54 protein-coding genes, 6 pseudogenes and 1 riboswitch (1 of these 61 cut by a window edge) are annotated in these 56221 nt (G+C 66.0%); of the genes and pseudogenes, 34 read left to right on the top strand and 26 right to left on the bottom strand.

Annotated features, from left to right (window positions below; genetic code table 11):
- Window positions 1–206: the final stretch of a PaaI family thioesterase gene (locus AWC27_RS22550; RefSeq protein ID WP_139837156.1), read on the top strand. The gene continues 445 nt to the left of window position 1, outside the view; 206 of the gene's 651 nt are visible here — the last part of the coding sequence; its start codon lies beyond the left edge, outside the window; it ends in the stop codon at window positions 204–206.
- Between the two features lie 4 nt (window positions 207–210).
- Here the strand turns inward: AWC27_RS22550 and AWC27_RS22545 are convergent, their stop codons facing one another.
- A complete protein-coding gene (locus AWC27_RS22545) occupies window positions 211–1512 on the bottom strand; it encodes a PPE family protein (RefSeq protein ID WP_085672511.1) in 1302 nt (433 codons plus the stop codon).
- Between the two features lie 75 nt (window positions 1513–1587).
- Between AWC27_RS22545 and purT the strand changes: the two genes are divergently transcribed.
- The 3 genes from purT to AWC27_RS22530 are packed head-to-tail and all read left to right on the top strand — an operon-like array spanning window position 1588 to window position 4477.
- Window positions 1588–2847, top strand: a complete 1260-nt coding sequence (gene purT / locus AWC27_RS22540) for a formate-dependent phosphoribosylglycinamide formyltransferase (RefSeq protein WP_425437502.1) — start codon at window positions 1588–1590, stop codon at window positions 2845–2847.
- Entirely contained in the window at window positions 2844–3260 is a 417-nt protein-coding gene (locus AWC27_RS22535) for a rhodanese-like domain-containing protein (protein ID WP_085672510.1), read from the top strand. The genes purT and AWC27_RS22535 overlap by 4 nt, the downstream gene beginning before the upstream one ends.
- The gene (locus tag AWC27_RS22530; RefSeq protein ID WP_085672509.1) at window positions 3257–4477 is read left to right on the top strand and encodes an O-succinylhomoserine sulfhydrylase; all 1221 of its coding nucleotides are present in this window, start codon (window positions 3257–3259) and stop codon (window positions 4475–4477) included. Before AWC27_RS22535 ends, AWC27_RS22530 begins: the two co-directional genes overlap by 4 nt.
- Here AWC27_RS22530 and AWC27_RS22525 read toward each other — a convergent pair.
- Window positions 4474–5877, bottom strand: a complete 1404-nt coding sequence (locus tag AWC27_RS22525; protein WP_085672508.1) for an NAD(P)/FAD-dependent oxidoreductase — start codon at window positions 5875–5877, stop codon at window positions 4474–4476. The genes AWC27_RS22530 and AWC27_RS22525 overlap by 4 nt on opposite strands.
- A gap of 113 nt (window positions 5878–5990) precedes the next feature.
- On the opposite strand from AWC27_RS22525, the gene lpqS reads away from it, so the two are divergent.
- From lpqS to AWC27_RS22510, 3 genes are all read left to right on the top strand, one after another.
- Window positions 5991–6353: a putative copper homeostasis (lipo)protein LpqS gene (lpqS, locus tag AWC27_RS22520; RefSeq protein ID WP_085672507.1), complete on the top strand. Its 363-nt coding sequence runs from the start codon at window positions 5991–5993 to the stop codon at window positions 6351–6353.
- 89 nt (window positions 6354–6442) lie between these two features.
- Window positions 6443–7462 (top strand): PPE family protein, encoded by a 1020-nt coding sequence (locus AWC27_RS22515; RefSeq protein WP_085672506.1) that lies wholly within the window; start codon window positions 6443–6445, stop codon window positions 7460–7462.
- A gap of 758 nt (window positions 7463–8220) precedes the next feature.
- On the top strand, window positions 8221–8523 hold the full coding sequence (locus AWC27_RS22510) for a hypothetical protein (protein WP_211281693.1): 303 nt from the start codon (window positions 8221–8223) through the stop codon (window positions 8521–8523).
- 14 nt (window positions 8524–8537) lie between these two features.
- Here AWC27_RS22510 and AWC27_RS22505 read toward each other — a convergent pair whose 3' ends face one another.
- The gene (locus AWC27_RS22505; protein WP_085672505.1) at window positions 8538–8732 is read right to left on the bottom strand and encodes a hypothetical protein; all 195 of its coding nucleotides are present in this window, start codon (window positions 8730–8732) and stop codon (window positions 8538–8540) included.
- Window positions 8733–8856: 124 nt separating this feature from the next.
- Between AWC27_RS22505 and AWC27_RS22500 the strand changes: the two genes are divergently transcribed.
- Entirely contained in the window at window positions 8857–9222 is a 366-nt protein-coding gene (locus AWC27_RS22500; RefSeq protein WP_139837154.1) for a hypothetical protein, read from the top strand.
- A gap of 43 nt (window positions 9223–9265) precedes the next feature.
- Window positions 9266–9811: a hypothetical protein gene (locus AWC27_RS22495; protein ID WP_085672503.1), complete on the top strand. Its 546-nt coding sequence runs from the start codon at window positions 9266–9268 to the stop codon at window positions 9809–9811.
- On the opposite strand, the gene AWC27_RS22490 is transcribed toward AWC27_RS22495, so the two are convergent.
- Genes AWC27_RS22490 through AWC27_RS22480 form a run of 3 tightly spaced genes read right to left on the bottom strand, consistent with a single transcriptional unit; the run spans window position 9804 to window position 12854 of the window.
- A complete protein-coding gene (locus tag AWC27_RS22490; RefSeq protein WP_085672502.1) occupies window positions 9804–10406 on the bottom strand; it encodes a hypothetical protein in 603 nt (200 codons plus the stop codon). The genes AWC27_RS22495 and AWC27_RS22490 overlap by 8 nt on opposite strands.
- A 3-nt stretch (window positions 10407–10409) precedes the next feature.
- Window positions 10410–11657 (bottom strand): serine hydrolase domain-containing protein, encoded by a 1248-nt coding sequence (locus AWC27_RS22485; RefSeq protein ID WP_085672501.1) that lies wholly within the window; start codon window positions 11655–11657, stop codon window positions 10410–10412.
- Window positions 11658–11666: 9 nt separating this feature from the next.
- Window positions 11667–12854, bottom strand: a complete 1188-nt coding sequence (locus tag AWC27_RS22480) for an acyl-CoA dehydrogenase (RefSeq protein ID WP_085672522.1) — start codon at window positions 12852–12854, stop codon at window positions 11667–11669.
- A gap of 34 nt (window positions 12855–12888) precedes the next feature.
- On the opposite strand from AWC27_RS22480, the gene AWC27_RS22475 reads away from it, so the two are divergent.
- The 6 genes from AWC27_RS22475 to AWC27_RS22450 are packed head-to-tail and all read left to right on the top strand — an operon-like array spanning window position 12889 to window position 18152.
- A complete protein-coding gene (locus AWC27_RS22475) occupies window positions 12889–13251 on the top strand; it encodes a DUF3054 domain-containing protein (protein ID WP_085672500.1) in 363 nt (120 codons plus the stop codon).
- Window positions 13252–13268: 17 nt separating this feature from the next.
- Window positions 13269–14153, top strand: a complete 885-nt coding sequence (locus AWC27_RS22470) for an SAM-dependent methyltransferase (protein ID WP_085672499.1) — start codon at window positions 13269–13271, stop codon at window positions 14151–14153.
- A gap of 21 nt (window positions 14154–14174) precedes the next feature.
- A complete protein-coding gene (locus tag AWC27_RS22465) occupies window positions 14175–14648 on the top strand; it encodes a GNAT family N-acetyltransferase (RefSeq protein ID WP_085672498.1) in 474 nt (157 codons plus the stop codon).
- Complete coding sequence (locus AWC27_RS22460) at window positions 14645–15727, top strand: LLM class flavin-dependent oxidoreductase (RefSeq protein WP_085672497.1); 1083 nt, start codon at window positions 14645–14647, stop codon at window positions 15725–15727. Before AWC27_RS22465 ends, AWC27_RS22460 begins: the two co-directional genes overlap by 4 nt.
- On the top strand, window positions 15724–16836 hold the full coding sequence (locus tag AWC27_RS22455; RefSeq protein ID WP_085672496.1) for an LLM class flavin-dependent oxidoreductase: 1113 nt from the start codon (window positions 15724–15726) through the stop codon (window positions 16834–16836). Before AWC27_RS22460 ends, AWC27_RS22455 begins: the two co-directional genes overlap by 4 nt.
- Window positions 16833–18152 (top strand): NtaA/DmoA family FMN-dependent monooxygenase, encoded by a 1320-nt coding sequence (locus AWC27_RS22450; protein ID WP_085672495.1) that lies wholly within the window; start codon window positions 16833–16835, stop codon window positions 18150–18152. Before AWC27_RS22455 ends, AWC27_RS22450 begins: the two co-directional genes overlap by 4 nt.
- Here the strand turns inward: AWC27_RS22450 and AWC27_RS22445 are convergent.
- Together AWC27_RS22445 and AWC27_RS22440 are read right to left on the bottom strand one after the other, a co-directional pair.
- Entirely contained in the window at window positions 18149–18898 is a 750-nt protein-coding gene (locus AWC27_RS22445; RefSeq protein WP_085672494.1) for an MBL fold metallo-hydrolase, read from the bottom strand. The two genes, AWC27_RS22450 and AWC27_RS22445, sit on opposite strands and share 4 nt — an antisense overlap.
- A gap of 17 nt (window positions 18899–18915) precedes the next feature.
- The gene (locus AWC27_RS22440; RefSeq protein WP_085672493.1) at window positions 18916–20622 is read right to left on the bottom strand and encodes a PE family protein; all 1707 of its coding nucleotides are present in this window, start codon (window positions 20620–20622) and stop codon (window positions 18916–18918) included.
- Between the two features lie 113 nt (window positions 20623–20735).
- On the opposite strand from AWC27_RS22440, the gene fgd reads away from it, so the two are divergent.
- From fgd to AWC27_RS22425, 3 genes are read left to right on the top strand one after another with little or no spacing between them, the layout of a single operon-like run.
- Complete coding sequence (gene fgd / locus AWC27_RS22435) at window positions 20736–21746, top strand: glucose-6-phosphate dehydrogenase (coenzyme-F420) (protein ID WP_085672492.1); 1011 nt, start codon at window positions 20736–20738, stop codon at window positions 21744–21746.
- On the top strand, window positions 21739–23838 hold the full coding sequence (gene pta / locus AWC27_RS22430) for a phosphate acetyltransferase (RefSeq protein WP_085672491.1): 2100 nt from the start codon (window positions 21739–21741) through the stop codon (window positions 23836–23838). The genes fgd and pta overlap by 8 nt, the downstream gene beginning before the upstream one ends.
- Window positions 23831–25021 (top strand): acetate kinase, encoded by a 1191-nt coding sequence (locus AWC27_RS22425; RefSeq protein ID WP_083114944.1) that lies wholly within the window; start codon window positions 23831–23833, stop codon window positions 25019–25021. The genes pta and AWC27_RS22425 overlap by 8 nt, the downstream gene beginning before the upstream one ends.
- On the opposite strand, the gene AWC27_RS22420 is transcribed toward AWC27_RS22425, so the two are convergent.
- Both AWC27_RS22420 and AWC27_RS22415 read right to left on the bottom strand, forming a co-directional pair.
- Entirely contained in the window at window positions 25016–26215 is a 1200-nt protein-coding gene (locus tag AWC27_RS22420; RefSeq protein WP_085672490.1) for a DUF1501 domain-containing protein, read from the bottom strand. The genes AWC27_RS22425 and AWC27_RS22420 overlap by 6 nt on opposite strands.
- 10 nt (window positions 26216–26225) lie before the next feature.
- Entirely contained in the window at window positions 26226–27536 is a 1311-nt protein-coding gene (locus AWC27_RS22415) for a DUF1800 domain-containing protein (RefSeq protein WP_085672489.1), read from the bottom strand.
- A gap of 97 nt (window positions 27537–27633) precedes the next feature.
- On the opposite strand from AWC27_RS22415, the gene AWC27_RS22410 reads away from it, so the two are divergent.
- A complete protein-coding gene (locus tag AWC27_RS22410; RefSeq protein WP_211281315.1) occupies window positions 27634–28491 on the top strand; it encodes an endonuclease domain-containing protein in 858 nt (285 codons plus the stop codon).
- 242 nt (window positions 28492–28733) lie between these two features.
- Here the strand turns inward: AWC27_RS22410 and AWC27_RS22405 are convergent, their stop codons facing one another.
- From AWC27_RS22405 to glnX, 3 genes are read right to left on the bottom strand one after another with little or no spacing between them, the layout of a single operon-like run.
- Window positions 28734–31022 (bottom strand): serine/threonine-protein kinase PknG, encoded by a 2289-nt coding sequence (locus AWC27_RS22405; RefSeq protein ID WP_083114941.1) that lies wholly within the window; start codon window positions 31020–31022, stop codon window positions 28734–28736.
- Window positions 31022–31981 (bottom strand): glutamate ABC transporter substrate-binding protein, encoded by a 960-nt coding sequence (locus AWC27_RS22400; RefSeq protein WP_083114940.1) that lies wholly within the window; start codon window positions 31979–31981, stop codon window positions 31022–31024. Before AWC27_RS22400 ends, AWC27_RS22405 begins: the two co-directional genes overlap by 1 nt.
- Window positions 31978–33297, bottom strand: coding sequence for a protein kinase G-activating protein GlnX (glnX, locus tag AWC27_RS22395; protein ID WP_083114939.1), 1320 nt, complete (start codon window positions 33295–33297; stop codon window positions 31978–31980). The genes AWC27_RS22400 and glnX overlap by 4 nt, the downstream gene beginning before the upstream one ends.
- 117 nt (window positions 33298–33414) lie before the next feature.
- On the opposite strand from glnX, the gene AWC27_RS22390 reads away from it, so the two are divergent.
- On the top strand, window positions 33415–34032 hold the full coding sequence (locus tag AWC27_RS22390; RefSeq protein ID WP_083114938.1) for an NUDIX hydrolase: 618 nt from the start codon (window positions 33415–33417) through the stop codon (window positions 34030–34032).
- Here the strand turns inward: AWC27_RS22390 and thiE are convergent.
- A complete protein-coding gene (gene thiE / locus AWC27_RS22385; protein ID WP_085672488.1) occupies window positions 34004–34672 on the bottom strand; it encodes a thiamine phosphate synthase in 669 nt (222 codons plus the stop codon). The two genes, AWC27_RS22390 and thiE, sit on opposite strands and share 29 nt — an antisense overlap.
- A 128-nt stretch (window positions 34673–34800) precedes the next feature.
- Here thiE and thiO point away from each other — a divergent pair, with 128 nt between their 5' ends.
- Genes thiO through AWC27_RS22365 form a run of 4 tightly spaced genes read left to right on the top strand, consistent with a single transcriptional unit; the run spans window position 34801 to window position 37505 of the window.
- Entirely contained in the window at window positions 34801–35808 is a 1008-nt protein-coding gene (gene thiO / locus AWC27_RS22380; protein ID WP_085672521.1) for a glycine oxidase ThiO, read from the top strand.
- Complete coding sequence (thiS, locus tag AWC27_RS22375; RefSeq protein WP_083114936.1) at window positions 35805–36002, top strand: sulfur carrier protein ThiS; 198 nt, start codon at window positions 35805–35807, stop codon at window positions 36000–36002. The genes thiO and thiS overlap by 4 nt, the downstream gene beginning before the upstream one ends.
- A gap of 43 nt (window positions 36003–36045) precedes the next feature.
- On the top strand, window positions 36046–36750 hold the full coding sequence (gene thiG / locus AWC27_RS22370; protein ID WP_245847424.1) for a thiazole synthase: 705 nt from the start codon (window positions 36046–36048) through the stop codon (window positions 36748–36750).
- Window positions 36747–37505 (top strand): SGNH/GDSL hydrolase family protein, encoded by a 759-nt coding sequence (locus AWC27_RS22365; RefSeq protein WP_083114934.1) that lies wholly within the window; start codon window positions 36747–36749, stop codon window positions 37503–37505. Before thiG ends, AWC27_RS22365 begins: the two co-directional genes overlap by 4 nt.
- 115 nt (window positions 37506–37620) lie before the next feature.
- Here AWC27_RS22365 and AWC27_RS22360 read toward each other — a convergent pair whose 3' ends face one another.
- Window positions 37621–38142, bottom strand: coding sequence for a serine/threonine protein kinase (locus AWC27_RS22360; protein WP_083114933.1), 522 nt, complete (start codon window positions 38140–38142; stop codon window positions 37621–37623).
- Window positions 38143–38480: 338 nt separating this feature from the next.
- On the opposite strand from AWC27_RS22360, the gene AWC27_RS22355 reads away from it, so the two are divergent.
- The 7 genes from AWC27_RS22355 to AWC27_RS22325 all read left to right on the top strand — a co-directional run bounded on the left by AWC27_RS22355 (window position 38481) and on the right by AWC27_RS22325 (window position 43272).
- Window positions 38481–38813 (top strand): CD225/dispanin family protein, encoded by a 333-nt coding sequence (locus tag AWC27_RS22355; RefSeq protein WP_083114932.1) that lies wholly within the window; start codon window positions 38481–38483, stop codon window positions 38811–38813.
- A gap of 13 nt (window positions 38814–38826) precedes the next feature.
- The gene (locus AWC27_RS22350) at window positions 38827–39252 is read left to right on the top strand and encodes a DUF2752 domain-containing protein (RefSeq protein WP_083114931.1); all 426 of its coding nucleotides are present in this window, start codon (window positions 38827–38829) and stop codon (window positions 39250–39252) included.
- An 88-nt stretch (window positions 39253–39340) separates the two neighbouring features.
- Window positions 39341–40843 carry a M28 family metallopeptidase gene (locus tag AWC27_RS22345; RefSeq protein WP_083114930.1) on the top strand — a complete coding sequence of 501 codons (1503 nt, stop codon included), beginning with the start codon at window positions 39341–39343 and terminating at the stop codon, window positions 40841–40843.
- Entirely contained in the window at window positions 40840–42306 is a 1467-nt protein-coding gene (locus tag AWC27_RS22340) for a M28 family peptidase (protein WP_083114929.1), read from the top strand. The genes AWC27_RS22345 and AWC27_RS22340 overlap by 4 nt, the downstream gene beginning before the upstream one ends.
- Window positions 42307–42350: 44 nt before the next feature.
- Window positions 42351–42629, top strand: a complete 279-nt coding sequence (locus AWC27_RS22335; protein WP_083114928.1) for a type II toxin-antitoxin system Phd/YefM family antitoxin — start codon at window positions 42351–42353, stop codon at window positions 42627–42629.
- Window positions 42626–43039: a type II toxin-antitoxin system VapC family toxin gene (locus AWC27_RS22330; protein WP_083114927.1), complete on the top strand. Its 414-nt coding sequence runs from the start codon at window positions 42626–42628 to the stop codon at window positions 43037–43039. The genes AWC27_RS22335 and AWC27_RS22330 overlap by 4 nt, the downstream gene beginning before the upstream one ends.
- A gap of 11 nt (window positions 43040–43050) precedes the next feature.
- Window positions 43051–43272: a hypothetical protein gene (locus AWC27_RS22325; protein ID WP_083114926.1), complete on the top strand. Its 222-nt coding sequence runs from the start codon at window positions 43051–43053 to the stop codon at window positions 43270–43272.
- Between the two features lie 87 nt (window positions 43273–43359).
- Here AWC27_RS22325 and AWC27_RS33330 read toward each other — a convergent pair.
- From AWC27_RS33330 to AWC27_RS33325, 3 genes and pseudogenes are all read right to left on the bottom strand, one after another.
- A pseudogene (locus AWC27_RS33330) lies at window positions 43360–43748 on the bottom strand (ATP-binding protein); the annotation flags it as partial.
- 123 nt (window positions 43749–43871) lie between these two features.
- Complete coding sequence (locus tag AWC27_RS22315) at window positions 43872–45476, bottom strand: sodium bicarbonate transporter family protein (protein WP_245847410.1); 1605 nt, start codon at window positions 45474–45476, stop codon at window positions 43872–43874.
- 394 nt (window positions 45477–45870) lie between these two features.
- Window positions 45871–45954, bottom strand: a pseudogene (locus AWC27_RS33325) (ATP-binding protein); the annotation flags it as partial.
- Here AWC27_RS33325 and AWC27_RS22310 point away from each other — a divergent pair.
- Complete coding sequence (locus tag AWC27_RS22310) at window positions 45913–46194, top strand: hypothetical protein (protein WP_372510984.1); 282 nt, start codon at window positions 45913–45915, stop codon at window positions 46192–46194. The pseudogene AWC27_RS33325 and the gene AWC27_RS22310 overlap by 42 nt on opposite strands.
- Window positions 46195–46352: 158 nt before the next feature.
- On the opposite strand, the pseudogene AWC27_RS33320 reads toward AWC27_RS22310, so the two are convergent.
- A pseudogene (locus AWC27_RS33320) lies at window positions 46353–47192 on the bottom strand (type ISP restriction/modification enzyme); the annotation flags it as partial.
- Window positions 47192–48924 (bottom strand): annotated as a pseudogene (locus AWC27_RS33315) (restriction endonuclease); the annotation flags it as partial. The pseudogenes AWC27_RS33315 and AWC27_RS33320, both read right to left, overlap by 1 nt.
- Window positions 48925–49150: 226 nt before the next feature.
- On the opposite strand from AWC27_RS33315, the gene AWC27_RS22300 reads away from it, so the two are divergent.
- Window positions 49151–50623, top strand: a complete 1473-nt coding sequence (locus AWC27_RS22300; RefSeq protein ID WP_083114924.1) for a neutral zinc metallopeptidase — start codon at window positions 49151–49153, stop codon at window positions 50621–50623.
- Here the strand turns inward: AWC27_RS22300 and AWC27_RS22295 are convergent.
- Both AWC27_RS22295 and AWC27_RS22290 read right to left on the bottom strand, forming a co-directional pair.
- Window positions 50611–50931, bottom strand: coding sequence for a hypothetical protein (locus AWC27_RS22295; RefSeq protein ID WP_083114923.1), 321 nt, complete (start codon window positions 50929–50931; stop codon window positions 50611–50613). The genes AWC27_RS22300 and AWC27_RS22295 overlap by 13 nt on opposite strands.
- 50 nt (window positions 50932–50981) lie before the next feature.
- Window positions 50982–51206: a hypothetical protein gene (locus AWC27_RS22290; protein ID WP_083114922.1), complete on the bottom strand. Its 225-nt coding sequence runs from the start codon at window positions 51204–51206 to the stop codon at window positions 50982–50984.
- 127 nt (window positions 51207–51333) lie between these two features.
- On the opposite strand from AWC27_RS22290, the pseudogene AWC27_RS22285 reads away from it, so the two are divergent.
- A pseudogene (locus AWC27_RS22285) lies at window positions 51334–52554 on the top strand (TetR/AcrR family transcriptional regulator); the annotation flags it as partial.
- Here AWC27_RS22285 and AWC27_RS22280 read toward each other — a convergent pair.
- From AWC27_RS22280 to AWC27_RS32365, 4 genes and pseudogenes are all read right to left on the bottom strand, one after another.
- Complete coding sequence (locus AWC27_RS22280) at window positions 52496–53137, bottom strand: alpha/beta hydrolase family protein (protein ID WP_139801799.1); 642 nt, start codon at window positions 53135–53137, stop codon at window positions 52496–52498. The pseudogene AWC27_RS22285 and the gene AWC27_RS22280 overlap by 59 nt on opposite strands.
- Window positions 53134–53976, bottom strand: a complete 843-nt coding sequence (thiD, locus tag AWC27_RS22275) for a bifunctional hydroxymethylpyrimidine kinase/phosphomethylpyrimidine kinase (RefSeq protein ID WP_083114921.1) — start codon at window positions 53974–53976, stop codon at window positions 53134–53136. Before thiD ends, AWC27_RS22280 begins: the two co-directional genes overlap by 4 nt.
- Window positions 53973–55595, bottom strand: coding sequence for a phosphomethylpyrimidine synthase ThiC (gene thiC / locus AWC27_RS22270; protein ID WP_083114920.1), 1623 nt, complete (start codon window positions 55593–55595; stop codon window positions 53973–53975). Before thiC ends, thiD begins: the two co-directional genes overlap by 4 nt.
- Window positions 55586–55696, bottom strand: a riboswitch (TPP riboswitch). (Overlaps the previous gene by 10 nt.)
- Before the next feature lie 51 nt (window positions 55697–55747).
- A pseudogene (locus AWC27_RS32365) lies at window positions 55748–56221 on the bottom strand (PE family protein); the annotation flags it as partial.

Genomic DNA, 56221 nt, shown 5'->3' with positions numbered 1-56221 from the left:
CGATCAGCCGCACGGCGTTCCTGCACGTGGATTACCGCAAGGTCACCCCGATCGATACGCCGCTGCTGATCCGCGGGCGGGTGAGCCGCACCGAGGGCCGCAAGGCGTTCGTGACGGCAGAACTGGTCGACGCGAACGGGCCTAGCGAGGCGGTGCTGGCCGAGGGCAACGGGTTGATGGTCCGGCTATTGCCCGGCCAGCCGTAACGGACTACTGATTCGGGTTCGGCGGCACCACGATGATCGTGGCCCCGGGAATCGCGGCCAGGGTTGCCGCGAGGTTGGCGACGACGCCAGGGGGCAGGCCAGCCGGCAGTCCCGGAAAGTGCGCGCCGGCCGCCGCCGCCGGTATTGCGGGTTGGTTCGCCGCGGGCTTGGCCGCCGCCGCGGCTCCGCCGGCACCGCCGCCCGGTGTGGTGGGCTGGGTGCTCGTTCCCGAGGAGGAACTGCCGCGCGCCGCCAGCCCGGCCACGCTGGTGCCCGCCAGACCGGCGGCCGCCAGGCCGGCGTATGAGCCGTCGGAACTGCCGGTCATGTACATCGGTGTGGCGTTGGGGAACATTGCAGCGATCTGGCGCACCGCTGGTGGCTGGTACCAGCTCTGCGGCACGGATAGCCCGCCGGCGTTGGACGAATAGCCCGAAAGCGCGGCGACCGGCGGCTTGACCCCCGGCACCAGGCGTCCCGACGCCCCCGGGTTCGCATCGTCGGCCCGCGCGCCGCCCGGGACCGAGATGTTTCCCCCGCCGGCCGCGCCGCTGTCGTCGATGCCGCCGCAGCCACGACTGGCGTCGTCCTCGGAGATGGCGTCGTGTCGATAGACCTCGACCAGCTGCGCCCCCTGTACGCCGGTGCTGACGGCCGCGACCACCACGGCCGCCGCGACCAGCAGGTCCAGGTCGCCGATCGGTGTCGGTAGGCCGATCGACGCCGCGGGCGCGGTCAGCGCGGACACGGCCGCGGCCGGTTCGGCGGTCAGTGCGCTCTCGGTGGTAGTCGCCGGGGGCGGGGTGAACGGCGTCAGCTCAGATGCCGCCGCAGAGGTGCCGGCGTAGCCATCCATGGCGACGATGTCCTGGGCCCACATTTCGCCGTAGTCGGCTTCGTTGCTGGCGATCGCCGGGGTGTTCTGCCCGAAGATGTTGGTTTGGGCCAGGGCAACCGTCGAGGTGCGGTTGGCGGCGATCGCGACGGGCGGAACGGTCGCCGCGTACGCCGACTCGTACGCGTTCGCCGCGGTCACGGCCTGCGCCGCGGCCTGCTCGGCCTGAGCGGCGGTGGCCTTCATCCAGGCGACGTAAGGTGCCGCCGCGGCGGCCATCGACAGCGCTGACGCGCCCTGCCACTCCTGCGCGCTGAGCCCGGCGATCACCGCTTCGTAGGTAGCCGCGGTCGCGTTCAGTTCGTTGGACAGCCGCGCCCAGGCCGCGGCCGCCTGCATCAGCGGTGCCGAGCCGGGACCGGAATAGATACGGGCCGAATTGATTTCGGGCGGTAGCTCCGCGAAGTCCATCGCTACCCTCCTGCCACCAACGGAGACCTCCTCATCGCCAAGGTACACAGGCACCTATCAGCAGAGTTACATAAGATTCCCAAAAATGAGCCCAGACGCGTCGTTCTCTTATGGAAGGGTGAGCAGGTGACTGACGGCCCCCGGGTGCTGCTGCTGGGTTCGGATGAACTTGGACGGGAGCTGACGATCGCGCTGCAGCGGCTGGGCGCCGAGGTGATAGCCGTAGACGGTTCTCCCGATGCCCCCGCACACCGAGTAGCCGACCAGGCGCTCGTCGCCGAGCTTACCGACGCGGCCGAACTGGCGGGGTTATTCGGGCGCTTGCAACCGGACTTCGTCGTGACCCTCACCGACGCGGTTTCCGTCAAGGCTCTCAACGACCTCAGTCTCAGCGAAGCCGAGCAGGCAGATTCCGAAGGCGGCCACACCGAACTGGTGCCCAGTGCGCGCGCCGTCCGTGTGACGGCCGACCGGGAAGGGCTGCGCAAGCTGGCCGCTGATCAGCTGGGCCTGCCCACCGCGCCGTTCTGGTTCGTCGGATCGCTCGCTGAACTCGAGGCCGTCGCCGCCCATGCCGGCTTCCCGTTGCTGGTCAAACCGAGCGCGGGGACACCCGGCCAGGGGCAATCGCTGGTTAAGGGTCCAGACCAGGTCAAGGTCGCCTGGCAGCACGCCGGCGGGGGCGACACGCCTGGTGAGGCCTACTCCGTATGGGTCGAGTCGGTGGTCGAGGTCGAATTTCTGGTCACGATGATCGTTGTGCGCAGCGACGGCCCGGACGGGCCGGTAATCGAGTTCTGTGCACCCGTTGGTCACCACCGCGCCGACGGCGGTGCGCTGGAGTCCTGGCAACCCCAGCAGATGAGCACGCCGGCGCTGGATGCGGCCAGATCGATTGCGGCGCGCATCGTCAAGGCGCTCGGCGGGCGCGGCGTCTTCAGCGTCGAATTGATGATCAACGGCGACGAGGTGTACTTCGCCGATGTAACCGCGCACCCCACCGTCAGCAGCTGGGTCACCCTGCGCAGCCAGCGGCTTTCGGCGTTCGAGTTGCAGGCGCGGGCCATTCTGGGGGTGGCGGTGGACACCATAATGGTGTCGCCGGGTGCCGCCCGGGAGGTGACGGGTACACCGCCGGGTGCCGAAGCGCTGACCGCGGCACTGCGCGTGCCGGAAAGCGATGTCCGGTTGTTCGGGCAAACGAAACGGCCGGTGCCCGTTGGGGCGTCCAGCGGCATCGGGCTGGCGTTGGCCACCGCGCCCGAGGTGGCGGCCGCTCGCGACCGCGCCCGCGACGTCGCTACCCGCCTTGATATGCGAGACTCACGCGAGTGAGCTACGCAGGAGACATAACGCCGCTCGAGGCATGGAAGATGCTCAGCGACAATCCCCGGGCAGTACTGGTCGACGTGCGCACCGACGCCGAATGGAGTTTCGTCGGTGTACCCGACCTGTCCAGCCTGGGCCGTGAAGTGGTTTTCATCGAGTGGAACAAGAGCAACGGCCAGCCCAACGACGGCTTCCTGGCCCAACTGCAGGAGCAGGTTCCCACAGGTCAAGACGATCGGCCGGTGATCTTTTTGTGCCGCTCGGGTAACCGCTCCATCGGTGCGGCCGAAGTCGCGACCGAGGCGGGCATCGGCCCGTCCTACAACGTGCTGGACGGCTTCGAAGGACACCTCGACGCCCATGCACACCGCGGCGAAACCGGCTGGCGAGCGCTGGGGTTGCCCTGGAGACAGGGGTGACCGAGGAGCCCTCGGTCCGCACGCCCAAGGCGCTGCCCGACGGCGTGAGCCAGGCGACCATCGGCGTGCGCGGCGGTCTGTTGCGCTCCGGGTTCGAAGAGACCGCCGAGGCGATGTTCATGACGTCTGGCTATGTCTACCGGTCGGCCGAGGTGGCCGAGCAGTCGTTCACCGGCGAGTCGGACCACTTTGTGTACTCGCGCTACGGCAACCCGACGATCAGCATGTTCCAGGAACGGCTGCGGCTGATCGAAGGCGCCCCGGCGGCGTTCGCCACCGCCAGCGGCATGGCCGCGGTGTTCACCTCGCTGGGGGCGCTGCTGGGCGCCGGGGACCGGTTGGTCGCCGCGCGCAGCCTGTTCGGCTCGTGTTTCGTGGTGTGTAACGAGATCTTGCCGCGCTGGGGTGTGGAGACCGTTTTCGTCGACGGCGACGACCTTTCGCAATGGGAGCAGGCGCTATCGGTGCCCACCCAGGCGGTGTTCTTCGAGACGCCGTCGAATCCGATGCAATCCCTGGTGGATATCGCCGCGGTGACCGAGATGGCACACGCAGTGGGCGCAAAGGTGGTGCTGGACAACGTTTTTGCCACACCATTGCTACAGCAGGGCTTTCCACTCGGAGTTGACGTGGTGGTGTATTCGGGCACCAAGCACATCGACGGTCAGGGCCGGGTGCTGGGCGGTGCCATCCTCGGCGACCAGGAGTACATCGACGGTCCGGTGCAGAAGCTGATGCGCCACACCGGCCCGGCGCTGAGTGCGTTCAACGCGTGGGTGCTGTTGAAAGGCCTTGAGACACTTGCGATTCGGGTCGATTACAGCAATTCCTCGGCGCAGCGTATCGCGGAGTTCCTGGAAGGCCATCCCGCGGTGCGATGGGTGCGTTACCCGTACCTCCCGTCGCACCCGCAATACGACCTGGCCAAGCGTCAAATGTCAGGCGGCGGAACGGTTGTCACCTTCGAGCTCGACGTCGCCGAGAGTGCCGCCAAGCAACGGGTCTTCGAAGTCCTGGACAAGTTGCGCCTGATCGATATCTCCAACAACCTCGGCGACGCCAAATCGCTTGTCACCCACCCCGCGACGACGACGCATCGGGCGATGGGCCCCGAGGGCCGCGCCGCGATCGGGCTCGGTGACGGCGTGGTCCGCATCTCCGTCGGCCTGGAGGGCACCGACGACCTGATCGCCGATATCGACCAGGCCTTGAGTTAGCCGGTCGCCTGCTGTTCTGCTTGTTCGGCGCGTTCGGCCGCCGCCAGCGCTCCCTGGGTCTGTGCCTCCATCCACTGCGTCACCACGCGCGCATAGACCATCTGGCTGGTGATGGCCATCTGCCCACGAGTGCGGCCCAGGAATGAGATCCCCCAGGAGAACATCGCCGCGATCCGGTTCCGGTGGCCCACCAGGTAATACAGATGCAGCACCAGCCACGCCAACCAAGCGATGAAACCGGCGAACTCCAGCTTGCCGACCTGGGCGACGGCGGTGTACCGCGACACCAGGGCCATGCTGCCCTTGTTGAAGTACTTGAACGGCTCGCGGGTGGCCGGGTCGTCCTTGCCTTTGACGGTGTTCTTGATGATCCTCGTGGCGTAGTGCGCGCCCTGGATCGCGCCCTGCGCCATCCCGGGCACGTTGGGCACCGACATCAGGTCGCCGACGACGAAGACGTGCGGGTGCCCCTTCACGGTGAGGTCGGGTTCGACGACAACCCGTCCGGCGCGGTCGGTTTCGGTTCCGTCGGACTGCTCGGTCACCATCTTGCCCAGCGGGCTGGCCTGGACGCCGGCCGCCCACACTTTGCACGCGCATTCGATGCGCCGCTCGGTGCCGTCCTTTTCCTTGATCGTGATGCCCTTGTAGTCGACGGCGCTCACCATCGCGTTGAGCTGGACCTCGACGTCCATCTTTTCCAGCCGGTGTTGGGCTTTGAGGCCCAACTTGGTGCCCATCGGCGGCAACACCGCGGGTGCGGCATCGAGCAGGATCACCCGGCATTCGCTGGGTGTAATGGTGCGGAAGGCGCCGGCCAGGGTGCGCTCGGCGAGTTGGACGATCTCGCCGGCCAACTCGACGCCGGTGGGTCCGGCGCCGACGACGACGAACGTCAGCCGACGTTCGCGCTCGTCATGGTCGGTGGCGACCTCGGCGGCTTCGAACGCGCCGAGGATGCGGCCGCGCAATTCGAGTGCGTCGTCGATCGTTTTCATGCCCGGCGCGTAGGTGGCGAAGTGGTCGTTGCCGAAGTAGGACTGCTGCGCGCCGGCGGCGACGATGAGACTGTCGTAAGGGGTGACCGTCTCCATGCCCATCAGTTTCGACGTGACGGTCTTGGCCGTCAGATCGATCGCTTCGACCTCGCCCAGCAACACCCTGACGTTCTTCTGCTTGCGCAGGATCAGCCGGGTGGTCGGGGCGATGTCGCCTTCGGACAGGATGCCGGTCGCGACTTGGTACAGCAGTGGCTGGAACAAGTGGGTGGTGGTCTTCGAAATCAAGGTGACCTCGACGTCGGCCCGCTTGAGCGCTTTGGCCGCATTCAGGCCGCCGAACCCGCTTCCGATGATGACGACGCGGTGGCGCCTGCCCGTTTCGCTGGATGGGGGCGTCATGGTCCTCCTTCAGTCTGGTCACTGCAGCGCATGTACACCGTACGACTAGCCGGCCCGCTCTCGACAGCAGCCGCGGGTTTACAGATACGGGTGGGGGGTATATCATCGGTCCGGTGATCGGGTCGCGACGCGCCATTGCTGCTGTCGTGGTGGCGTGGCTGGCGTTCGGCATCGCCGGCGTGCATTGCGCAATCCCGCGCCTCGACCTCCGGCACTCTGATTCTTCGCTGACCGCGGTCGCCGGCGACCAAGGCCATCTCTACGGTCCGGCCAAGCCATGCCCGCCGAACTTCGCGACCTTGCCGTTGCCGCCGCCGGCAACGGCGTGGGTTGTGCTCGGTTTGGTGGCAGTTGCGGGCGTCGCCGTTTTCCTGTTTTTCTGCATCGGTGCCCCGGGTGGCCGCGGCCCGCCGGCCGGCGTCGTCGTCGTGTCCGGTCGCACGCTTCTGACCCGGATCTGCCAAGTCCGTCGCTGAGCGGTCAGCGCCAGGCCGTGCGCGCTGTTGCCCACGGCCGGTGTTCGCTGACCCTTTTCATGCGACGGAATGGCTTGGGAGCAAAGGAAATGGACTTTGGTGCGTTACCGCCGGAGATCAACTCCGGGAAGATGTACGCGGGCCCCGGCGCCGGGTCGATGCTGGTTGCCGCGTCGGCCTGGGAAACGGTTGCCGACGAGCTGTACTCGACGGCGAGCTCTGCCGGCGCGGTCATTACGGCGCTGACCGATGAGCCCTGGCTGGGTGCGGCGTCGGTGGCGATGGTCACTGCGACCGCCCCATACCTGGGATGGCTGACTGCCAGCGCCGCACAGGCGCAGCACACCGCAGCCCAAATGCGCGCGGCTGCCGGCGCATTCGCTACAGCATTCGCGGCCACGGTGCCCCCGCCGGTGATTGAGGCCAACCGGACATTGTTAATGGCTTTGACGGCTACCAATGTGTTGGGTATCAACACGCCCGCGATCGCGACGGTAGAGGCGCACTACAGCGAAATGTGGGCCCAGGATGCGGCGGCCATGTATGGGTATGCCGGCGCCTCGGCGGCCGCGTCGGTCTTGACGGCGTTCACGTCGCCGGTCGACGGGGATGGCTCCCGCTTCTTGGAGGACATCAGCATGTTGAGCTCCCTCGTTTCGCCGGTGAGTTCGGCTGCTTCGACGATGAGTTCGTCGATGTCGGCGATGTCCTCGATGAGTTCGGTGGCCAAGGCATTCGGCTCGTCGGCGACTGCGGTTGAGTCGCTAGGCCGTGAAGCGACCGCGCTCGGCTCGACGGTGACCAACCAGCTCACCGGATTGGCGCTGCCCGCGGCGGAGGTATCGGCAGAAGTAGGCGGGGCGATGTCGCTGGGGCCGTTGTCGGTGCCGCGGAGTTGGGCCGCGTTCACCGGGGCGGTTGGCGCGCCGAGTCCTCTTGCCTCCCGTTTACCGGGTGTCGGCGGCGTTTCCGCGGTTCAGCCGGTCGCTGGGGCCGGCAGCATGCTTGGCGGTCTGCCGATCAGCATGACCGCGCGCGGCGAAGGTCCGGGTACTGCGGCGACTTTCCGGGCCGGGTTTCGTCCCACGGTGCTGCCGCGGTCGCTCTAATCGAGTCGGCCGACGGTTGCGGTGCGCCACGGTTCGCTTCGAGTGTGCGTTCTTGGCTTCGAGTGTGCGTCCTTGGCGGTCGATTCGCGGTTGGGCCGCCGTGTGTGCAAACTCAAAGCCGCAGGTGCACAGTCGAGTCTGCGATTTGTATCGCGGCCGCGGCGGCGGGCCCGGAAGCGGCTCGTCGCGGGCTCGCCAGTGGCCCGTCGCGTATGCGCCGCAGCTCGCCGCTATGCGCCACTACGTAAATAAGGACGCCGCGTATGCGGCTCGCCCACGCCCAGGCCCGCTTCGCGTGTGCGTTCTTGGCTTCGAGTGTGCGTCCTTGGCGGTCGATTCGCGGTTGGGCCGCCGTGTGTGCAAACTCAAAGCCGCAGGTGCACAGTCGAGTCGGCGATTTATATCACGGCCGCGGCGGCGGGCCCGGAAGCGGCTCGTCGCGGCTCGGCTAGCGGGAGCGGACGTCGGCGGCGTTCGGGTGGTCCAGCCAGACGGCAGCCCGAGCATGCTCGGCGGTTTGCCAATCACCATGGCGCCGCGCAGCGAGAGCGCGGTCAACCCGACCAGCAACCGAGCGGGATTCCGTCCCGCGGTAGTTCCGCGTTCGGAGATCAGCGGATAGGGCATGTCTCATCACATCGGTTCCGAAGGCCAGACGAAGGGCCCGGGGCGGATGGACTTTGGCCCCTAGCTCCGGCGCCCCGAGCAGGCCGACAGTGATGCCGAACACCCGTTAGTCGACAAGAGAGGAAACCGACATGAACCGCGAAGTGAGCAAGTTCTTCTGCGGAGCGTTCGCCGGAATCGCCTACGCACACGCGGGCTACGCCATTGCCGCATCTAGCGGGATCATCGACGAGCCAATCTTCCTCGGTAGGAGATGGGGCGTCGGATTCATGTGGACTGAGGCTGTTGTCTATTCCGCGGTGAGCCTGGCCCTGGGGTACGCGGGCTGGCGCGCGGAACCTCGCCTGTTGCGGGAGGTGAGCGGACCCGCGACGAATGGCCAGGTCAACCAGAGTCCGGGCGTGGCGCAGCAACCCCAATCAGTATCGCCTTGATACTGCTCGACCAATTACGTGACGACCGCAGTCGACGGGTCGTTCTCGTATCGCATTGCCTGCTGAACGAGAACACCCGCTATGCGGGCGGAGCTACCCGGCCCGGGGCGGTGGCCGAGGTTGTCGATGAACTCACCGCCGCGGGCCGCGGCATCCATCAGCTCCCCTGCCCGGAGCGGCTGGCTTGGGGCGGCGTGCTCAAACGCCACATCCTGCTGCTTTACGACTCGAAACGCGGGGCCGCTTTACCCGGTGCGTGGCGTTCTGCTGAATGTCTTTGTCTGGTGGACAAAAATCATCTACCGGCGTCTGGCGCGAAAGGTGGCGCGCGACGTGGCGGATTACCAAAAGGTGGGCATCGCAGTCGACGGGATAGTCGGAATCGGTGCGTCGCCGTCGTGCGGGGTCACCACGACCCTCGACCTGCGCGCCTCGCTGGAGTTGGTGGCCGCCTGCCCGCGTGCGGCGCAAACTCGCGACGTCATGAATGAACGGGCCGTATTGGGCTGGCGCAGCTCCGGCGAGGGCCTTTTCATCAAGGCGCTCGACCGAGAGCTGAAGCGCCGCCGATTGATAGTGCCGGCCTTCGAGCATGACCTGGCCGCGGAACTACGCGGGGAACAGCAAGCGGTGTTCGTGAAGGGGGAACGGCGAATGCTGGGCAAGGACTCCTCGAACCTGACGGATCCCAGCGGATAAATTCGCTTCGGCGAGAAACGTGGCGAAGTGAAAGGAGCTTCGGGTGCTCACCCTCGAGTCCGAGGTGGCCGTCGAAGGTTTGACCGGTCGTGAGGTCACCGACTTCATGCTCGATTGCCGAGATGACACATACCAGGCCTGGTGGCCGGGCACGCACCTGGAGTTCCATCTGCTCAAGCACGGTACCGGCGGTGATCATGTCGGCGATCTCGTGCTGATGGACGAGTATGTCGGTTCGCGGCGCGTGCGAATGCTTGGTGAGGTGATTGACGCCGTGCCGGCCGAAAGGATTGCTTGGCAGCTGCGCCGAGGTCGGCTACGCCTGCCCGTCCGGGTGACCTTGGCGCTAAGTACCGCTGGGCAGGAGGTCCGCGTGCGCCACACAGTAACGGTCGGCTGGACTGCGCACGGTCGCTGGCTGGACCCGCTGTGGCGGCTGTACTTCTCCCGCTGCTTCGCCGGAGCCATGGACCGGCATGTACGCACCGAGTTTCTCCTGATGCGCCATCTATTGCATCCGATGGGTACCGCGTTGACGGACGATTCTGCGGCGGTTGGGATACCGACCGCCGCTAACCCCCCTAGCTAGGCCACGCACTTGCGGTCGTGCGGTACTTCGCGTTGAGCGGACTGCAGAAGTCCGACGCGGTACCGGACAACAATACAAAGTAGCCCTCGCCGCGGCGGGTATCGCTGTAAGGCGGATAGCTCCAGCCGCTGTTGCACATCGACGTCTCGGTACCGGCGGACGGTCTACGCCACGCCGACTTCACGCAACTGACCAGAGCGTCAAGGTTGGGGACGGTGCTCTTGGCGATGACCAGCATCGCACCGCCCCATTGCCCGTCGGCGCGACGGTATGCCCGGGCCCCGAAGCCCGCGTTGTTCACCTGGCAGCCCAACGCCCGCTGCAGCGGCAAGAACACCCCCGCAAGGTCGCGATCGGTCACTCCCGCTGCGGCGGTGATGAATTGGGCTGCATCCGAGCCGTCGACCTCTTGGACGTTGGGCGTGCCGAAGCTGAACAGCTGCTGCGGAATCCCCGACGCACCGCCGCCGCCGATCACCGGCCCGGCCCCGGTCGACGTCATCGGCGGCAAGACTGCACCGGGATCGGCACCCGCCGACGGCGAGAATGCCGAAAACCCCAGTAAAGCAACGATAATCAGAAACGCGAAACGCATTGGCTACCTCCCGGGCGGCATGGGCGGGGCGTCGTTCGGCGCGATTTCGGCACCGATCTTGCGGAACAGCATGTCGGCCTGATTTCGGTAGTTGCCTTGGTCGTCAAAGGCCTCGGGCGCAAAGGTAACGGCGACGGCAATCGCGATCCGCTGCGACGGCAGGTACGCCTCCACCGCGGCGTAGCCGCCGAACATCGGATTCTGCAGCAACCAATGACCGGAGATGACAATCCCCAGACCATAGGTGTAGCCATCCGTCTGCTCGAAACAGGTGGGGCAATCCGGCTGGGTGTGTGTCTTGCCGCGCAGATCGGTGGACACCAACTTCTTAAACGACTCCGCCGACAGCAGCTTGCCCGAACCGATACCCGCCGCGGTGGCTTCCAGGTCGTAGATGGTCGTCGTCTGAATCGCCCCGTGGGTAATCGTCCAGGACGGATTCCAATAGGTCGATTCCTCGTAAAACGGCACTCCGGGAGGGATTTTCAAAAACTCGCGGCGCTCGGAGCTGAACGCGTGCAGCGCGGGCACGGGAATGGCCGGCGTATCGGAATTGGTGGTGGCCGTCAGCCCCAGCGGCGCAAGTACCTTATTGTGCAGCAGGGTCGGCATATCCTGACCGGTGGCCTTCTCCAGCGCCAGCCCCAGCAGAATGTAGTTGGTGTGCGCGTAATTCCAGTTCGTCCCCGGCTCGTAGAGCAGCGGCCGCGAGGACACCTGCGCGAGTAGGTCTTGAGTTGTCCACTGCCGGAAGGGGTTTGCGTAGAACAAGCCGTCAAACGCGTCGTTGCCCAAGACATAGTCCGGGTAACCCGAAGTCATCTGGGCGAGTTGGCCCAGGGTGACCCGGTCGGCGTGCGGAAAGTCCGGCAGCCAACGGGACAGCTTGTCGTCCAGGCTCACCTTCTTCTCGTCGACCAGCTTGAGCAGTAGCGTCGACACGTAGGAGATCGCGACCGCGCCATTGCGGAACCGCATGTCGGTCGTCGCCGGTACGCCGGTCATCGAATCGCCGCCGGCCTGGGTGACGATCTCCTTGCCATCCACGGTCACCCGAACGAGAACCGCCCGCAGATGGGCTTGCCCCATAAAGTCCCGCACCACTCGCATGACCCCGTCGGCCTGGCCTGCTGCCTCGTTCGAGGACGGGGGCGGCGCAAGCTGAGCCGAGCCGCAGCCGGCCAGCACAGCCAGGACCGCCAGCACCGGCACAGCGAAAATCGCGCAACAGACTCGACGCAAAACCCGCATGCCTGTGTTCTACCGGAACGCGGCCAGGCCGGTGAAGGCTTGACCGAGAACCAGTTGGTGCATCTCGGGCGTGCCCTCGTAGGTGAGCACCGATTCAAGGTTGACCATGTGCCGGATCACCGGATATTCCAGCGATATACCGTTGCCGCCCAGTATGGTTCGCGCGGTCCGGCAAATCTCGATGGCCTCCCGGGTGTTATTGAGCTTGCCGAAGCTGACCTGGTCGGGCCGCAGGCCAACACTGTCCTTGAGCCGGCCCAGGTGCAGCGACAGCAGCTGACCCTTGTGCAGCTCCACCGCCATGTCGACCAGCTTCGCCTGGGTCAGCTGGAACCCGGCTATCGGCCGGTCGAATTGGGTGCGCTGCTTCGCATAATCCAGCGCCGCCTGCCAGGCCGAGCGCGCCGCGCCCATCGAACCCCAGACGATGCCGTAGCGCGCCTCTGACAGACACGCCAGCGGACCCTTGAGGCCAACCGCGCCAGGCAGCATCGCGTCACCCGGCAGCCGTACATCGTCGAGTACCAACTCGCTGGTGATCGACGCCCGCAGCGACAGCTTGTGGTGGATGGTGTTGGCGGTGAAGCCCGGCGTATCGGTGGGCACCACAAAGCCTCGAACCCCTTCGTCGGTGGCGGCCCAGACCACTGCGACGTCGGCGATCGACCCGTTGGTGATCCACATTTTGCGCCCGTTGAGCACCCAATCCGAACCATCGCGGCGCGCACGGGTTTTCATCGCGGCAGGGTCAGACCCGACGTCCGGTTCGGTCAATCCGAAGCAGCCAAGCAACGCGCCCGCGGCCATGCCAGGCAGCCACTGCTGCTTTTGCTCCTCCGAGCCGTTATTCCAGATCGCGAACATGGCCAGCGACCCCTGCACCGACACCAGCGACCGGATACCGGAGTCGGCGGCTTCCAGTTCCAGACACGCCAGGCCGTAGTGCACGGCCGAGGCGCCGCCACAGCCGTAGCCGTGCAAGTGCATGCCCAGCAGGCCAAGTTCGCCGAACTGTTTGGCCAATTCGCGCGCCACCGGCAGATCGCCATCCTCGAACCAGCTCGCGACGTGCGGGGTGATGTGCTCGGCGCAGAACTTTCGCACGGTGTCGCGCACCGCGATCTCGTCTTCGGAAAGCGACGCGTCCAGCCCCAGCGGGTCGTAGGGGTCGAAGGCGGGCGGGGTATCGGTGCTCATCACCTCATCCTGCCCGGCCCGGTAATCTCGCTGCATGCAACCGCGGCGTGGGCCGGCCTGGCTCGTCATAGACGTGGTGGCCGTCCTGGTGTTCTGCGCGCTCGGGCGCCGCAGCCATGACGAGGGGATCAACGTCACCGGCGTCGCGACCACGGCCTGGCCGTTCCTCAGCGGGACGGTGGTCGGTTGGCTGCTCTCGCGCGCTTGGCAGCGTCCCACGGCCGTGGCGCCCACCGGGCTGATCGTCTGGGTGTGCACGGTGGCGGTCGGCATGTTGTTGCGTAAGGCGAGCTCGGCAGGTGTGGCGGCAAGTTTCATTGTGGTGGCGTCGACGGTCACCGCGGTGCTGCTGCTCGGCTGGCGAGCAGCCGTCGGCCTCACCCAGCGGCGCCGCTGAACGACCAGAACCGACCAATGACCAGAACCGAGGGCGACACCTGGGATCCGGCCACCGGCGTCGGAATGACCGCCACCTTCGGCGCGGCCGCCAGGGCCGTGGCTACCCGCAAGGGGCTGATCGACGACCCCTATGCCGAGCCGTTGGTTCGGGCCGCCGGAGTGGAGTACTTCGCCGGACTTGTCGACAACGTCTTAATGAGCGGCCTGATTTATATCCTCACGGCACACGCCCGGTTCGTGGACGAATTCCTCGCCGACGCGGGGCAGGCCGGCATCCGCCAAGTCGTGATTCTGGCGTCCGGAATGGACACGCGGCCGTATCGGCTGCGGTGGCCGCCTGGGACGACGGTGTACGAGATCGATCAGCCGGCAGTGATCGACTTCAAAACCCAGGTCTTGCGGGCGCTGGGTGCCAAGCTAGGAGCGAACCGCTGCGCGGTCGGTGTCGACCTTCGTCAGGATTGGCTGACGGCGCTGCGGCGGGCCGGTTTTGACGCGGGCCGGCCCACGGTGTGGATCGCGGAGAACCTGCTCGTCGGCTATCTGCCGCCCGACGCGCAGGACCGCCTACTGCACGACGTCACCGCGGCCAGTACCCCCGGCAGCCGGTTAGCCGCCGACCACATGCCCACCTGGACGCCGCTGCAATTGCAGGAAGGCCACGCCTTCGTCGACCGCTGGCGGCAACAGGGTCTTGACGTTGACCTGGCCAGGCTCACCTACGCCGACGAATTCCGCTCGGTCCCGGAATTTCTGGCGGCCCACGGCTGGACGACAACCGAGCGGACCCTCCCCGAGCTGCTCGCCGCCGTGGGCATGACGGGACGCCGGCCGATCAGCGAACATGATCTGGCGATCACCCCCCGCTACGTCACCGCGACCCGGAATGCTTCCGGGTGACCGGCGTTGGACATTGACGTGATGCTCCGCTTCGTACCGGCCACCCTGGACGATCCGCTCACGCAACCGCTGCTGGCCGAGCTGGCCGTCGAATACGCACAGCGCTACGGCATTGCGCGGGAGGCCGTGCTGGCCTGGCTCACCGACAGCCTTCCCAACGAATTCGCCCCGCCCGACGGCGGCATGCTGATCGGGGTCCTGGACGGCCGGTCGGTCACCGGCGGCGCGTTCTGCCGATTCGACGAGGACACCGCCGAGCTGAAGCGGGTCTGGACCGACCGCGAATACCGCCAGCGCGGATACGCCCGAGCGCTGCTGGCCGAGCTGGAGGCCGAGATCGCCGCGCGCGGGTACCGCAAGGTCTACCTGACGACCGGCGACCGCCAGCCCGAGGCCGAAGAGTTGTATCGCGCCGGCGGATACACCCGGTTACCCGGGCCGCTGCCCGCCCTGGGGCCGGTCTTTCCCGTCGCCTTCATGAAGGAACTGTCATGACGGGCCAACTGCATCTCGCGGTCGCACTCGACGGGTACGGCTGGCATCCACAGGCCTGGCGAGCCACCCCGGCGGCCGAGTCAGTGCTCAGCGGTGGCTACTGGGCCGACCTCGCCGGTACCGCCGAACGCGGGCTGCTCGACTTCCTGACGATCGACGACAGCTTCATGCCGCAGCCGGGCCGCCGCGAACGGATCGACCCCAAGCGGCTGGCCGGGCGGGGAGATGCGGTGCTCGTCGCCGCCCGCATCGCGCCGGTCACCCGCCACGTCGGTCTGATCCCGGTCGCCACCGTCACCCACACCGAGCCGTTCCACATCTCGAAATCCATTGCCACCCTTGACTATGCGTCGCACGGCCGGGCGGGCTGGCAGCCGCGGGTCAGTGTGACCACGCACGAGGCGGCGCTGTTCGGCCGCCGCGAGGTGAATCCGGCCGAATTGTTCAGCGAGGCGGTCGATTTCGTCGAGGTGGTGCGCAGGCTCTGGGACAGCTGGGAGGACGACGCGATCATCCGCGACGCGGCCACCGGCCGCTACATCGACCGGACCAAACTGCATTACATCGACTTCACCGGCAAGTACTTCTCGGTCAAGGGCCCATCGATCACGCCGCGACCGCCCCAGGGCCAGCCGGTGGTGGCGGCGCTGGCCCACGTCGGTCCGGCTTATGAGTTCGCGGCGGCCAGTTGTGACATCGTGTTCATCACGCCGACGGCTGATGCCCCGCTTGCCCGCATTCTCCACGAAGTGCGCGGGGTCGGCGAAAGGTTGAAAGTGCTTGCCGACGTGGTGGTTTCATTCCACGGTGAAACGGACTTCCGGTCCGACACGCTGGTGTGGGGCGGCAATGCAACGGAATTGGTGGACATGCTGCTGGAATGGCAGCGGGTGGGCGTTGACGGCGCGCGGCTGCGGCCCGCCGTCAATGCCGCCGACCTTCCGGTGATCGTCGATGAGGTGGTACCAATGCTGCAGCGGGCCGGTCGTTTTCGCGCCGAATACCGGGATGGCCAGACACTGCGCCAGCGGCTCGGCCTGCCGGTGGCGCCCAACAGGTACCGGGTGGTGCCGCAGTGACCCCTCTGTCGATCCTGGACCTGGTGCCGATAAGCGCCGGCGGCGACGCCGCGACCGCACTGCACAACACCATCGAGCTGGCCCAGCACGCCGAACGGTGGGGTTATCACCGCTACTGGATCGCCGAGCACCATTTCGCCGCCGTCGCCAGCGCGTCGCCCGCCGTGCTGATCGGCCAAATCGCGGCCGCTACCAACCGGATTCGGGTGGGCTCGGCCGCCGTCCAGCTGAGCCACACCACGGCCGCCGCAGTGGTGGAGAGCTTCGGGATGCTCGACGCCTTCTACCCCGGACGCATCGATCTCGGCCTGGGGCGGTCCGGGCAGCGGCGCAAACCATCACCCAAGCCAAGACCCCGTGAGTCCAAACCGCCGCGGGTGTGGCACGAGATAGACGGTGTGGTGATTCCGGCGCCGTTCGATCTGCGAAAGTTGCTGGGCCTGGGTCAGGTGCAGGCAATCATGTCGGTTCTGCAGCAGCCCGAAGCGGTTGCGCCCGATTTCGCCGACCAGGTTGACGACATCATCGCCATGCTGGCCGGTACTTATCAGGTCGACGGTTTCGATCTGCATGCCGTGCCCGGTGAAGGGGCCGACCTGACACCGTGGATCTTCGGCAGTACTAGAGGTCCTAGCGCGCACCTGGCCGGAGAACTGGGCCTTCCGTTCGTCGCCAGCTACCACATCACCCCGGCCACCGCGCTGGAAGCCATCGACGCCTACCGCGAATCCTTCGTTGCGTCCCAGGCGCTGCCGCGGCCCTACGTCGTCGTCTCGGCCGACATCGTCGTCGCCGAGGACACCGAAACCGCACGGCATCTCGCGTCCACCTACGGCCACTGGGTGTACTCGATCCGCGCCGGCGGCGGCGCCATACCTTACCCCGACCCGGACCACAGCGAGCCGCTGACCGATGAGCAGCTGGAAGTGGTAAAAGACCGCACCGCAACGCAATTCGTCGGCAATCCCGACGAGGTGGCGCAGCGGCTCGAAGCGCTACAGCGGGTGGCCGGCGCCGACGAACTCGTCATCACCTCGGTCACCCACCGGCAGCAGGACCGGTTGCGCTCACATGAGCTGATCGCACAGCGGTGGGGAATAATCCCTTGAGCCGCAAACGAATCCACCTCGCCGCCCACTTTCCGGGCGTCAACAACACCACCGTGTGGACCGACCCGAGCGCCGGCAGCCAGATCGAATTCGACTCGTTCGTGCACATGGCCCGCACCGCAGAGCGCGGCCTTTTCGATTTCTTCTTCCTGGCCGAGGGCCTGCGGCTGCGTGAACATCGCGGCCTCATCTACGACCTAGATGTGGTGGGCCGGCCCGACACGTTCACCGTGCTGGCCGCGCTGGCCGCGGTCACCGACCGGATCGGGCTGACCGGGACCATCAACACCACCTTCAACGAACCCTTTGAAGTGGCAAGGCAATTCGCGACGCTGGACCATCTGTCCGGCGGCCGGGCCGGCTGGAATATCGTCACCTCGTCGGACGCCTTCACCGGCGCCAACTTCCGCCGCGGCGGCTTTCTCGACCGCGCCGATCGGTATCTGCGGGCCGAGGAATTCGTCACCGCGGCGCAAAGATTCTGGGACAGCTGGGCGCCCGGCGCCGTGCTGGCCGACGCCGATGCAGGCAGCTACGTCGACCCTGACCGCATCCGCAGCGTCGAATACTCGGGTACCCAGTTCCAGGTGCGCGGGTTTGCGACATTGCCGGCCGGGCCGCAGGGTCATCCGGTGTTGTTGCAGGCCGGCGACTCCGACGAAGGCCGTTCCTTCGGCGCCCGGCACGCCGACGCGCTGTTCACCCTGCACGGTTCCGTGGAAGACGGTCAGCGCTACTACGCCGACGTGAAGGGCCGTGCGGTCGCCGCTGGTCGAGATCCCGACCAGCTCAAGGTTTTTCCGGCCGCCACCTTCGTGCTCGGCGACACCGATGACGAGGCCCAGGACCAGGCGCGACACATCCGCTACCAGCAGGTCAGCGGCGCGACCGCGATCGCGATGCTCGAGCAGGTGTGGGGCCGCGAGCTCTCGGACTTCGACCCCGACGGCCCGCTGCCGGATTTCGACCCGGTGGTCGACAGCGACATCACCCAGGGGCGGGTCCGGCACGTCGACCCGATCGCGGTCTCGCGCAAGTGGCGGGACCGCGCGCAGGCCGAAAACCTGTCGATCCGGGAATTGGTAATCGCCGTCACCAGCCGCCAGCAGTTCGTCGGCACCGCCGAGCGCATCGCCGACGAGATGGACCGCTACGTCCAGGCCGATGCCTGCGATGGGTTCATCCTGGTGCCGCACCTCACCCCGCACGGCCTGGACGAGTTCGTCGACCAGGTGGTGCCGCTACTGCAGGAGCGCGGCCTGTACCGCACCGAGTACAAGGGTGAGACGCTGCGCGAGCACCTGCGGGCGGGTTAGCTTGCCAGCCTGATGGCGGCGTCGGTGGCCTCGCGGATGGGGCCACGCCACAGATCGCCGTGGCCGGGGGCGAGGATGTCGGTCTCCAGCAGGGCGAGTGCGGACAGGCTGCGGATGCAGTCTTGCTGGCTGTAGCTGAACACCTCCGGCAATAGCTGCGGACCGCGGTGGCGCAACAGCGGGTGACCGGTGATCAGGGCGTCGCCACTGGCCAGCACGCCGTCGACCAGATACGAGCAGTGCCCGTTGGTGTGGCCCGGACTGAAAACGGCTCGTGGGTGGCCCGGCAACGCGCGAGCTATGTCGGCGGTCAGCGGCTGGGTGGTCGGGATGCCGTCGCGGATCAACCCACCGCTGCGCACCACGTGCGCCGTCCACACCGCCCAGCGGGGCCGCCAGATACGCAGCGCGATATCGACAATCGAGACCTGCTCGAGGTATTCCCGCTTGGCGTGGCCGACCTCGTCGGCGTGGCAGTACACCGGCGTGCCGTGCTCGCTGGCGAACCAGATGGCCGAGCCCAGATGGTCGATGTGGGCGTGGGTGAGCAGGATCGCCCGCACGTCGCCGGGGCCATAGCCAAGCTTGCGCAGCGAGGCCAGCACCTCGTCGCGGTCGCCTGGATAGCCGGCATCGATCAGCATGACACCGGTGTCGTCGGTGACCAGCACCCAGTTCACGGCCGGGCCCCGGGCGAGGTGCACCTTATCGGTGATCTGAACGAGTTCCGTCGATTGATGGGCCATAACCCGATTTAACAGGCTCAGCCAGGGTTGCCTTGATGGCCGTCGGCGGCCATGCCGGGCGTATTGCCGGCCTGGCCGTTAGTTCCGGGCACGCCGACCCCGTTTACCCCGGCGATTCCAGCGGCGCCACCGGTGCCACTAAGCGCTCCGTGGCCGGCGGCACCGCCGCCGCCGACATTGCCTTGATGTCCGAACAGCCCGCCGGCACCGGCGGCACCGCCGTTGCCCCCGTCGCCGCCCACGCCGCCGTCGCCGCCATCGCCGCCGTCGCCGCCCTGCCCGGCGTCACCGACGGTGGTTCCGTTGAAGCCCTTGGCTATGGAGCCGTCGCCGCCGTGACCGCCGCCGCCGCCGTTGGCGCCGGCGCCGCCGTTGGCGCCCAGCCCGCCGTTGCCACCGTCACCGCCGTTGCCGAACAGCAGCCCACCGCGGCCCCCGGCGCCGCCGACGCCGCCGCCACCACCGGCTTGACCGGCTGTACCGGCGCCGCCGTGGCCGCCGGCGCCGCCGTTTCCACCGGTGGCAACCCCTTGCGACTCGGCATAGCCGCCGTTTCCGCCGTCGCCGCCGTTCGCGCCGGCACCGCCCGCGCCACCAGCGCCACCGGCGCCGCCGGTCGCGGCGGATTTGTCTTGGGAGGCCGCTATGCCGCCGTTGCCACCGTGACCGCCCGCGCCACCGGCGCCGCCGTCGCCGCCCTGGCCACCGGCGCCCGCTTGCAGTGGCAGACCAAAGGTCGCTTGCTTGGCGTCGCCGCCGGTTCCGCCGGTGCCGCCCGCGGCACCGACGCCACCGCTACCACCGTCGCCGCCGTCGCCGCCGGTGATGATCGGTTTGCTCGCGTAGCCTGGGCCGCCATTACCGCCTGTCCCGCCGCCGATCCCGGGGCTGGTGCCGTTGCCTCCGGCTTGGCCATTGGTGCCCGCTTGGGTTGCGGGGTCGGTACCGCCGTCGGTTCCCGGGTTCGGACTCGCGAAGCCGGTCTGGTTGAACGCCGGGTTGACGCCCGCGGCACCCGCGAAGCCGTTGCCGCCGGCACCGCCGGCACCCCCGGACCCGTTTACATACGCGTTGCCGCCGGCACCGCCGGCGCCACCGATTCCGCCGGGGGTAGTCGCGGCACCGCCGGCACCGCCGTGTCCGCCATTTCCGGACAGCCACCCGCCGTTACCACCCGCGCCGCCGGCCGCACCGGCTCCGCCGGCCCCGCCGGCGCCGCCGTTGCCGATCAGGCCGGCAGCTCCGCCGTTTCCGCCCGCGTGACCGGCGTCGCCGGCCGCCCCCGCCCCGCCGTTGCCGTACAGCAACCCACCGGCTCCGCCGCTTTGCCCCGGTGACGTCCCATTGGCGCCGTCGCCGATCAGCGGGCGACCCAGCACCGCCTGGGTAGGCGCGTTGATGAGGTTCAAGGCCTGTTGTTCCAGCGTCTGCAAAGGCGAGACGTTGGCGGCCTCAGCGCTGGCGTATGACGCGGCGCCGGTCTGCAACGCCTGCACGAACTGGTCGTGGAAGGCCGCCGCCCGCGCGCTGAGGGCCTGATAAGCCTGGGCGTGCGAGCCGAACAATGCCGCTACAGCCGCCGACACATCGTCGGCGCCCGCAGCCAGCAAGCTCGTCGTGGGGGCCGCCGCGGCGGTAGTGGCCGCGCTGATCGTCGAACCGATATTCGTCAGGTCCGAAGCAGCCGACATCACCATCTCCGGCGCCGCGACGAGAAATGACATACCGCACCTCCAATTTGGGGAGAACTGAAGCGGAGCGTATCCCCGTCCAGGCGAGAACGGTTGAGTTTCACCGCTTTGGTAGGGCATCGAATTAGGGGGAGTAGAAATAACTGGTGGCTGAACTGAAACTCGGATACAAAGCATCTGCCGAACAATTCGCACCCCGTGATCTTGTCGATTTAGCCGTCGCCGCCGAAGAACACGGCATGGACAGCGCAACCGTCAGTGACCATTTCCAGCCGTGGCGGCACAAGGGCGGCCACGCCCCGTTTTCGCTGTCCTGGATGACCGCCGTCGGCGAACGCACCAAGCGGCTGCAGCTGGGTACCTCGGTGCTCACGCCCACCTTCCGCTACAACCCCGCCGTCATCGCCCAGGCCTTCGCGACTATGGGCTGCCTGTACCCGGGTCGCGTCTTCCTCGGCGTGGGCACCGGTGAGGCGCTGAACGAGATCGCCACCGGCTACGAGGGCGATTGGCCGGATTTCAAGGAGCGTTTCGCCCGGCTGCGCGAATCGGTGCGCCTGATGCGCGAGCTATGGCGCGGCAACCGTGTCGATTTCGACGGCGAGTATTACCGGCTCAAGGGGGCCTCGATCTACGACGTGCCAGAAGGTGGTGTGCCCGTCTATATCGCGGCCGGCGGGCCAGCGGTGGCCAAGTACGCCGGGCGCGCCGGCGACGGGTTCATCTGCACCTCGGGTAAGGGTGAGGAGCTCTACACCGACAAATTGATCCCGGCCGTGCGGGAGGGCGCCGCGGCCGCCGAGCGCAATGTCGACGACGTCGACAAGATGATCGAGATCAAGATCTCCTACGACACCGATCCCGACCTCGCGCTGGAGAACACCCGGTTCTGGGCGCCGCTGTCGTTGACCGCCGAGCAGAAGCACAGCATCGACGACCCTATCGAGATGGAGAAGGCCGCCGACGCACTGCCAATCGAGCAGATCGCCAAGCGCTGGATCGTGGCGTCGGATCCCGACGAGGCGGTAGAGAAGGTCGGCCAGTACGTGGACTGGGGTCTCAACCACTTGGTGTTCCACGCGCCCGGTCACGACCAGCAGCGCTTCCTGCAGCTCTTCAAATCCGACCTGGAACCCAGGCTGCGGCGACTTGGCTGAACCGTCCGGCATCTACATCGCCGCACCCGAAGGGGAGACCGGCAAGTCGACGATCGCACTGGGGCTCTTGCACCGGCTGACCGCGATGGTCGCCAAAGTTGGTGTGTTCCGGCCGATTACGCGAGCGTCCAGCGGGTCGCCGCGTTTGTTGGGCGAGGATCGCGATTACATCCTGGAACTGCTGCTGGAGCACACCACCGCGGGCCTGCCCTACGAGGACTGCGTCGGGGTGACCTACCAGCAACTGCACGACGACAGCGACGGCGCGATCGCCGCCATCGTCGACGCCTATCACGCGATGGCCGACAAGTGCGACGCGGTGGTGATCGTCGGCAGCGACTACACCGACATCGCGACGCCCGCGGAGCTCTCGGTCAATGCGCGCATTGCGGCCAACCTCGGTGCGCCCGTTCTGCTGACGGTCCGGGCCAAGGACCGCACGCCGGACCAGATCGTCACCGTGGTGGAGATCTGTCTGGCGGAGTTGGCCGCTCAGCGCGCACACACGGCCGCGGTGGTGGCAAGCCGGTGTGATCCTGCGCAGCTGGAGGTGGTGTGCCAGGCGCTGCAAAGGTTCGGGCCCCGCAGTTATGCGCTGCCCGAAGAACGGCTGCTGGCCGCGCCCACGGTGGCCGAGCTGACGACGGCGGTAGATGGTGAGCAGATCCGCGGGGACGCGGTGCTGGCGCAACGCGAGGTGATGGATGTGATGGTGGCCGGAATGACCGCCGAGCATTGCCTGGAGCGCTTGCGCGACGGCATGGCGGTCATTACTCCCGGCGACCGCTCCGACGTGGTGCTGGCCGTCGCGAGCGCCCATGCGGCCGAAGGCTTTCCGTCGCTATCGTGCCTGGTGCTCAACGGCGGCCTGGAGTTGCATCCGTCTATCGCGGCCCTGGTGTCGGGGCTGCGGTTGAGGTTGCCGATCATCACCACCGCGCTGGGCACCTACCACAGCGCAAGCGCGGCCGCGTCGGCGCGCGGCCGGGTGACGGCCGCATCGCAACGTAAGATCGACACCGCGCTGGAACTGATGGAGCGCTACGTCGACCTCGCAGATCTGTTGGCGCAGTTGATCATTCCCATTCCGGCCGTCACCACGCCGCAGATGTTCACCCATCGGCTGCAGCAGCAGGCGCGGTCGGACCGCAAACGCATCGTCCTTCCCGAAGGCGAGGACGACCGGATCCTCAAATCCGCCGGCCGGCTGCTGCAGCGCAGCGTGGCCGACCTGACCATCCTGGGCGATGAAGCCCAAGTCCGGTTGCGTGCAGCAGAACTCGGTGTCGATCTGGACGAGGCGACGGTCATCGATCCGCGCGCCAGCGACCTTCACGAGCAATTCGCCGAACAGTACGCGGAGCTGCGCAAGGCGAAAGGGGTCACCGTCGAGCATGCCCGCGAAATCATGAACGATGCCACGTATTTCGGCACAATGCTGGTGTACAACGGCATGGTCGACGGCATGGTCTCCGGTGCCGCGCACACCACCGCGCACACCGTACGGCCCGCGCTGGAGATCATCCGAACCGTTCCGGACGTCTCCACGGTGTCCAGCATCTTCCTGATGTGTCTGCCGGATAAGGTGCTGGCCTACGGCGACTGCGCGATCATCCCCAATCCGACACCCGAGCAGCTCGCCGACATCGCGATCTGCTCGGCGCGTACCGCCGCGCAGTTCGGCATCGAGCCCAGGGTGGCCATGCTGTCCTACTCCACCGGCGATTCGGGAACCGGAGCCGATGTCGACAAGGTCAGGGCGGCAACGGAATTGGTGCGTTCACGCGATCCACAGCTGCTGGTCGAGGGGCCCATTCAGTACGACGCCGCGGTGGATCCCTCGGTCGCCGCTACCAAGTTGCGTGGTTCGCCGGTGGCCGGGCGCGCGACGGTGCTGATCTTCCCGGACCTCAACACCGGCAACAACACCTACAAGGCGGTGCAGCGGACCGCCGGTGCGATCGCGATCGGTCCGGTGCTGCAAGGTCTGCGTAAGCCGGTCAACGACCTGTCCCGCGGTGCGCTGGTCGAAGACATCGTCAACACCGTTGCCATCACGGCGATTCAGGCACAGGGTATTTGCCATGGCTGACCGGGTAGTGCTGGTGATCAACTCCGGCTCGTCGTCGCTGAAGTTTCAGCTCGTCGATCCCGCCGGGCCGGCCTTGGCGTCGGGCAGCGTGGAGCGGATCGGTGAGGAGTCGTCATCGATCCCAGACCACGACGCAGCCCTGCATCGCGCGTTCGAGATGCTCTCCGACGACGGGATCGACCTGCGCAACTGCGGCCTGGTGGCAGTCGGTCACCGGGTTGTGCACGGCGGCAAGGATTTTCACCGGCCGACGGTGCTCGACGATGCGGTGATCGGCAAGCTCGAGGAGCTGGCCCCGCTGGCCCCGCTGCACAATCCGCCCGCAGTGTTGGGCATCCGCGTGGCCCGTAAGTTGTTGCCTGACGTGCCGCATATTGCGGTGTTCGATACCGCCTTCTTCCATGATCTGCCTGCCGCGGCGGCGACCTACGCGATCGACCGGGAACTGGCCGCGCAGTGGCAGATTCGCCGCTACGGCTTTCACGGCACGTCGCATCAGTACGTCAGCGCGCAGGCCGCTTCGTTCTTGGGTCGGCCGTTAGCGGCTGTGAATCAGATTGTGTTGCATCTGGGTAACGGTGCGTCGGCGTCGGCGATCGCGGCGGGGCGGCCGGTCGAGACGTCGATGGGCCTCACTCCGCTGGAGGGCTTGGTGATGGGGACCCGTAGCGGTGATGTGGACCCCGGTGTCTTCAGCTATTTGTGGCGCACCGCGAACATGAGGGTGGACGAGATCGAGTCGATGCTCAATCACCGGTCCGGAGTGTTGGGCCTGGCGGGCGAGCGCGATTTTCGGCGGCTGCGTTCGATGATTGAATCAGGCGATGGCGCAGCGCGATTGGCCTACGACGTGTTCATCCACCGGTTACGCAAGTATGTCGGCGCGTATCTGGCGGTGCTGGGCCACACCGATGTGATCAGCTTTACCGCCGGCATCGGCGAGCACGACGCCGCGGTGCGCCGGGATGCTTTGGCTGGGCTGGCCGAACTCGGTATCGAGCTCGACGAGGACCGCAATCTCGGCGCCGGCGCCCGGCGGATCTCCACCGATCGTTCACACATTGCCGTGCTGGTGATTCCGACCAACGAAGAACTGGCTATCGCGCGTGACTGCATGGGAGCGATCGCAAGCGCGGCGAAGCCGGGCGCTGGGGGTCGCGACGGACGAGTCGAAGTCTTATAGAAAGCCCAGGTTGGTCCGGCCATTGCCGACCGACGGTGTCGGGTCGGTTCCGACGGTACGGGTGAGCAGCTCGTGGTAGATGTCGCGAAAGTCGGTGGTGGGCTTGAGGTCTCCCTCGTCGAGGTCGGTGAGGCTGGGCTCCTCGCCGTAGAACCCGCCCTTGACCGGTACCCCGGCGACGAACACCGGGCCGGCGGTGCCGTGATCGGTGCCCTGGGAGGCATTGGCGGCCACCCGGCGCCCGAATTCCGAATATGCCAGCAGGACGACGTTGCGCCCGTAGCGATCGCCGGCCATCTGCTGCAGGAATCCGGAGACGGCTTCGTCGAACGTCTGCAGCAGTCGCTGCTGGGTCTCGCGCTCGTCGGCGTGGGTGTCGAAGCCGCCGAGATGCACCATGTAGACCCGCGTCGGAACACGCGCCTTGATCGCATTGGCTACCATGCTCAGCCGGCTGGCCAGTGCGTTGCTCTCTTCGGTTGCCGCGATCGACGCGAACGTCGCGTCGGTGGCCCGAGCGGCGCGATAGGACTGGCGCACCGCTGACATGGCCGGAGTGTCGTTGGGGTCGTCGGCGCCAAGCGCTTTCATGACGTCGCCGAATATGTCGGATTTATGCTGCTGGCCGCGCGGAACTATAGTGGTGGAAAGAGCTGCGGCCGTGTGCTTTTCGCCGACCGCGAGCAGTGGCAGGACGCTGCCGACATTGACCGCCCGCAACGGGTCGTCGCCGGTAGCGTCGAGCCAGCGGCCGATCCAGCCCGTCGAGACGGCTGTGGCCGGCGACGCCGTCTGCCAGATATCCATCGACCGGAAGTGGCTGTGGTCGGGTTTGGGATAGCTGACCCCGCGCACGATGGCCAGTTGCCGCTGGTCCCACAGTTGAGCCAGGCCACGCATGGCAGGGTTGAGCCCGAGTTGAGCATCCAGGTGCAACACGTTTTCGGATGCATAGGCGAGTTCTGGCCGGGCATCGTGATAAGCGTTGTCCGCGTAGGGAATCAACGTGTTGATCCCGTCATTGCCGCCGTAGAGGGTGACGATCACCAAGATGCCGGCGTTGTCGGCCAGTGGCCGTTCGTGGGCCGCGTGCATCAGATCGTGCCAGCCGACCGCCATGCTTCCGGACAGCAGACCGACCGCGCCCACGCCGGCACCTGTGATCAGGAATCGGCGGCGGTTGAAATCGGGCATGGCAATCTCGCTATGAGGTCAGGTATTCGGGGGAGTTGACGGCGGCTGCGACCAGCTGCGCCGGTCTATGTATCAGCGGCTCAAGCGCATTGGCGGTTCCATCGGTCCACGCGCCCACACCGATCAGATAGCCCACGGCGTCGATCCGCTCGCCGACAGCGGCACTTTCAATCACCGACAGGTCGCCGCTGCGTGCCAGCTGAATCGCGGCCCGCAGCCGCGCCCTGGCCGATGCGGTGGACAGCCACACCTGCCCGCGCGGCCAGCCGTTGACGTCGGTGGGGAAGAAGGGCCGTTGGCCGAGCGCCCGCAGCGTCACGTCGACCAGCTTCTGGTGTTGCTCGACGTGGACTTGCAGGGCCCGGATGATGCCGACCAGCCACTCGACCGGTGCGGTGACCACAGTGGCCCGGCCGCCGACGAACTCGCCGTCGGTGAGGACGGCCCGGGTCAGCGCCTTCAGGTCGCGCGTGGGGCCGTAGGCGGTGACGAGGCGGTTCAGCACCTGCGGCGACGGCGGGTCGTCGGAGGCGAGTTGCTGCCACAAGCGTCCGGCGACATGGGCCGGCGAGGCCGGCTGAGCCAGCACGGTGTCGCAGAACCCGGCGACGTCGAAATCGTGTGTGATCCCGAACAACGTCTTGGGGCCGGTGTCCTGGCGCCGCGGCAGCAGCGCGGTCTGGCCGTCGGCGTCGATGACCCATCCGGTCAGGGCGCGGGCCCCCGCACGAACGTCGTCCTCGGTGTAGCCGTTGCCATGTCCGAGCGTGAACAGCTCCATGAACTCCCGAGCAAGGTTTTCGTTGGGCGCCTTGGCCGTGTTGAGTTGCCCGTCCAGCCAGCGCAGCATCGCGGCGTCGGTGAGCATCGTGTATGCCAGGTTTCGGAAGTCGCCCAGCGCCAGGGTGCGCAGCTTCTGGTTCTGCGCGGCCATGTACGCCGCGATCCGGACCTTTTGCGCGGAGGTGGCAAAGTGGTTGTGCCACAAGAATGTCAGCTTTTCGTGGGTCGGCGTCTGGACGGCCACCATGCGGCCTATCCACCACCGGGTCAGCTCGTCGGCTTGCTCGGAGAGCTGGCGTCCGTACTGTCTGCGGGCGGCTTGGGTTGCGCCCTTGCCGGGAGGCTGCGGCGGGGTGAGCGTGGGCATCGGGGTGGCGAGTGCACCCGGGTCGGCGTCTGGGTTGGCGGCCAGCACGCTGTCGACGTACGTCGGCCAATCCTGACTCGCTACCGCGTCGACCTGCTTGCCGGTCACGCCGAAGCCGGCCCGGCGCAAGACGCGGGCCGTGGTGATCCAGCGTGCGGACTGCCCGGCCATTGCCTAACTGTGACCTGCCGACCTGTGTTTTCGCTGAGTTTTGGGCCTGTGGATAACGGGAACCGCGGTCGGTTGTTGACGTGCAATTGTTTGCGCCGTGAAGCTGGAAGCATTCCTGGGCAGTGAGGTACTGACCTGCGGAGCGTTGAGCCGTCACCAACTGCGGACCCGGTACCGGGCGGTCTTTCCGAACGTCTACCTGGCTAGGGGCGTCGAGCCGTCCCTGTACCAGCGCGTCGGCGCAGCCTGGCTGTGGTCGAACCGGCAGGGAGTCATCGCCGGAGCAGCTGCTGCGGCATTGCACGGCGCCAAGTGGATTCCCGACGGGGTGCCGGTCGAGCTGATTCATTCCAACACTCGTCCACCGCGGGGTGTGATGACCCGGCGCGACATGCTTCTCGACGGCGAAACGCAGCTGCTGGACGGCCGTGTGGTCACCACTGTAGAGCGCACCGCGTTCGATCTCGGCCGGCGCGGGGCGGTCCGCTCATCGGTTGCGCGGCTTGATTCCCTGGCGCTGGCAACTGGCTTCAAAATTGAAAATGTATTGGATGTGGCCAGGCGTCATCCCGGATCGCCAGGGCTGCGGCGACTGGAAAGTGCTTTGGAACTCGTAGATGCGGGCGCGCAGTCGCCTCGGGAAAGCTATCTACGGCTGTTGCTGATCGATGCCGGGCTACCGCGGCCGCAGACCCAGATACCGGTACTCGATGCAGATGGGATTCCGATCGCGTACCTGGACTTGGGCTGGGAACATTGGCTGGTCGCCGTCGAATACGACGGCGACCAGCATCGGGTCGACCAGCGACAGTTTCGCCGGGACATCGAGCGGCTGGAGATGCTGCAGCGAATGGGCTGGACCGTCATCCGGGTTGTCGCCGAACACCGTCCGGCGGATATTCTGCGGCGGGTGCGCGATGCTATCGCGGATTCGACTGTGCGCCAGCGGCTTTGAGTGTGTACTCGAATGTGTACTCATGGTGGGTCGCGGGCGATTCGGCCGCCAAGGGTGCACACGCGAAGCCAAGGGCGCACACGCGAAGTATCTCAGAATCGACTGTGTACTACCGGCTTTGAGTGTGTACCCACGGCGCCGCAAAAGCCATTCGACCGCCAATGCAACACACTGGAATCCAAGAGTGCACACGCGAGACGATCGCAGCATCGATTGTGCACCAGAAAGCCAAGGAAGCACACTCAGAAAGTGCTCGTGGGCCGCACTTTGTTGGCCATGTCGACCAGTGTGTAGCGATGCCGCTGCGTGGGCGCCACGCGAGCCAAGCTGCGCAGCGACGCCTCGACGCCCAGTCGCAGGCCATGCTCGGTGAAGGGAAACCCGAGGATGTGGTTGGTGCTGGCTTCATTGTCTTCCAGCCAGTCCATCGCGCCGCCGAGCACCAGCGCCCGTATCTGCAGCACTCGCGGCTCGGTGGGCGGTAGCGCCTCCACCCGTCGGGCGGCGTCGCGGATCTGTTCCTCGGTGATCTCGCTCGTCGACCGCCCGGACAGCAGGGTCACCGCGCTGGTGAGCCGTGCGGTCGTGAAATGCCTTGAGGTAGCCGGCACTTCGTCAAGGGTTCGCACCGCGGCGGCTCGATCGCCTTCGGCCGACTGCGCCCGCGCCAATCCGAACGCCGCCGCGATCACGCCGTCGTTCGTCCGCCACACCGCCTGGTAGAACTTGTGCTCGTCGGTGGTGCCGGCCAGTTCGGCGGTGGCAGCCAGCGCCAGCTTGGGCGCCAACTCGCCGGGAAAGGTATCGAGCACCTCGGTGAAATGCTTTGTCGCGGAGTCGTAGTCGCCGGTGAGCAACTCCGACACGGCCCGATACCAGACCAGCCGCCAGCGCCAGCCGACCCGCTCGTAGAGGTCGTCGAGTTTGCGGGTGGCCTTGCTGACGTCGCCCAGGTCAAGCAACGCCCGCACTTCCATCAACGGCAGCTCGATCGATTCGGACAAGTCAAGCCCTTCGGCGTCCAGTGCACCGTGGCGGGCCGCGCGCAGCGAGTCCAACGTCTGCACCGGCTGGGAAAGCACCGTGGCCTGCAGGACCGGGGCGGCGACGTCGGCCGGATCGACCAGCGGTACCGGCAGCGCGGTCACGATCTCCTTGGCGGTCAGCTTCTCCGAATGCACTTGTCCGTCCAGGTACACATCGGTGTGCGCGACGGAGAGGTCCACGCCGAACGTCGAGCGGCTGGGGCTGAATACCGTCGACAGCCCGGACCTCGGAATCCCGGTGTCCTGGGCAACCACTTCGCGCAGCACACCCATCAACTGCGCGGACATCTCGTCGGCGCTGGCGAACCGGCGCCGGGGATCGGGTTCGATGGCGCGGCGCAGCAGCCGCCCGAAGGAGTCGTAGGTAGCCAGCACCGGGTCGTCTTCGGGCAGCCCGTCTACATAGCGGCCGTTGCGGGTGCGCAGGTCCAAGGTCAACGCCGCCAGCGTGCGTCCCACCGTGTAAATGTCGGTGGCCACCGTCGGCCCGGTCCGGACGATCTCCGGTGCCTGGAAACCCGGTGTGCCGTAGAGGTATCCGAACGAGTTGATCCGCGACACCGCGCCCAGGTCGATCAGCTTGAGCTGCTCCTCGGTGAGCATGATGTTCTCCGGCTTCAGGTCGTTGTAGACCAGGCCGAGCGAATGCAAATACCCCAGCGCGGGCAGGATTTCCAATACGTAGGCGATCGCCTCGGCGACGGGCAGCTTCTCGCCCTTACTGCGCTTGAGCGATTGCCCGCCGATGTACTCCATGACGATGTAGCCGACCGGATCCCCGTGCTTGTCGGTGTGCTCGACGAAGTTGAAGATCTGCACGATCGACGGGTGTACCACCTCGGCCAGGAACTGGCGTTCGGCCATCGCGATCGCCTGCGCCTCGGCGTCACCGGAATGCACCAGGCCTTTGAGTACCACCGGGCGGTCGTTGACGTTGTGGTCGACGGCAAGGTAGACCCAGCCCAGTCCGCCGTGCGCAATGCAGCCCTTGACCTCGTACTGCCCCGCGATGATGTCGCCCGGGCTCAACTGTGGCAGGAAGGAATACGGACTGCCGCAATACGGGCACCAGCCCTCCGAGGCGCCCTTGCCCTCCGCGCTGGACCGGCCGACCGGTCGTCCACAGTTCCAGCAGAAGCGCTTGGACTCCGGGACCACCGGACTGGTCATCAGCGCCTTGAGCGGATCGATATCGGGCACTCGCGGGATTTCCACCAACCCACCGCCGAGCTGCCGGACTGGCTGCAGCTTGCGCTGTGCGGCCATGATGCGATCCTGTGGCTGGGTATCGATGCTGCCCAGCGAGATGGGGAAGTCGTCGTCGTCATCATCGTCGAAGTCGGGGCGGAACAGCGCCTGGGTGGCCAGCGGCCGTTCCGAGGACCCGGTGGTGTGCATCTCGGCGGGCTGGGTGCCCGGACTCACGTCTTCGGCGTCAGCGGCCGGCTGTTCGGTCTGCGGCTTTTCCTGAGTGGGTTTGCCCATCAGTCCACGTACCTCGGGGTGGGTGGGGCGGGCGCCGGGCCGAGGACCGTTAACCATTTGCGGTACAACGTGTTCCAGGTGCCGTCGGTGCGGATGCGTTCGAGCGTGCCGTTGACGAACCGGACCAGGCCGGTGTTTTCCAGGTTGATCCCGATGCCGTAGGGCTGGGTGGCCATGTTCGGCCCGACGATGTGCAGGTAAGGGTCTTCTTCTACCAGCCCGGCCAGGATCGAGTCATCGGTACTGACGGCGTCGATCTCGCGCTGCTGCAGCGCCACCAGGCAGTCGGCCCAGTTCACCACCGACACGACGATCGGCGGTGGTGCGATTTCACGGATGCGGCGCAGCGACGTGGTGCCCCGGGCCACACAGACGCGCTTGCCGGACAGGTCGGAAACCCGTGCGATCGGCGAGTCCCGCGGCGCGAGGATGCGCTGGTTCGCATCGAGGTACACCGTAGAGAAATTCACCAGTTTGCGCCGCTCGCAGGTGATGGTCATGGTCTTGACGACGACGTCGACCTGAGATCTCTGCAGCGCCGTGATGCGTTCGTCGGCCGACAGGATGCGGTACTCGACGTGGTTTGGGCCACCGAAGATGTCGCGCGCCACCTCGCCCGCGATGTCGACGTCGAAACCGGTTATTTCGCCGGTGATCGGGTCGCGGAAGCTGAACAGGTTGCTGCCGATGTCGAGCCCGACGATCAGCCGGCCGCGGGTGCGGATGTTGGCCACCGCGGCGTCGGCGTCGGCCCTGTTGGGGAAGGGACGCAGGCTGGCGGTCGGGTTGCAGTCCTGGCTGGTGTTGTCCGGCGGCAGCGGCGGCTGAATCGGCATTTCCTCCATGCCGACCGGCGTGGGCAGCGGCAGCGTCGGCGTCGTCTCGACTTTCAACGGTTCGGAATGGCCGCAGCCGGCCAGTAGTAATGCCACCACGAGCAGCGCCAGGCGCCTCATCATCGGTACTCTTTCAGCCTCGGCCACAGGCCCAGGGCCACCGCGACGGCGGCGCCCAGACTGAGCACCACGCCGCCGACCTGGGCGCCGGCCAGCCCTCGATGCGCGTTGAGGACGTCGTTGCGCAGGTGGTTTCGGCTTTGATCCATGGCTTTGGTCAGGGCTTCGTCGAGCTTGTCGAACGCCGGTGTCGAGTCGTCCTCACCCTTGCCAAGCGCGACCTGGGTGGCGGCCCGGTAATTGCCGACTGAGATATAGGAGTTGATCCGGTCGTTGGCCTGTTGCCAGCGGACCAACAGCTGGTCGGCGCCCTGCAGGTCGGGTTTGTCGACGGCGTCGTTGCGTGCCATGTAGGCGTCGAGTTGGTGGTGCATGGAATCGATGCGCTGATAGAAGGATTGTTTGCGGACTTCCTCGTCGCCGCGGCGGATCAGCGACAGCGTCTCGTCGGCTCGCGCCTGCTGGGCGGTGATGGCCAAGTTGGTCACGGTCTTGAGCGACTCGGCCGCAGTGTCCTTCGCGCTACGGCTGGCCGTAGTCGAAATAGTCAGCGCGGTCCCGACCCACACCACCATGACGAGGATACCGAGCGCGCCGACGACCAGGCCCGGATTGATCCGACGTCGGGTGCGCCGGGCCAGCCAGCGATGCGAGAACGCGCCGAACACCACGGTGGTGGTCACGACAAGGATCACCGGCGCCGGGATCTGGGTCGACGCCGTGGTTTCGTTGTCCACCCGCGTCGAGGTCGCCTGGTATAGCTGCTGGGCGTCGGGCAGGATCGTCGACTGCATCAGCCCCGAGGCTTCGGACAGATACGACGAGCCGACCGGATTACCCGCCCGGTTGTTGGTGCGCGCGATCTCTATCAGCCCGGTATACACCGCCAGCTCGGCGTTGATCCGGCCCAGCAACTGCACCAACGGCTCGTCGGTGAGCCCACTCGACGCCCGGGTCACTGCCACCGCGGCGTCGGTGATGGCCTGTTCGTAGCGCAGCCGGACGGCGCGCGGTTCGGCCTGGGCGATGAACGCGGTGGCCGCTGCGGCGTCGGCGACCGACAGCGTGGTGTAGAGCCGGCCGGCCGCGAACGACAGCGGCTCGGTGTGCTCGAGCACGGTGGTCAGCACTTGCTGCCGGTGATTGATGGTCGTCGAGGTGGCGAATGCGCTGGCGACGCCGAGGGCCGCCAGCACGATGCCGATGGTCAGGATGCGACCTGGCGTCGTCACCACGAACCACCAGCGGGGGTGGGCCGGTTCCGCGGGCGAGCGTAACCCCAGTGGCTCGGTCGACGGGTGCGCCAGCTCAACCGTCACGTTTTCTCCGACACCTCATCTTTCGGCCATATTACGAACCTCTATAAGCGAATCTTAAGAGAATGTGCCGACGGATGTGGGGAGGCTGGAACATTAATCCGCCATTACCCTGAGTTCGTGCGCGGCGACGGTGACGGATGGGTGATTTCCGACAGCGGCGTCCACTTCTGGGGTAGATACGGCTCCGCGGGCCTGCTGCTGCGGGCTCCACTGGCCGACGGAACTCCCGCCGTTTTGCTGCAGCATCGGGCGGTGTGGAGTCATCAGGGCGGTACCTGGGGTCTGCCCGGCGGTGCGCGTGACAGCCACGAGACCCCCGAGCAGACCGCGGTTCGCGAAGCACACGAAGAGGCTGGCCTGGACGCCGCGCTGGTGGAGGTGCGGGCGGTGGTGGTGACCGCGCGGCCCAGCGGCACCGAGTGGACCTACACGACCGTCGTCGCCGATGCGGCCGAGTTGCTCGAGACCGTGCCCAACCGGGAAAGCGCCGAGCTGCGCTGGGTCGCCGAGCACGAGGTGACCAATTTGCCGCTGCACCCCGGCTTCGCCGCGAGCTGGCAGGGGTTGCGGTCCGCCCCGGCCACGCTGCCGCTGGGCCACGGCGACGAACGGCGCCGCAGCCTGCCACGCACCCTGGAGCTAGAGGCCGGGGTCTTCGTCTGGTGCATGCCCGGGGACGCGGATCAGGTGCCGCTCAGTCCCCGGATCAGCACGCTGCTGCAAGCATTGACTTGAGCTGTTCGGCGGCCGCCTTGGGGTCCGCAGCCGCGGTGATCGCGCGCACCACCACGATCCGGCGGGCCCCGGCGGCCAGCACCTCGGGCAGCCGCTGTGCATCGATGCCGCCGATGGCGAACCATGGTTTGTCCCCGGCGAGCCCGGCGGCCGTCCGGACCAGGTCCAGGCCCGGCGCCGGGCGCCCCGGCTTGGTTGGGGTGGGCCAGCACGGTCCGACGCAGAAATAGTCGGCCCCGGCTGCCGTCGCCGCTTGGCCGGCGGTGTGGCTGGACAGGCCGATCACCATGTCCGGGCCGACGATGTCGCGGGCGATCCCCAGGGGCAGATCGCCCTGGCCCAGGTGCAGCACGTCGGCGCCGGCCGCGCGGGCGATATCGGCGCGGTCATTGACCGCGAACAGAGCGCCATGGCGGCGGGCCGCGTCGGCCAGGATCTCGCAAACGGCCAGCTCGTCGCGCGCCTCCAGCTGGCCGAACCGCTGCTCACCGGGTGAACCCTTGTCGCGCAGCTGGATGATGTCGACCCCACCCGACAGCGCCGCATCGGCGAATTCGGCCAGGTCGCCCCGCTCGCGCCGAGCGTCGGTGCACAGGTAAAGCCTGGCTGTTGCGAGGACCTCGAGACCGCGATGGTGCACATCGTGACGCTAGCGCGCTAGCGTGGAAGCTTGTAGACACGGGAGTCCCGGGAACGGGGTCTGAGAGTGGGCGCGCCCGCCCTTACCGTCACACCTGATCCGGATCATGCCGGCGAAGGGAGGACAGCATGCCGACCGGGTCCTTGGCCGTCATAGGCGGCGGCGTCATCGGGCTGTCGGTGGCGCGGCGCGCGGCGCAAGCCGGTTGGACGGTACGGGTACACCGCACCAGCGAAGCCGGAGCGTCGTGGGTGGCGGGCGGCATGTTGGCCCCGCACAGCGAAGGCTGGCCCGGTGAGGAGCGGTTGCTGCGGCTGGGCCTGGAGTCGCTGCGGCTGTGGCGCGAGGGCTTTCTGCATGGGCTGCCGCCGCAAGTGGTCACCGCGCACGAGTCATTGGTTGTCGCCGTCGACGCGGCCGACGTCGCCGACCTGCGTACCGTCGCGGACTGGTTGTCGGCGCAGGGGCACCCGGTGGCCTGGGAGTCCGCCGCCCGCGACGTGGAACCACTACTGGCACAGGGCATCCGGCACGGTTTCCGGGCTCCCACCGAACTCGCCGTCGACAACCGCGCCGTGCTCGACGCGCTGCGCCTGGACTGCGAACGGCTGGGCGTTCGGTGGGCGGCCCCGGTACACGAGCTATCTGACGCCGTGGGCGAAACCGTGGTGATTGCCAACGGCATCGACGCACCTTCGTTGTGGCCCGGCCTGCCGGTGCGTCCGGTGAAGGGCGAGGTGCTGCGGCTACGCTGGCGCAAGGGTTGTATGCCGTTGCTGCAGAGGGTGATTCGCGCCCGCGTACATGGGCGGCAGGTCTACCTGGTGCCACGCGCAGATGGTGTGGTGGTCGGTGCCACGCAATACGAGCACGGCCGCGACACCGCCCCGGTCGTGTCGGGAGTGCGCGACCTACTCGACGACGCGTGCGCGGTGGTGCCGGCGCTGGGTGAGTATGAGCTGGCCGAGTGCGCCGCCGGACTGCGGCCGATGAGCCCGGACAACCTGCCGCTGGTGCACCGGCTGGATGAGCGGACGCTGGTGGCCACCGGCCACGGCCGCTCGGGATTTCTGTTGGCGCCGTGGACCGCCGAACGGATCGTGTCCGAACTCGCTGCGGTGGGAGCGGTCTCATGATCGTGGTTGTCAACGACCAGCGGGTCGAGGTCGACGAGCAGACCACCGTGGCCAAGCTGCTGGCGTCGCTGGGCTTCCCGGACCGCGGTGTCGCGGTGGCGCTCGATTTAGCGGTCCTGCCCCGATCTAACTGGGAAATAAGGCTCTTCGATGGTGCCCGACTCGAGGTGGTGACGGCGGTGCAAGGTGGCTGACAAGTTGACGATCGCGGACCGTAGCTTCGCTTCGCGGCTCATCATGGGGACCGGCGGAGCGAGCAATCTGGCGGTACTCGAGGAGGCCCTGATCGCCTCGGGCACCGAGCTGACCACGGTGGCGATGCGCCGGGTCGATGCCGAGGGCGGGACCGGACTGCTTGATCTGCTCAACCGGCTGGGTATCACTCCGCTGCCCAACACCGCAGGCTGCCGCAGCGCCGCCGAGGCGGTGCTGACCGCGCAGCTGGCCCGCGAGGCGCTGAACACCAATTGGGTCAAGCTCGAGGTTATCGCCGACGAACGCACCCTGCTGCCAGATGCCGTCGAATTAGTCAGGGCCGCAGAACAATTGGTGGACGACGGATTTGTCGTACTGCCATACACCAATGACGACCCGGCCCTGGCCCGTCGCCTGGAGGACACCGGCTGCGCGGCGGTGATGCCATTGGGCTCGCCGATCGGCACCGGTCTGGGCATCACCAACCCGCACAACATCGAGATGATCGTCGCGCGCGCGGGTGTGCCCGTCGTGCTCGACGCCGGCATCGGTACCGCCAGCGACGCCGCGCTGGCCATGGAATTGGGTTGTGCTGCAGTGCTATTAGCCACCGCGGTGACCCGCGCCGCCGACCCGCCCACCATGGCCGCGGCGATGGCCACCGCCGTCACCGCGGGCTATCTGGCGCGCAAGGCGGGCCGCATTCCCAAGCGGTTCTGGGCGCAGGCTTCCAGCCCCGCCTTATGAACCGTTATGTGGCGTTGGGCAGTTCAATGGCGGCCGGGCCCGGCATTGCGCCCCGCGCGAGCGGAGCTCCTTGGCGCGCCGGAAGATCGGCGCACAACTACCCGCACCTGGTTGCCGAGCGGCTGAACCTGGACCTGGTTGACGTCACCTATTCCGGTGCGACCACCGCGCATGTGCTCACCGAGCATCAGCATGGCGCACCGCCCCAGGTCACGGCTCTGGACGGCTCGGAAACATTGGTAACGGTCACCATCGGCGGCAATGATGTGGGCTACATTCCGTTGCTGACGGTCGCGTCGTTGCCGCACGCCATGCGGCATTTGCCGATGCTGGGCGGGCGGATACGTGAACTGCTCGACCGTGATACCCGAGACCGCGCGCTGGCACAGGTCTTCGAATCGTTGTGTGCGGTGGGCAAGACGCTGCGCCAGCGCGCCCCGGGCGCGCGCATTCTGTTCATCGACTACCTCACTGTGCTGCCGCCGGCGGGTGTGCCGGCTCCGCCGCTGTCGCAGCGGGATGCCGAGCTGGGGTGGCATGTGGCTACCACCCTGGAACGCCTCACGGCCGATGCGGCCGCGGCAGCCGAATGCGAGGTCGTGAGTGCCGGGGCGGCCAGCCGCGACCATCACGCGTGGTCGGAAAAGCCTTGGACGACGAGACCTGGTGTGCCGCTTCCTGGTCGGCCGGCACCGCTGCACCCCAACGGTGCCGGGATGCGTGCGGTGGCCGAACTCGTCTGCAAAGCGGTGTGAACCCCTGGCGTTGAGTGTGCATCGTGGGCGCGACAATGGGATCGGTGACGCCCACGATGCACAGTGAAAGCCCTGAGTTCACACTCGATTTCGAGGGTTGGGCCGCAGGGCTGAGCTAGCCGTTTGTCCGCCACCACTGGTAGAGCGCCGGGACATCGGTGTTGGATGCGCGGATGTAGCTCAGAATGTTCTTCGCGTCGGTGGTCCAGATGATCTCGGCGGCGCCCTGATACGTCCCGCAAGCGACCTGCCCTGCGGTGGTGCCGGCGCTGCCCTGATGCCAGGTGGTCGGCGATTGACCGCTATCCCCGCACGCCGTCAGTGTTTCGTCTTTGATGCTGGCCTTGAACGAGCCGGCCAAATCGTCGGCGTTGGCGAAAAGGATGTACTTGGCCTGAGCGGGTCCTGCCGAATCGGGGCTCTGCCCACAGGAAAGCGCGGCCAGTTCACCGGCGCTAATCGACTGCGCGGTGCAGTTGTTGAGGCCGTAACCCTTCGACAGGTTTGCGGCCAGGGTGTTGACGTCGGACGAGTTGCCTGTTGGGTCTGCGGTCGCGGTGGCAGTACCCAGGCAGGCAAAGCTGCCCATGAGCGCGGTAGCCGTCGCGGCCCGCAGCGCGTTGGTGAAGTGAGACATCCTTACTCCTTAGGGTTGTCGGACCGACGGTGCGGCTGCGCTGACATGCAGGAGTCTATTTGTGTCGCTTGCCGGAAAACCAGAGTTTTCTGTCAATACGCATTCAGGCAGCTATGTCCATGATCTGCAACATATTCCGCTGGCAATTGTCTGTCTGGGCATGGATTTTATTGCCGGGTTATACCGGTGTGAGGGCGCCGGACCATAGCTGATTCCGCTGGAAACGGCATGGGCATTTTGCACAGTTGACTATTTTCCGGTTGGTGATGCCGTAGCGACGGCTCTCCGGTATGGTAAGCACCGCTTTACGCCAGCTAACTTCTTTGACTGGAGAATCCATGACACAACCACCACCTCCCGGTTACCCGCCGCAGCAGCCGCCCGCCGGACAGCAACCCGACAACTACCTGGTCTGGTCCATCCTGGTGACCCTGTTCTGCTGCCTCCCCCTTGGCATCGTTGCGATCGTCAAGTCCACCCAAGTCAACGGGTTGTGGGCACAGGGCCGGTACGCGGAGGCGCAGGCGTCTGCGGATGCTGCCAAGAAGTTCGTGATCTGGTCGGCCGTGGCCGGCGTGATCGTGTTCGTCATCTACGGCATCTTGTTGGCGGTTGGTGCTCTCAACAGCGGGACTCAGAGCGCGGCGATGATGCTAACCACCTTGTACTAAGTCCGGTGCGCTGATGGTGACCCGCCAGGGGGCGGCAACGCTGAGCTTGGGTCCGCCACTACTGGTGGCGGCATCCACGACATTGGCGTGTGCCGCAATCTGGCTGGGTGATCCGACAACCCCGAACGGCCCGCTGCCGGTGTGTCCCACCAAAGCCTTGTTGGGAATCGATTGCCCCGGGTGTGGCAGCTTGCGAATGCTGTACAGCCTTATGCATGGCAATCTATTGGCAGCCGCCAGGTTTAACGCGCTTGGCCTGGTGGCGGTGGGGCTGTTGGTGTGGGCCTACCTGACTTGGACATATGGCCGCCTGGTAGGTCGACGAATCAGGAGTTGGCAGCACCGACGCTGGGCAGCGGTAGTAGCGCTGTCGCTAGTACTGGTCTGGTTCGTGGTACGCAATCTCCCGTTCGCACCGTTCACCGCGCTTTTCGTTTGATCTGATTGCTCTGCAGCGAAGCCGCATCCGCCTGTGCGGATGCGGCTTTCGCGACATCAGCCGCCGTGGCGGTCTAATCTTGAGCGCAATGTCGAACAAATCAAAGACGATACCGGCGGTGCTGGCCGTTGCCGTGATCGTTGCTTTCGTGGCAATGGGTTGCGTTCGCTGGTCAACTCAATCGCAGCCAGCTCCCAGCAACCCCGCCGCCGCCGAGTTCGCCACCACGTTGCGCAACAAGGTGAGTACCGACGCCATGATGGCGCACCTGTCGAAACTTCAGGACATCGCCAACGCCAACAACGGAACCCGCGCGGTGGGCACACCCGGTTATGAAGCCAGCGTCGACTATGTCGTCAACACGTTGCGCAACAGTGGTTTTGACGTGCAGACACCGGAGTTCTCCGCGCGCGTCTTCCACGCCGAGAAGGGGCAGGTGGCCGTCGGGGGACTGAGCGCCGAGGCGCGCGCCCTGGAGTACAGCCTTGGCACCCCGGAGGAGGGAATCACCGGTCCGCTGGTGTTCGCACCCACCGACGACAGTCCGGGTTGCACTGCCTCCGACTACGACAAGCTGCCGGTAAAAGGCGCGGTGGTATTGGTGGATCGGGGCAACTGCCAGTTCGCCCAGAAAGAAGAGACCGCTGCGCAGCAGGGCGCCGTCGCGCTGATCGTCGCCGACAACGTCGACGAGCAGTCGATGGGCGGCACGCTGGGCGTCAACACCGACGTCAAAATTCCGGTGGTCAGTGTCACCAAGTCAGTCGGGGTTCAGTTGCGCGGCAAATCCGGCCCGGCCACCGTCAAGCTCAATGCGAACACCAAGAGTTTCAAGGCGCGCAACATCATCGCGCAGACCAAGACCGGCTCACCCACCGATGTGGTGATGGCCGGCGCGCACCTGGACAGCGTGCCGGAGGGACCGGGCATCAACGACAACGGTTCCGGCGTCGCCGCGATCCTGGAAACCGCAGTGCAACTCGGGAATTCGCCGCACGTGCACAACGCCGTTCGTTTCGGTTTCTGGGGAGCCGAAGAATTGGGATTGATCGGCTCGCGGAATTACGTCGAGTCGTTGAATCTCGATGCGCTCAAGAACATAGCGCTCTATTTGAACTTCGACATGCTGGCCTCGCCCAACCCGGGCTACTTCACCTATGACGGTGACCAATCGCTGCCGCTGGACGCCCGCGGTCAGCCGGTGGTGCCCGAGGGCTCGGCCGGTATCGAGCGAACGCTGGTCGCCTATCTGAAGATGGCGGGCAAGACCGCGCAGGACACGTCGTTCGACGGCCGCTCCGACTACGACGGGTTCACCTTGGCGGGCATCCCGTCGGGCGGGTTGTTCTCCGGCGCCGAGGTCAAGAAGAACGAAGAGCAGGCCAAGCTGTGGGGCGGCACCGCCGATCAGCCGTTCGATCCCAACTACCACCAGAAGGGCGACACCCTCGAGCACATCGATCGCACCTCGCTGGGGATTCAGGGCGGTGGCGTCGCCTACGCCATCGGTCTGTACGCACAGGACCTCACCGGCCGCAACGGTGTTCCAGTGATGGGGGACCGCACCCGCCACGTGCTCGCCAAGCCATGAGGCGCGGGCTTGCGACGGTAGTGCTCGCCTGCCTGCTGGCGGGATGTTCGACGCCGCGGCCGGCGCCCCCGGCCGCGGCACCGGACCTAGGCCGGATGCTGGCGGCCAAGGTGACAGCGGACGGCATGTTCACCCACCTGCGCGCGCTGCAGGCGATCGCCAACGCCAACAAGGGCAACCGGGCCGAGGGCACACCCGGCCACGACGCTACTGTCGATTATGTCGCGAAGGCATTGCGCGACAAGGGCTTTGAAGTGTCGACGCCGCAGTTCGAACGGTTGTCCGCCGTGTCGCAGGGCAAGCCGACGCTGACGGTGGCCGGCCGTAGCTATCCCGTCGACCAGGCGTCGCTGCTGATCCGAACCCCGTCCGGGGGGCTGACCGCCCCGACGGTCCGGCCTGCACAACCCGCCGGCTGCGCCGCGAGCGATTACCCGTCTGCGTTGCCGGCGGGTGCGATCGCCGTGGTCGACGACACCCGATGCTCGGTGGTCGACAAGCAGAACACCGCCGTGGCCAAGGGCGCCGCGGCATTGATCGTGGTCAGCCAGCCCAGCAATCAGGGCGCCCCGCCCACCTTGTTCAACCCCGGTTATTACAACCAGCTCACCGTGCCGGTCGCGGTGGTCGCCGGCAGCGGGGCTGCCGCGCTGGAGCGGGCCACCACTCCGGTACGGCTGGTACTGGACGCCGAGAATCTCAAGATCAAATCGCGAAACGTGGTGGCGCAGACCAAGACTGGCGCGCCCCATGAAGTGGTCATGGTGGGCTCGCATCTGGACAGCCCACGGGATACGCCGGGCATCAACGACGGCGGGTCGGGCGTGGCCGCGGTACTGGAAACCGCGCTGCAGCTGGGTCCGTTGCCACCGGTGAGCAACGCCGTGCGGTTCGTGTTCTGGGGCGGCGAACACAACGGCCTCAACGGCGCCATGGACTACGTCTTCGGCCTGGATAACGCCGCGCTCAACGACATCGCGCTGTATCTGAACTTCGACATGCTCGGATCGGCGAACGCGGGTTTCTTCACCGATGACGGCGATCAGTCCGGTCTTCCGGGGCCCGGGGTGTCGGCTGCCGACGTGCCGGAGGGCTCGGACGCCATCGAGCGCACGCTGGCCGGCTATCTGAATCTGGCCGGTAAGCGCCCCGCCGACATGCCGTTCAACACCGGGGTGGCCTACCACCCGTTTCTGGTGGCCGGCGTGCCGATCGGGGGCCTGACCACCGGGGCTTCGCAGACGAAAACCTTTGTGCAGGCGCGACTTTGGGGTGGGCAGCCGGGTGTCTGGTTTGATCCCAACTATCAGAGCGCGCGGGACACGGTGGACAATATCAATCGGGAAGCTCTGGCGGTCATGGGTTCTGGCGTGGCGTTCGCGGTGGGTAGCTACGCGAGGTCGATCGGCGGGGTAAATGGCGTCACACCCCATGACAAGCGGCACCGGACCCGGGTGTCCTAAGCCGTGTAGCACAGCGAGTGCTACAGCGTGCTAGCGTTAGGAGCATGGAAGCAATCGGAGTTCGCGAGTTGCGGCAGCATGCGTCGCGCTACCTGGCCCGGGTCGAAGCCGGTGAGGAGATCGGCGTGACCAGCAACGGCCGGCTGGTGGCTCGCCTCGTCCCGGTGCAGGCTGGCCTTCGGTCTCGCGAATCACTGATCAATGCAGGTGCCCTACTTCCGGCGCGGAGTCCAGAAAACCTGCTGCGCATCACGGCTACCCCGGCCCCGGACCACCCGCGCACGTTGTCCGATGTACTCAAAGAGATGCGCGACGAGCAGTGATCTATCTAGACACTTCGGCCCTCACTAAGCTGCTCATCGCCGAGCCTGAGACGCCCGAACTGCAGAACTGGCTCACTACGCAAAATGGGCAGGGTGAGTACGGCGTGACGAGCGCGCTGGGCCGGGTCGAGTTGATGAGAGTAGTTGCCCGATACGGACAACCAGGCCATGCTGAGCGTGCCCGTTACCTACTCGACGGGCTCGACATAGTCCCGCTCGCCGAACCAGTGATCGCTCTGGCTGAAACAATCGGCCCGGTTTCACTACGCTCTCTCGATGCTATTCACCTCGCGGCCGCTTCCCAGATCAAACGAGAGCTCAGGGCGTTCGTCACATATGACCACCGCTTATTGGACGGGTGCCGCGCGGTCGGCCTGGCAACCGCATCACCTGGCGCCGCAGTCTCCTAGCTCTCCATCAAATGGCGTTGGCCTTCATGAAACTTATGACGGCCAAGGTTTCCGCTGCGCTGGATGCTTGTTTGCGGCATGAGGCGCAGCAGTCGAAGCTGATCATCTCGGCGATCACGCGCGAAGCGCTCGAACCCTGCTGCAGCGGGGCGGAGCATACCATTGCCACCGAGGTCGGGTCGCAGCCGCGATTGTGGTCGATGCGTCTCGGTGAATGTCGCCTGCCAGGGTGATGGGACCACCGGTTTGCCATGAGCATGGGACCAGTTGGTCTTTCGGTCACGGGCCCTGTTGATGGTGACTGACGGCGTGGTTACCAGTCAATCCGACGCAGTCGGCGGGACCGGCTTTGGCTTTTGGCGTTGTCGGTAGGACTGGCCTCGACGACGAGTTCGTAAGCCGCCGATTGCAGTCGGTCCATCGCGGATTGGGCCAGGAGCGGGTCGGCCATCATGGTCAGGATCTAGGGTGGTTCGCGGTTACTGGTGATGGTCGAGGCTTTGCGGTGGCGTTCGACGATGAGCTCGTAGAAGTCGCTGGTTTCGGTGGTCTTCCAGGCGGTGGAGCGCCAGATCATCGATGATCAGCAGCTCGACGCGGTGCAGTTTTCGCATCTCGTCTTCGTAGGTGCCGTCCAGGCGTGCCCCGCGTAGGCGTTTGGATAACGTGTCGGCCGTTCGGTGTGCACGCTGTGATGGCGGCGGACAGCCCAGTAGGCCGCTGAAGTCGGGCGTGTATCCCGTCTTCAAGCCCAACACGTGGAATACCAATTCTTAGTCGGCTCAGTGTCTTTCGGACTGCAGCATCAGGACGTCTTGCATCACCTCGAAGCTCAGGGCCGGAAGTCCCCCATGCTCTCGTCGTCGGCTTGCTCATTGGCGTCGAGCAAGGCCAGATGCTCTGCCTGGAACCACCTGTTGAGCAGAAGGCGCAACGGCACCAGCATCGCGATGAATAAGGGGAACAAGATCCCCACCGGGCTGCTCTTGAGGATCCACAACACCACCAGACAGAGAACCTGCACGAAGGTGAAGACGTGGATGACTTTCCAGGGAACATGACGAACGTAGTGGGTGTTGGGGTACAGATTGCGGTCCGTCAACCACAATTTCAACCGTGCATAGAAGTCCGTCCCGTTGAGGGTGGCGAAACCCATGAACAGGAACAGGCCGAAAAGTACCTCGATCGGAACTTTCTTGATCACCGGCAACATGAAAATTGAGGCCGCGACCAGCAAATGAATCGCGAGCGGGGAGACTCGATTTTCTCGGACAGCTAGAATGCGCTCGGCACCGGAGTCGTCGTCTTCAGACTGGTTTGCGCCAAATCCCTGCGACAGATACGTCTCGACGGGTCGTCTGGTGGTCGCCAGACTCTTGATGTGGTTGAGGGAATGGACCGTGGCCGCCACGATCCAGGGCAAACCGAACACCGAGCACACCGCCGTGATGACGGCGACGACAGCCAGGTCCAGGTGATAGCCCCCACCTTTTCGGAGGGCATGCGACGGGCTGTTGACCAGACGAGTCGTAATGTTCTGATCGAGAAATAGCAGAACCGTGACGAGGATTGCCGGCCCGAGGCAAGCGAGGATCAGCCAGACGGGCACCGAGAACATGTCGACGAGCCAGGGCCGGCCGGTGGTGGTGCCGAAATGGTCGGGAATGGCCACGTCCGCCACCTTGACCTCCGGCAACGCCAAAGCGAAGATCGTCATCAGCGCGATGGCGATGGTGGGTCCGAAATCTGCCACGAATTCACGGAACCTGCGCTGGATATACCTGGTCTGCAGGAAAGTCTTGAAGTTGCGGGCCAACAGAAATGTTCCCAGTGCCAGCACCACGGTCATCAGGGCGGTCGCGTCGTTGCGCGGTGACGCGGTGAAGGGCGACACCACGGAGCGCGCCGCTTCGACGATGAAAATGACGGCGATGAGGACGGCGAAGATCTCGTCGACGAAGCGGGTGAAGAACCTCATCAGCGCGCTGGCATCGGTGACCGCGAGGACGAGCATGAGAACGCCCGACCAAACTCCTACCCAGGCGTAGACCGGTAAAAAGGGAAGATCGAAACGCCGGCACATCGTGTACAGCAGGCCGGTGAAGATGACGATGGGGCCGGTGCCGCCCAAAATTGTCAGGGGTTGAGCGGACAGGAGCGCGAACAGGATTCCGCCGAAGGCGGTTGCCACAATCATTTCCACGATGCCGATCTCACCGTCGGTCATGACACTGGTGAGGCCACCGAAGGCAATAGCATTCGCAAGGCAGGCGAAAAAAAGAAAACTGACAGATGCTACGGCTTTCGAATGCAGCCCGTCCTTGAAGTCGGTCGTGTAGAAAGGCAGCTTTCGCTGCACATCCGCCCAAAGACCGCCGCCTAATCGGCCGGTGTAGGTCAGGAGGCCGACCTCGTGCGCTTGTGGGGCGTCCGACACGCTGCTCCGTCTGCTTGACACGGATCAACCTTCCAGCCGAAACACACTCGGCCCGCTCCGGGCCAAGCTGCCGACCAGACTTTCCGGCGCACCTATTGCAAACATGCCGTGCCGGGCTGGCGAAAAGCAACCCCAGACGGGGCGCTCATCGAGTACTCATAGGCCAGCCGGACCACCAGAAGTTGGCGACGCTGCACTCAACGAAGTCCCAGCGAACCGCGAATCTGATTGGGGTGGAACCGATTCCTACGACCATACCACTCTTGAAGGCGATCTCTAGGTGATCTGCTTGTCGCCGGCCAGGGTGATGGGACCACTGGTTGCCATGAGCATGGGACCAGTTGGTCTTCCGGCTATGGGCCGTGTTGATGGTGACTGATGGAGTCGTTGCCGGTCAATCCGACGCAGTCGGAGGGGCCGGCTTTGGCTTTTGGCGTTGTCGGTACGACTGGCCTTCGACGATGAGTTCGTAGGCGGCGTCGGGATCTTCCGGTTGTTGGGCCGCTGTATTGGCCAGATGAGCTACCGGGAGGTGTCGGTGATCGAGATCGTGGAGATGCCGCGGCTGTGGCTGCAGGGGTTGGGGTTGCGGGAGGTGGCCCGGCTATCGGGCAGTGACCGCAAAACGGTGCGCCGGTATGTGATCGGGCGCGGGCGTGCGGGTTGGACCGCGACGGCGGTGATGATCAGCTCACTGATGAGTTGGTTGCGGCGGTGATCCCCGGTTGTTTTGCGTGCCTCGCGCTGACCTTCTGGCAGAGGACGCCGCGATGCGGTTCATCGACAACGTGGCAGCGATTGCAGGTGCCGCGAGTTCGCCGGGGCCTGTCATCTATACGGTTGGGCAGAGCAGGATTACGCGGTTGTTGTAGCGGTTCACGAAAGCGAGTCGACGATCTTCATAGTCTCGACGCTGACGGTCGTCACCTTCTTGATGAGGTCGACGATGTAAGTCGGGTCATCGTGTTCGTCGCACCAGTCATTGGGATCGTTGACGATGCCTGAGGCCTTGTCGGTGGTGACCTGGTAGCGGTCGATGATCCAGCCAAGCGCCGACCGGGAGCCGAGCATATACCGTTCGGCCTCCTCTGGAATGCCTTGGATCGTCACCTTGGTGTTGTAGACGATCGACGAATGATCTTGCTTGGAGTGCCATTTCATCTTCTGGACACGCCACGTTTCGCGGTCTGTTGCGCCTACTCCTGGCTTCAGTTGTACGTCAAGGGGATACGGCTTGACGGACTCATAGCCGACGTGCAGCTCCGCGAGCCTGCGGCCGGCATCGGTGAATCGCTCGAAACGCTCACGTGTTTCGGGAGTCGGGATGTGGGGGAGCATCTTCTTCAGGTCGGCTGCGTACCTTTCGCGGTAGGCAGGGTCGTGTAGCAGGCCGTATACGTAGTAGAAGATGTCGTCCTTGGTGACCTGATTGCCAACGGCGTCGCGGCACAGCTTGAGGATTCCATCGGTGATGTTGTCGACGTGCCGGTAGCCGTGTTCGTCTATGTCGGTGTTGTCGGCGGACGTGAAATCTAGTTCTTCGTAGGGTGATTCGGCCTTCTCGTATGTCCAGCGCGGGAAGAACTGGCCGCCGAATCCGTGAAAGTTCAGATCGGGAAGAGAACCGACCATCAACAGAGAGATCTCTGCGCCACCGACGCCGAGCATGCATAAACCAACGTTTGTGTGGTACGGGGTCGCAAACATGGACGGCAAGGGTTATGCGACGCGAAGTTGTGCCCGGCGAACAGCGCATCGAACACCGGCTTGGTGATCAGATGCTGCGACAGCATACTGATCGCATCCTCACCGGTGATCGAGTTGTTCAGGTTGTCGCGTAGCCCGGCAAGGAACTGTTCGAAAGCCGTCGCCACTCCCGGGCCAGCACCTTCGAGCAGCGCCTTGATCCGGGTGGTCAGCGTCGCGGCGGTGTCGGCAACATCGGCGGCCCACTGCTCCCAATAGGTCCGCGTGCCAACCTTATTGACGATGCGCGCATAGATCACTTCTTGCCATTGCGACAGGGAGAACAGTGCCATCTGAGTGGCAACATCGGGCCGCGGGTCGTCAGAGGTTGGACCAATGTGGCCGCCGAGCAGCTTGTCGTTACCTACACCTTCCTTCTTCTTCGACGATGCGTTGAGCGCAATGCTGTTGACCATCGCGTCGAACCGCTCATCGTGCGACCGCAGCGCGTTGAGCACCTGCCAGACAACCTTGAACCGCTTGTTATCGGCCAGCGCCACCGCGGGTTCGACACCTTCGGGCACCGCCACCGGCAGGATGACGTAGCCATAGTCCTTGTCTCCGACGACTTCCGCATCACCCGGCCCACCGACTGCACCACGTCAACTATCGAATTGCGCGGGTTCAAGAACAGTACGGCGTCCAGGGCGGGAACGTCGACGCCTTCGGACAGGCAGCGGGCATTCGTCAGGATGCGGCATTCATCCTCAGCCACAACACCTTTGAGCCAGGAAAGCTGCTCGTTGCGTTCAAGAGCGTTGAAGGTGCCATCGACGTGGTGTGCGACGCAGCGCAACCCGCGGTTGGTGTTATCGGAGCCCAAATGCTCATCGAGCAGCTCTTGGTAGGCCTCAACCACTTTCGGAAACATCTCAGCGATCTGCTTGGAGGTCTTGATGTCCTTGGCGAACGCCGCCGCGCGGCGCATCGGCGGTTCGCCGGCGGCCACGCCCGCGCCGGCGCGTTTGGCCAGGCCGTTCCAACAGCCCACGATTTTCGACGCGTCGTCGAGCATGAGTTCACCGGATACGCCGGCCAGTTCCTGTGCCAGCCGCGGTGCGATCACCGACTTGTCGACGGTCAGCACCATCACCTTGTAGTCGGTGAGCAGTCCGCGTTCCACCGCGTCACCGAACGAGAGTCGGTGAAACTCCGGTCCGAACGTCAACTCGTCGTCCATCGACACCAGCTCGGCAGAATGCTGGTGTCTTGCCGGTGCCGCACGCCATGATCAACTTGCCGCGATCGTTGCTCAAGCCATAACCCCGGAACACCGCGTCAATCGCCTGCTGCTGGTGGGGGCGTGGCGCGTGGCGCCTCGCGGGTGCCAGGTTCACCTGCAGGTCGCCGTGCGGCCAGGCGACGTCCCAGTCGATTGGCGACTCGGCGATCTCGGCCATCCCGATCCGCTGCACCGGGATCATCTGATCGGCTAAGGCGTTCTCGGCATTTTTGCCCCAGCGGTCCGTCGTGGAGATGATCACCCGGTTGGCGAAGCCCGTCTTGCCCGAAGCGGTGAAAACGAGTCGATATCCCCCTTGGACAACGTGTGGGTTGGTTCGTAGAACTTGCACTGGATAGCGGTGTAGCTACCGGTATCCCGTTCGCGCGCGACCAAGTCGATACCGGTGTCCGGCTTGCCCTGGCGCCCGGGCCAATCGATCCACCGCCACACCGCGTCATACTGCTGCGACATCGTCGGGTCGAGTTCGAAATATCGCACCATGAGCTGCTCGAACTTCGTGCCCCGCTCGGAATTTGACGGCGCCTTCCGGAATGCCTCGATGACTTCGTGCACCGACCCGATGGCTGACGACGATACTGCGCGGTTCTGACATCGGGGCCGCTTCGTTTGGGTGCTGACGGTAAACCAATCCATCTAAGATGGGATTCCTTTAGTGCAGACCGGTCGGGATGGGGTTGGTCAGATGAAGTTGCGGTGTGGTGGCTCTCGCGGGCTGGTCGCGTCGGCGCGGGCCGGGATCGCCTGTCTGGGGGCGGTACTCGTAGTGGCCGGCTGCACGACCGTCGTCGGCGGCCGCGCCATGTCGATCCTCAACGACCCGTTCCGGGTGGGTGGTTTACCCGCGACCAATGGCCCCAGTGGCCAACGCCCCAACGCGCCCGCGGCAACCGGCACGGTGATCAACACCAACAACGGGGCGATCGACAAGTTGTCGTTGCTGTCTATCAACGACATCGAGGAGTACTGGAAAGCCAACTACATCGCTCCGTTGAAAGGCTCGTTCAAGCCCGTCGACAAGCTGGTGTCTTACGACTCCAACGATCCGAACAGTCCCATCGTCTGCCACAACGAGACCTACCAGCTCGTCAACGCCTTCTTCACCTCCCGGTGCAACATGATCGCCTGGGACCGCGGGGTGTTCATGGCGGTGGCCCAGAAGTACTTCGGCGACATGTCGGTGAATGGTGTGTTGGCGCACGAGTTCGGTCACGCCTTGCAATCCATGGCGCAGCTGGTCACCAGAAGAGACCCGACCATCGTGCGTGAGCAGCAGGCCGATTGCTTCGCCGGGGTCTACCTGTACTGGGTGGCCGACGGCAAGTCGCCGCGTTTCACCTTGAGCACCGCCGACGGCCTCGACCATGTGATGGCCGGGATCATCACCACCCGCGACCCGGTGATGGACGCCGACGCGCAAAACGACGACGAACACGGCTCGGCCCTGGATCGGGTGAGCGCGTTCCAGATGGGTTTCATCAGCGGCACTCCGGCGTGCGCGTCGATCAACAAGGCCGAGATCGAGCAGCGCCGCGGTGACCTCCCGACCACGTTGCGGGTGGATCCCAACGGCGACCCGGAGACCGGCGAGGTGCCGATCAACGAAGACACCTTGTCCACGCTGATGGAACTCATGGGCAAGGTCTTCTCGCCCAAGAACCCGCCGACGTTGTCCTATAAGGCAGCCGGCTGCCCCGACGCCAGGCCCAGCCCGCCGGCGTCCTACTGTCCGGCCACCAACACCATCGTGGTCGACCTGCCCGCGCTGGCGGCGATGGGCAAAGTCGCCTCTGAAAAGGAACAGAGTCTGCCCCAAGGCGATGACACGGCCCTGTCGATCGTGATGTCGAGGTATGCGCTGGCTGCGCAGCATGAGCGTGGCCTGGCGATGCAGAGCCCGTGGACCGCGCTGCGCACGGCATGTCTGACCGGGGTTGCGCACCGCAAGATGGCCGAGCCGATCGACCTGCCGTCCGGCAAGTCACTCGTCCTGACGGCCGGCGACCTCGACGAGGCCGTGGCCGGGCTGCTCACCAACCACATGGTGGCCAGCGACGCCGACGGCATCAGCGTGCCAGCCGGATTCACCCGCATCGCGGCGTTCCGGGGTGGGGTGGGCGGCGATATGGACGGGTGTTACGCGCGCTACCCGGGGTAGGCGGCATCCCGCTGCTGGCCGTTGTGCACCCAGACCACCAGAAAGCCGGTGACCATCACCCAGCCCAGGGCGACGGTCGGGATGGCCCAGGCGCGGCGCATGAGCAGGGCGGAGTCGCAGCTCGACACGACGGCGCCACCAGGGGCCTGGTGGGCCTGCGTCAGATCGGAGCTGATGCCGTTGCCGCAGGTGATCTTGACGCCGTACGAGTCGTACTCATCCAGGTAGATCGGAAAGAAGAGCGCGAACAATCCGACCACGCCCAGCAGTAGTCCGGCGATTCCCAGGTACATCTGACGACGACTCACAGCTTCTCCATGTGTTCGGTATGTTAATGCCAAATTCGACCCCGCTGCGCTCACGTCATGCACACGTTCGAGAACAGCAGGACCGGCCACGAGACGATCTGGCCTAAAAAGGAGACCGCCAGGTCGAGACCCTGCATCCGGCGAAGTTGCTCGGTGTGTGTCGTCGTCCAGACCACCCCTACCAGCAAATATGGCGTTCCAACGACCAAAGCGACGACAATCAGCTGGCCGATTGTGACCTGAAAATTGAGCACACGGCGAACTTTTTCCAACATGTGCGGTCCTTCCGGCCGTCCTCGCGCGGCTCCCCAAGCGGTGATTATGTTAATGGATATTCCGCGACTGCGATAGGCGAGGACGGCATGCGGCTACAGTGAGGCGGTGTCCACCGATGCCACCGCCATTCGGAGGCGACCCAAGGACCGCAAGGCGCAGATTGCGCGCGCATCGGCTGAGGCGTTCAGCGCGCAGGGCTATCACGCGGTGAGCATGGAGACCATCGCCGCCAAAGTCGGGGTATCGGCACCCGCGCTGTACCGGCACTATGCGGGTAAATATGACCTGTTCCGTGGCGCGGTACTGACCTTGAGCCAATTGTTGGTCGACTGCACGGATTTGGATCCCGAGCCCGATCCCGACCCTGATCCGGCCACGACGCTGGACCAGCTGGTTGCCGCACTTATCGACGTCACCCTGGACAATCGCGAGTCCGGCGGCCTGTACCGCTGGCAGGCGCGCTACCTGCGCGCCGAGGACCAGCTCACCCTGACCGGTCAACTCAAGCTGGTGAATCGCCGAATTCAGGAGCCGCTCAATGCGATTCGGCCGGCGCTGATTTCCTCGCAACGGTGGATGCTGTCGGCGGGCGTGCTCAGCGCGATCGGCAGCATCGTCGATCACCGGGCTCGGCTGCCGGCCGACGAGATTCGCGGACTGCTCGGCGAGGCGGCCGCGGCGATCCTCGCCGCGGAGCTCCCGCAGCCCGGCGAGGTCTTTGGCCGCCCGCCATCCTGGCGGATCTTCGCCGAGGACGCGGGCGTCTACGAGGCGTTGCTGCACGCGTCGATGATTTTGTTCAAAGACCGCGGCTATACCGAAACCAGCATGGCGCAGATCGCCTCGGCCGCCGGCATACCGGTGTCGGGGATCTACCGGTATTTCTCCGGCAAGTGCGAGATTCTGGCGACCGGCCTGCGCCGGGCGGCCGACCGGGTGTCCGGGCAACTGTCGCCGGTCGTCGGCGCGCTGACCGAACCGCGCCAGGCGCTGATGTTGCTGATCGACGCCTACGTCGCGACGTCGTTCGCCAACCCCGAGCTGGCCGCGGTCTATTACACCGAGCGGGTCAACCTGACACCCGCCGACCAAATGCTGCTGCACAACGTGCAGCTGTCGACGATCGATTCCTGGGTGCGGCTGCTGACAACCGCGCGACCGTCGCTCACCCCGATGCAGGCGCGGTTCCTGGTGCACGCCGCCATGGCGCTAGTGGTCGATCTGAGTCGGATGGGAGGCCCCGCGGATTCGGCTTATGGTCAGGCTTGTGTGCGAAAGTTGATGGAGGTCACGCTTTTCGGCTCTCCGGCCGGGTCTCCAGCAGACGCAGCGCCGCGCCAACCGCGAGCGCGGGCACGTCGAGGGTCTTCGAGCCCAAGTCGTGACGTGCGCCGGAGATCTCGACGACCTCGGTAGGGGCGGAGATCTTCGCCGCGGCATCGTGCACCTCGGCGATGGTGCCGAACGGATCCGAGGTGCCGTGAGTGAACACGGTGGGGACGGTGATGTCGGGCAGGTGCGCGGTGCGCTGACGTTCCGGCTTTCCGGGCGGATGGACGGGGTAGGAGAACAGGGTCAAAATGTCGACCCGGGTTTGGTTGGCAGCCACCACCATCGACGTCTGGCGGCCGCCGTAGGAATGCCCGCCGGCGATCAGCGGTCCGTCGGCAAGGCTGCGGCAGTATTCGATGGCTTCGACTATTCCGGCTTGGTCGACTGCCGCCGAGCCCGACGGCGGTCCTTTGGGCCGGCGGCGGCGATAGGGCAGGTTGTATCTGATAGCCAACCAGCCGTGGCGCGCCCACTCGTCGCAAACCTGTTGCAGCAATGTGGAATCCCGGTTACCCCCGGCGCCATGCGTCAACACGGCAACGCCTTGTGGAGTGCCGTCGGGTTCGTGTGCGACGCCTGCGATGTCGTCGAGGTTCATGATCCGAGCCTGAACAAGGGGGATACGGGGCCGTGGCCGCCGCCCAGCGGATAGGCGGCGCGCAGGCATTCGGTGACCCACGCTTTGGCGAACGCGACCGCGTCGGGCATCCCGTAGCCGTGCGCCAATGCACACGCCACCGCGGCGGCCAGCGTGTCACCGCCACCGTGGTCGTTGCCGGTGGGCAGCCGGGGGGCGTCGAACTCGTGGAAATCAACGCCGTCGTACAGCAGGTCGCAACTATTGCCCGACGAACGCAAGTGCCCGCCCTTGACCAACACCCACCGCGGGCCCAGCTTATGCAACGCCTCGGCGGCCGCGCGCTGCGACTCGGTGTCGACGACGTCGACATCGACCAGTAGCCGCACCTCGTCGAGATTCGGTGTCACCAGCGTGGCTAACGGAAACAGTTGAGCGCGAAGCGAATCCAGTGCAGATGCGGCCAGCAGCGGGTCGCCGTGCATCGACGCGCAGACCGGGTCGACGACGAGAGGAACACTCAGCTCGAGCCGGCGCCAGCTGTCAGCCACCGCGGCGATGATGGCCGAGGATGCCAGCATGCCGGTCTTGGCGGCCTGTACGCCGATGTCGGTCACCACCGCCTCAATCTGGCCGACCACGATATCTTCTGGCACCTCGTGAAAACCCTTGACGCCCAGCGTGTTCTGCATGGTGACCGCGGTGACGGCGACGCAGCCGTGCACACCGAGCAGCGCCATGGTGCGCAGGTCGGCCTGAATGCCGGCACCGCCCCCCGAGTCCGATCCGGCGATCGTCAGCACCCGCAGCGGCGTCGCGCCGGGCGGTGGGAGCGGCAGCGTCGGAGGCGGCAACGTCACTGGGTGATCGGCAGATACACCCGGTTACCGTGCTCGGCGAACTCGACCGACTTCTCGGCCATCGCGGCCTCGATCGCCTCCTCGGAGTCCAGCCCGTGCTTGGCGGCGTAGTCGCGCACATCCTGGGTGATGCGCATCGAGCAGAACTTCGGCCCACACATCGAGCAGAAGTGCGCGGTCTTGGCCGGCTCGGCGGGCAGCGTCTCGTCGTGGAACTCCCGCGCGGTGTCGGGATCCAGCGACAGCGCGAACTGGTCGTTCCAGCGGAACTCGAAACGCGCTGTGCTCAAAGCGTTGTCGCGGTCCTGTGCGTGGGGATGGCCCTTGGCCAGATCGCCCGCGTGCGCGGCGATCTTGTAGGCGATCACCCCATCCTTGACGTCCTTGCGGTCCGGCAGCCCCAGGTGCTCTTTGGGCGTGACGTAGCACAGCATCGCGGTGCCGGCCTGGGCGATGATGGCCGCGCCGATGGCCGAGGTGATGTGGTCGTAGGCCGGCGCGATGTCAGTGGCCAGCGGGCCCAGCGTGTAGAACGGAGCCTCCTCGCACAGCTCCTCTTCCAGCCGCACGTTCTCGACGATCTTGTGCATCGGGACGTGCCCGGGTCCCTCGATCATCACCTGTGCGCCATGGGCTTTGGCGATCTTGGTGAGTTCACCCAGGGTGCGCAGCTCGGCGAATTGAGCGGCGTCATTGGCGTCGGCGATGGATCCGGGGCGCAGCCCGTCGCCGAGGGAGAAGGTGACGTCGTAGCCGGCCAGGATGTCGGCCAGTTCTTCGAAATGCGTGTACAGGAACGACTCTCGGTGATGAGCCAGGCACCAGGCCGCCATGATCGACCCGCCGCGGCTGACGATGCCGGTGACCCGCTTGGCGGTCAGCGGGACATACCGCAGCAGCACCCCCGCGTGCACCGTCATGTAGTCGACACCCTGCTCGCACTGCTCAATCACGGTGTCGCGGTAGATTTCCCACGTCAGCTCGGTCGGGTCGCCCTTGACCTTCTCCAGCGCCTGGTAGATGGGCACCGTGCCGACCGGCACCGGCGAGTTGCGCAGAATCCACTCGCGAGTTTCGTGAATGTTCTTGCCGGTGGACAGGTCCATGATGGTGTCGGCGCCCCAGCGCGTGGCCCACACCATCTTGTCGACCTCTTCGGCGATCGAGGAGGTGACCGCGGAGTTGCCGATATTCGCGTTGACCTTCACCGCGAACGCCTTGCCGATGATCATCGGCTCGATCTCGGGGTGGTTGTGGTTGGCCGGGATGATGGCACGGCCGCGGGCGACCTCGTCGCGGACCAGCTCGGCAGGCATGCCCTCGCGGGCGGCGATGAACGCCATTTCCGCGGTGATCTCGCCGGCCCGGGCGCGCTGCAGCTGAGTGCCGCGGTCGCGAACCACGCCGGGCCGCGGCGGCAGGCCCGCGGCCAGATCGATCGTCGCGTCGGTATCGGTGTACGGGCCCGAGGTGTCGTAGAGGTCGAAGTGGTCCCCGGTGGACAGGTGCACCCGGCGGAACGGCACCCGCATGCCGGTAAAGCCTTCGACATCGCGGTACACCTTGCTGCTGCCCGCGATGGGTCCGGTGGTCACCGACGGTTCGATAGTTACGGTCATTCTCAATCTCCCTACGCCGGCATTACCCGGTCAGGTTCGTACGGTCGACGGCCCCAGCCGTCCTCTCAGCGCACTCGGCATGCGCTCCCGCGTGGATTTGGTTGATCTACCCACGCTAGCGCAGGGCGCCGCCAACCGGCAGAGGCGCGGGGTCAGCCGTGCGGACCGGCCGCGCCAGGCGTACCGAACAGCGTTCCGCGCGTACCGCCGTTGCCGCCGGCGCCCCCATTACCGTCGGGAGGCCCGAGTCCACCAGCGCCGCCCGGCCCGCCGTTACCGCCGTTGCCGATCAGCCCGACGGCGCCGCCGCCGTCGCCGCCCAGACCGCCGTCGCCGCCTGCGCCGCCGGCACCGGCGAGGCCGCCGGCGGCACCCACCCCACCGAAGCCGCCATTGCCATACACCGCGCCACCGTGACCGCCGGTCCCGCCGTTACCGCCCTTGCCGCCATTGCCGGTGGGTCCGCCTTGGCCCGCGCTCCCGCCGTTCCCGCCGGTCCCGCCGCTGCCGAACAACTTGGCGTCGCCGCCGGATCCGCCCGCGCCACCGAACCCACCGTTGCCGAAGTTGGCCAAGCTGGCCGCGCCGTTTCCACCCGCGCCGCCGGCCCCGCCGTTACCGATGAA

The organism is Mycobacterium szulgai, assembly GCF_002116635.1.
Lineage (GTDB): Bacteria > Actinomycetota > Actinomycetes > Mycobacteriales > Mycobacteriaceae > Mycobacterium > Mycobacterium szulgai.
This window is presented reverse-complemented; position numbering and strand designations above follow the sequence as displayed.

Excerpts from the sequence above, each read along its gene's own strand:
- AWC27_RS22545 (WP_085672511.1), bottom strand. The coding sequence starts at position 1,512 with ATGGACTTCGCGGAGCTACCGCCCGAAATCAATTCGGCCCGTATCTAT.
- AWC27_RS22525 (WP_085672508.1), bottom strand. The coding sequence starts at position 5,877 with ATGACGCCCCCATCCAGCGAAACGGGCAGGCGCCACCGCGTCGTCATC.
- AWC27_RS22515 (WP_085672506.1), top strand. The coding sequence starts at position 6,443 with ATGGACTTTGGTGCGTTACCGCCGGAGATCAACTCCGGGAAGATGTAC.
- AWC27_RS22510 (WP_211281693.1), top strand. The coding sequence starts at position 8,221 with ATGAACCGCGAAGTGAGCAAGTTCTTCTGCGGAGCGTTCGCCGGAATC.
- AWC27_RS22490 (WP_085672502.1), bottom strand. The coding sequence starts at position 10,406 with ATGCGTTTCGCGTTTCTGATTATCGTTGCTTTACTGGGGTTTTCGGCA.
- AWC27_RS22485 (WP_085672501.1), bottom strand. The coding sequence starts at position 11,657 with ATGCGGGTTTTGCGTCGAGTCTGTTGCGCGATTTTCGCTGTGCCGGTG.
- AWC27_RS22480 (WP_085672522.1), bottom strand. The coding sequence starts at position 12,854 with ATGAGCACCGATACCCCGCCCGCCTTCGACCCCTACGACCCGCTGGGG.
- AWC27_RS22475 (WP_085672500.1), top strand. The coding sequence starts at position 12,889 with ATGCAACCGCGGCGTGGGCCGGCCTGGCTCGTCATAGACGTGGTGGCC.
- AWC27_RS22470 (WP_085672499.1), top strand. The coding sequence starts at position 13,269 with ATGACCAGAACCGAGGGCGACACCTGGGATCCGGCCACCGGCGTCGGA.
- AWC27_RS22465 (WP_085672498.1), top strand. The coding sequence starts at position 14,175 with ATGCTCCGCTTCGTACCGGCCACCCTGGACGATCCGCTCACGCAACCG.
- AWC27_RS22460 (WP_085672497.1), top strand. The coding sequence starts at position 14,645 with ATGACGGGCCAACTGCATCTCGCGGTCGCACTCGACGGGTACGGCTGG.
- AWC27_RS22445 (WP_085672494.1), bottom strand. The coding sequence starts at position 18,898 with ATGGCCCATCAATCGACGGAACTCGTTCAGATCACCGATAAGGTGCAC.
- AWC27_RS22440 (WP_085672493.1), bottom strand. The coding sequence starts at position 20,622 with ATGTCATTTCTCGTCGCGGCGCCGGAGATGGTGATGTCGGCTGCTTCG.
- AWC27_RS22425 (WP_083114944.1), top strand. The coding sequence starts at position 23,831 with ATGGCTGACCGGGTAGTGCTGGTGATCAACTCCGGCTCGTCGTCGCTG.
- AWC27_RS22420 (WP_085672490.1), bottom strand. The coding sequence starts at position 26,215 with ATGCCCGATTTCAACCGCCGCCGATTCCTGATCACAGGTGCCGGCGTG.
- AWC27_RS22415 (WP_085672489.1), bottom strand. The coding sequence starts at position 27,536 with ATGGCCGGGCAGTCCGCACGCTGGATCACCACGGCCCGCGTCTTGCGC.
- AWC27_RS22405 (WP_083114941.1), bottom strand. The coding sequence starts at position 31,022 with ATGGGCAAACCCACTCAGGAAAAGCCGCAGACCGAACAGCCGGCCGCT.
- AWC27_RS22400 (WP_083114940.1), bottom strand. The coding sequence starts at position 31,981 with ATGATGAGGCGCCTGGCGCTGCTCGTGGTGGCATTACTACTGGCCGGC.
- thiO (WP_085672521.1), top strand. The coding sequence starts at position 34,801 with ATGCCGACCGGGTCCTTGGCCGTCATAGGCGGCGGCGTCATCGGGCTG.
- thiS (WP_083114936.1), top strand. The coding sequence starts at position 35,805 with ATGATCGTGGTTGTCAACGACCAGCGGGTCGAGGTCGACGAGCAGACC.
- thiG (WP_245847424.1), top strand. The coding sequence starts at position 36,046 with ATGGGGACCGGCGGAGCGAGCAATCTGGCGGTACTCGAGGAGGCCCTG.
- AWC27_RS22365 (WP_083114934.1), top strand. The coding sequence starts at position 36,747 with ATGAACCGTTATGTGGCGTTGGGCAGTTCAATGGCGGCCGGGCCCGGC.
- AWC27_RS22360 (WP_083114933.1), bottom strand. The coding sequence starts at position 38,142 with ATGTCTCACTTCACCAACGCGCTGCGGGCCGCGACGGCTACCGCGCTC.
- AWC27_RS22355 (WP_083114932.1), top strand. The coding sequence starts at position 38,481 with ATGACACAACCACCACCTCCCGGTTACCCGCCGCAGCAGCCGCCCGCC.
- AWC27_RS22350 (WP_083114931.1), top strand. The coding sequence starts at position 38,827 with ATGGTGACCCGCCAGGGGGCGGCAACGCTGAGCTTGGGTCCGCCACTA.
- AWC27_RS22345 (WP_083114930.1), top strand. The coding sequence starts at position 39,341 with ATGTCGAACAAATCAAAGACGATACCGGCGGTGCTGGCCGTTGCCGTG.
- AWC27_RS22340 (WP_083114929.1), top strand. The coding sequence starts at position 40,840 with ATGAGGCGCGGGCTTGCGACGGTAGTGCTCGCCTGCCTGCTGGCGGGA.
- AWC27_RS22335 (WP_083114928.1), top strand. The coding sequence starts at position 42,351 with ATGGAAGCAATCGGAGTTCGCGAGTTGCGGCAGCATGCGTCGCGCTAC.
- AWC27_RS22325 (WP_083114926.1), top strand. The coding sequence starts at position 43,051 with ATGGCGTTGGCCTTCATGAAACTTATGACGGCCAAGGTTTCCGCTGCG.
- AWC27_RS22300 (WP_083114924.1), top strand. The coding sequence starts at position 49,151 with ATGAAGTTGCGGTGTGGTGGCTCTCGCGGGCTGGTCGCGTCGGCGCGG.
- AWC27_RS22290 (WP_083114922.1), bottom strand. The coding sequence starts at position 51,206 with ATGTTGGAAAAAGTTCGCCGTGTGCTCAATTTTCAGGTCACAATCGGC.
- AWC27_RS22280 (WP_139801799.1), bottom strand. The coding sequence starts at position 53,137 with ATGAACCTCGACGACATCGCAGGCGTCGCACACGAACCCGACGGCACT.
- thiC (WP_083114920.1), bottom strand. The coding sequence starts at position 55,595 with ATGACCGTAACTATCGAACCGTCGGTGACCACCGGACCCATCGCGGGC.